A 55723-nucleotide genomic window follows, 5' to 3' on the forward strand; every position below is an offset into this window, starting at 1 on the left:
GCGCATGTGACATGCCCCCGTGGGTGGCGCAACTGCAGACGCCCCGACACCCCCTAACCCCCTTCGGGCGGCGGTCAGCAACCACGGCGGCGTTGGCTGTGCCACGCTGGCTGGCATGGATCTGCCCCGCGCCGAGATCGACCCCGATGGCCTGCTCGAGTTCTCCGTGGTCTTCACGGACCGCTCCCTCAACCACATGTCGGCCCGCTTCACCAGGGCCATGCAGTCGCTCCTGTCGACCCTGCGGGAGACGTATGCCGCGCAGGCCGTCGCGCTCATCCCCGGCGGTGGCAGTTGTGCCATGGAGGCGGTCGCGCGACAGCTCGCCGGCGGCAAGGACGTCGTCGTCGTCCGCAACGGCCTCTTCTCGTTCCGCTGGTCGGCCATCCTCGAGGCGGGCCGAATCGCGGCCGAGGTCACCCTGTGCCAGGCGCAGCCCGTCGATGACTCACCACACAGCGCATGGGTGCCGGCCCCGATCGACGAGGTCGAGAAGACCATCGCGCAGGTGAGGCCGGGCGTCGTCTTCGCCCCGCACGTCGCGACAGCCGCCGGGATGTTGCTCCCGGACGACTACGTGCGCCGGCTCGCGGCGGCAGTTCACGCCGTGGGTGGCGTGCTCGTCCTCGACTGCGTCGCCTCCGGTGCCCTGTGGGTCGACATGCAGCAGCTCGACATCGACGTGCTCATCTCGGCACCTCAGAAGGGCTGGAGCGGCACGCCGGCGACGGGCTATGTGCTGCTCAGTGAGCACGGACGGGCGGCCGTCGAGGCCTCGACCTCGAGCAGCTTTGCCCTCGATCTCAAAGCCTGGCTCGGGATCGCTGACGCCTATGTCGAGGGCCGCACCCCGTATCACGCCACCCTGCCGACCGACTCGATCCTGGCCAACGCGGCCGTCGCCGAGGAGACCGTGGCACGCGGGCTGGACAAGCTCGAGGCGGCGCAGCTCGAGTTGGGCGAGGCGGTGCGGGCGAGGCTGGCCGATCGCGGCTTCGCTTCGGTCGCGGCCCCGGAGTATGCCGCGGCCTCCGTCGTCGTCGTCCACACCGACGACCCAGCCCTCCAGTCCGGCGCTGCCTTCAGGCAGGTCGGCGTCCAAGTGGCCGCCGGCGTGCCACTCCAATGCGGCGAACCCGACTCGTGGTCCACCTTCCGACTCGGACTCTTCGGGCTCGACAAACTCGATGACGTCTCCGGCACCATCGAACGCCTCGAGCACGCTCTCGACCGGGCCACGACGGGCGGCTGACCTCCCGGGTGGCCTCGAGCACCCGGCCGACCGGACGTCAGTCCACCGCAGACCAAAGGTTGTCAGGTCAACAAACGGGCTACACTCAGGCGATGAGCACCCGCTGGCTGGACGCCGAGGAACTGGCGACCTGGGTGCGCCTCGTGGCCGTCACCGAGTTGCTTCCCAGCACCCTGGACCAGCAATTGCGCCGGGACGCCAGCCTCACCCATTTCGAGTATTTGGTCCTCGCCATGCTCTCCGAGGACCCCGGTCACACCCTCCAGATGTCCGCTCTGGCCCAGCGCACGAACGCCACGCTGCCGCGCCTGTCTCATGTCGTGCGGCGCCTCGAGGACCGCGGCTTCGTCGACCGCACGCGCAACAGCACCGATGCCCGCGCCACGAACGCCCATCTCACCGAGGCCGGGCTCGCCCACCTGGTCGACTCGGCTCCCGGTCACGTCGAGATCGTCCGCGAGAAGATCTTCGACGTCCTCACCCCGGAGCAGGTCACCCAACTCGGCGCCATCACCACCGCCCTACTCGACGCGCTGGACCCCGAGGGCCGCATGACCGGCCACACCATCGGTAGTCACCGCCCATCATCCAAGGAGTGAGTCCCATGGAGCCGGAGGGCCCAGCCGAGCACCGAGTCGCCGTCGTTGGCGCCCTCATGCCCTTCTTCCGGGACTGGCTCGCCGATCGGTATGCCGCGGCGTCGGTCGCAGACATCCCTGACCCTGCCGCGGTGGCCGTGGCGGTCGTCGGCCCCGGCCCCACCATCGGCGCCACTGAGATGGACGCCCTCCCGGGGCTCGAAGCGATCACCGTCTATGGGGTCGGCTACGACAACGTCGACGTCGCCGAGGCAGCTCGGCGCGGGATCGTGGTCTCGCACACCCCGGACGTCCTCGACGACGCTGTCGCCGACCTCACCGTCGCCCTCGTCCTCGATGTCCTTCGCGGAGTCACGGCGGCCGACCGGTTCGTCCGATCCGGGAAATGGGCTGCCGGAGAACGGTTCCCGTTGACTCGCGAGGTCGGCCGCACCCGGGTCGGAATCCTGGGTCTGGGTCGGATCGGCAGCGCCACGGCCGAACGCCTCAGCGCCCTGGGCGCCGTCATCACCTATCACTCCCGCTCCCCGAAGGACGTCCCCTGGGCGTATGCCGCGACACCAGTCGATCTCGCCCGCCTCAGTGATGTCGTGGTCGTCCTCACACCAGGCGGAGACGGCACCCGACACCTCGTCAACCGCGACGTCCTCGACGCGCTCGGCCCGGACGGCTTCCTCGTCAACGTCGCTCGCGGCTCGGTCGTCGACGAGGACGCGCTCGTGGAGGCCCTCGCCGAGCACCGGATCGCCGGCGCCGGACTCGACGTCTTCGCCGACGAACCCCACGTTCCGGAGCGGCTCCTGACCCTCGACAACGTCGTGCTGACCCCCCACATCGCCAGCGCCACGGTGGCGACACGGGAGGCGATGGCCCGGCTCGTCATGGACAACATCGACGCTCATCTGGCTGGCCGACCGCTGGTCACCCCGGTCCCCGAAATGGGGCGAGCATGACCGAGATCCCGTTCCCCCGCACCAGTCGACCCTCGCGTCGGAGCCGTGGCCGGTGGACGGGTCTCGCTGGCGATGCTCGACCTCTTCGGGGAGGTCACCGGCGTTGACCCGGTCCTGTGGGGTCCCTCTATCGCCGGCTACGGCGAACTGACCCTCTACGGCCTGGCCGAGAGCCCCGACGCGCTTCTCCTCCTCGACCGGCTCGGCCGGCACACGCTCAGCGTCGCGTGCGTCTACATCCCTCGGCTCGAGGACGTCGATGACGCCGTCTTGCGCGACCTCGTAACCCTGGCGCGGGCCACCAACGGCCCCGACGGAGCCAGCGACGCGACCTGCTGAGCGGCCTCCCGGCGGTCACCGGCCACCACCGGGCGGTCGCTGACCGGCTTACGCTGGCGAGATGAGCGCGACACGCACCGAGACCGACAGCATGGGATCGATCGAGGTTCCGGCGGAGCACTACTGGGGCGCGCAGACGCAGCGCAGCATCGAGCATTTCCCGATCGGCAGGGACACCTTCGTGTGGGGTCGCACGATGATCCGCGCCCTCGGCCTGCTCAAGTTGGCGGCGGTGGAGGCCAACGCGGAGCTGGGCACGCTCTCCCTCGACGCGGACCAGGTGGAAGCGGTGCGGCGCGCCGCCCGCGAGGTCGTCGACGGGGAGCGTGACGGCGACTTCCCCCTCGTCGTCTTCCAGACCGGCAGTGGCACCCAGTCGAACATGAACGCCAACGAGGTCATCGCCAATCGGGCGATCGAGGTCCTCGGCGGCACCATGGGGAGCAAGACCCCGATCCACCCAAACGACCACGTCAACCGGGGCCAGTCGAGCAATGACACCTTCCCGACGGCCATGCACGTCGCCATCCGGCTCGAACTGCACGAGAGGCTCTATGGCCCTGTCGAGGCCCTGCGCGACACCCTCGATGCCAAGGCCAAGGAGTATGCCGGGCTGGTCAAGGTGGGGCGCACCCACCTCCAGGACGCGACGCCGATCACGCTCGGCCAGGAGATCTCCGCTTGGGTGGCGCAGTTGGATGCCGCCTTGGCGGGGGTCCGGCACGCCGAGGAGAGTCTGGCCGAATTGGCGATCGGGGGCACGGCCGTAGGGACTGGCCTCAACACGCATCGGGACTTCGGCTCGCTTGTGGCACAGCATCTTTCGAAGCTGACGCACCTGGAGTTCCGGCAGGCCACGAACCTTTTCGCAGCCCTGTCGGCTCATGACGCCCTCGTCGCCGTCAGCGCCGCCCTGCGCGGATTGGCGGTGGCAGCGATGAAGATCGCCAACGACGTGCGTTGGCTGGCCAGCGGTCCCCGCAACGGAATCGGCGAGATCACCATCCCCGAGAATGAACCCGGCTCCTCGATCATGCCCGGCAAGGTCAACCCCACCCAGAGCGAAGCCCTCACCATGGTCTGCACGCGGGTCTTCGGCAACGACGCGACCGTGGCCTTCGCGGGCAGCCAGGGCAACTTCGAACTCAACGTCTTCAAGCCGGTCATGGCACACGCGGTGCTCGAGTCCGCCCGCCTGCTCGGCGACGCGTGTGGCGCCTTCGACGAGCACTGTGCCCGCGGCATACGAGCCAATGCGGAGCGGATCGACCACAACCTGGCCACCAACCTCATGCTCGTGACCGCGCTCAACCCGCACATCGGTTACGACGCGGCGGCCGCGATCGCCAAGAAGGCCCACCGCGACGGAACCACCCTGCGCGAGGCCGCGATGGCGTCCGGGGTTGCCGGAGACGACTTCGACGCCTGGGTCGTGCCCGCCGACATGACCCACCCGGCCTGAGTGAGGATGACTGCATGACAGCGCATGACGATCACCGCCGGTTCGACGACCTCGCGGCGGAGTGGGACAGCCGGCCTCATGCGCGGGAGCGCGCCGACATGATCGCGGCGGCGATCCGGGACACTGTGCCGTTGTCGCCCGCGATGCGTGTGCTCGAGGTCGGCGGCGGCACGGGATTGCTCAGCCGCGCCTTGGTCGACGACATCGGCACGGCCGTCGTCACGGACGTCTCGGGCGCAATGGTGGACGTCGCCGGCGAGATGCTCGCGGATCCCGCGTATGCCGGGTGGTCCGCCCGCCGGCTCGACATCGAGCACGATGACCTGCCGGACGAGACCTTCGACCTCGTCCTGAGCCAACTCGCGCTGCACCACATGGGCGACGTGCCGGGCGTCATCGGGCGACTGGCCGCGTTGCTGACACCCGGTGGTTGGGCCGCGCTCGCCGACTTGGAGCACGACGCCGACGGTGGCTTCCATCGGCACGTCCACGGCTTCAGCGGTCACCATGGCTTCAGCCGCGAGGACCTGGGTCGGTGGCTGACGGCGGCGGGCCTCGTCGAGGTCACCGTGGGCGACGCCGGGTTCGACGTCAAAGAGGTCGAGGGTGAGGAGCGGCGGTTCCCGTTGCTCCTGGCGGCCGGCCGTCGACCCTCCCCCTGATCCGCGCTGGGAGCGCCGGGCGGGGAGTCATCTCGGCGACCGCACTCGCTCATCGGGACGGTCTCGATCCATCTGGGCGAGCGATGCGGCTGCCCTGCGTGCGGAGGGAGATGACGGCACCGGCCAGTGACCGTTGAGGTGACGCCGCACGGCTCCGATGCGGGCGCGAGTGATCTGGCGCCGCACCCCCCAGAGGGCCAACCCGAAGGTGAGACCGGCGGCCGCCCGACCCCATGCGCTGTCTCCCAGCTCGGACCACGGCGTCACCGCCGATGATTCCAGGAACGCGAAGACCTCGAAGTGTGTGATGTAGATGTAGAGGCTTGCGCCCGCCAGCGCACTGGCGGGCGCCACGAGCCGCCGGGGCAGTGCGAGCGCAGGCAGGGACACCAGGACCAGGACGCCGGCAATGATGACCAGCTCGCGGTGCCGGTCCGCGAAGTACCCCACCATGCCGGCCAGGAAGAGTCCCGCGACGAGAAGTCGTTCCCAGCGGCGGCGGACCAGCGCAGCGGCCCAGCCAATGGCGAAGAGCCAGAGCACTGCCGGTGCCGATTCGTGCACCGTGGGGTCGGTCAGGTCCAGGGGCCCCCACCGCAGGGCCAGGGCGACGATGACCACGGCGAGGCTGATGCGCATGGGTGACCTGGTGCAGAGCCGATGGACGGCCGGGATGGACAGCAGGCCCAGGACCGCAAGGGTGATCCAGAAGAGCGCCTCGATGAACCACAGGGAGGAGCGGATGCCCCACACATCGGGACCGAACACCCAGTTGAGCAAGACGAAATTGGGCCACGCGTAACGATCCATGACAACGGTCGCCAGGGTCACCCAGGCGACAGTGGGAATCACCAGGCGAGCCAGACTGTGGAACACCGCCGTCGCGCGTTCCCTCCGGGACGGTTGGGCTGCGAGGAATCGACCGAAGTTGAACCCGGCGACCGCCAGGAGGATGTGGGCACCCCCCAGGATCTTGATGACGTCGGCGTGTTCGAGCACGATCAGCACAATGGCCACCGCGCGCAGGACGATGGTCGTGTCCACCTGCGCGAACCGGCCCGAGGCCCGACGCGTCCGCCGACCGGAGGCAAGTTCGGACACGCTCAGGCGCTGCCAGTCCTTCGGCACCTGACCGAGCACCTGCTCGAGTCGCACGGAGACTTCGACATAGGACAGCGAGTCTCCGTGCAGAGCCACGAAGCTGGCGTCTGGTCTGACGTCGGCCACACCCAGGCACGAGGCATAGATCTCGGTGACCGCTTTGAGCCGACGAGAAGCGGACGCGTCCGCGCGCGACCGAGGGCTGTGGCGATCCGCGCGACCCGAACCCTCCGATGCCACGTCGGCGTGGTGCACCGGAGGCGACGGGGATCCATCGAAGAGGGCGCGCGCGGTGACACGATCCGGCTTGCCGCTGTCGGTTCGAGGGAGCGCCGGCGCGAGGAGGACGCGGATCCGATGCGGCGGGAGGCCGGCCACTTCGGCGATGGCGCGACGGGTCTCCCCCACGTCGATGGTCGGTCGATCTTCGACCAAGGCATGCAGATCGTGGGTGCCTGCGGTGACGAGGGCCGTGACCCCTCGTCGGGCCAAACTGCTCTCGAGCCAGGCCAGGTCGATGCGGAGCCCGGCGATCTTCACGAAGTCCGATCCTCGACCCAGGATCTCCAGGGTGCCATCGGGGTGGCGTCGCGCCAGATCACCAGTGGCGAGATCGGAGACGGCGGCCCCGAGTGCCAGGTCGGCCTTGGAGAGAGCATGGCCGAGCATGACTCCTCGGCCCGAAACATGGATCTCCCCCACCTCGCCCGGAAGCGCCACGCGACCCTCGGTGCGCAGTTCCACCTGGGTGTGGGCAATGGGGCGACCAACCCGATCGGGGTGCCGCACTGCTTCGTGCGGGGCGGAGACCGAGATGCGGGCCGTCGCCTCGGTCTGGCCATACATGAGCCGAAGGTCCCACCCTTCCTCGTGGCCACGCGTGCCCCACTCTCGGGCGACGGCGGGGTCGAGGCGGCCACCTGCTTGGGTGACCTGGCGCATGGCCAGGAGTTGTCCTGGAGACCGTCCGGCGGCCGTCAACAGGTCGAAGGTGTGCGGCACGGCGCTCAGGGTGGTCACGCCAGCCCTCGACATCTGCTGCCAGAGAACGGAATCCGTGACCGAACGCGCCGTCAGGACGACACTGGCACCCACCGCCAGATGCGTGTGGAGGACCGACAGTCCATAGCAGTAGCTGAGGGGCAGAGTCGTCACGGCGACGTCCTCGGCACGAATACCGAGCGCATCGACGATTCCCTCCGTGTTGGCCATCAGGTTGTCGAAGGAGAGGCGGACCAGACGCGGACTGCTGGTCGATCCGGAGGTCGTCATGAGCAGTCCGAGATCAGGGTGCAGCTCATGACGGGAACGCCGCCGCAGGTGCTCCACCTGCCATCCGCTTCGGGTGCGACCGGCGATCGAGTCCGGGTCGTAGCGCTGCCGGAACCCCGCCCCACGGCCGGGCGGAATGAGGGCGACAACATGGCCGGCTCGGGCTGCCCCGAGCCAGGAGGCCACCGCATCGATCGTCGCGACCGGCTCGAAGTGCACCAGCCGACGACTCGGACCCATCGCGGTCCACTGCTCGGTGGCCCGGTCGACCAACTGGGTCATCGCGTCGTAGGTGATGGTTCGGTTTCCCTCACGAAGGGCAGGCCGGTGGCCGTGGCGGGTCAGGCCGGAGACGAACCGCTCGGCCGGTGCCCCGGTGGAGGCGTCCTCGATCATCCCCGCACTCATCGTGGGGAATGACCCTAGTGGCGTCCCTCCTCCGCTGTGAGGCAATTGGTCGATACCACGCCGTCTAGGCTGACCGCGTGCACCGGATCTTCAACACCGCCGTCGCGGACGTCTACCCGCACTACGTCACCAAGGTGACCAAGAAGGGGCGCACCGAGGCCGAGCTCACCGAGGCCGTCGAATGGCTGACCGGCTTCGACGAGCCCACCTTGCGGCGACACCTGTCGGACCGCACGAGCTTTGCCGACTTCTTCGCTGCCGCTGACCTCAATCCGAAGTCCGCCCTCCTCACCGGATCGGTCTGTGGCGTGCGGATCCAGGAGGTCGAGGACCCGCTCATGCGCCAGATCCGCTACCTCGACAAGCTCGTCGACGACCTGGCCAAGGGCAAGCCGATGGCCAAGGTTCTCCCGGCCTGACCCGGCAGCTCAAGGGCAGATCACGGCTTGACCGCGTAGTTCCCCACGCTGCATGGCGGTCAGGGCACGACTCGCCTCGGCCAGTCCGACGATGCGATCAATGGACGGCACGATGGTGCGCGTCGAAATCTCCTCGGCGAGTTGGGCGCACCCCTGCGAAGTGGTGCGGGAGAAGAACCAGCCCAGCTCACGTCGGGTGAAGCGGTTGGCGATGGAGGCCCAGAAGTTGCGTTGGATGCCGCCGAGCATCGGCCCTCCCCCTTCACCGCCGACGATGACGAGCCGACCCTCGGGCCTCAGGGCAGAGCGCAAGCGACCCACCGAGCGATTGCCGCCGATGTCGATGATGAGGTCGAAAGGGTCACCCATCTGAGCCAATGAGGTCGTCCGGTAGTCGACCGTCCGATGGGCCCCGAGGCCGGCGACGAACTCCGTCTTGGCCCCACTGCAGGCCGCCGTCACCTCGGCCCCGTGGCGAGCAGCCAGCTGGACCGCGAAACTGCCCACGGCCCCTGACCCGCCGAGGACGAGCACGCGCTCGCCCTTCTGAACGCGCCCCTGCGTCACCACAGCGCCCAGTGCGGTCAGACCCGACACCCCGATCGTCGACGCCTCGACATCACTGACCGACTCCGGGGTGGTGGCCACGGTGGCCACGTCGGCGACCGCGAACTCCGCCAAGGACCCCGCCGCGGTGCCGAACACCCGGTCGCCCGCGGCATACCCACTCACGCCCTCACCGACGGCGACGACCTGCCCGGCGACCTGCTGACCGAGAACCGGCTGGCGAGGGCGCCGCAGGCCGAAGGCGGCCCGCGCGGCATACGGAAGGCCGGTCAGCAGGTGCAGGGTCGCCCGGTCGAGTCCGGCTGCGGCCACCTTGACGAGGACTTCACCCGGGCCGGGGTCAGGGCGCGGCACCTGCTCGATGTCCACCACCTCCGGTCCGCCGTAGACGCGTCGAGTAACCGCCCGCATGGTCGTCGGCAGGTCCGGCTCGACGGTCACCGAGGACTCCTGGGATGAGGGGGGCATGAACGGCCTCCTGAAGCCATACAAAGTAAGGTTTGGTACCGTAGCATTACGCCGTAAGAAATGGCAATCGCGAGAGGAATCCCTGTGCCAGCGCGCAAGCTCACCCCGCAGGCCGTCGTCACGACAGCACTCGCCCTCGCCGACCGGCACGGCCTCGAGGCTCTGACCATGCGCGGGCTGGCCAGGGAGCTCGGCGTCGAGGCGATGTCGCTCTACCACCACTTCGCGAGCAAGGACGCCCTCCTCGACGCCATGGTCGACCGGGTGTATGCCGCGATCCTCCTTCCCGAGGCCAGCGGCCAATGGCGCGCGGAGTTGCGCCGTCGATCGGTCTCGGTCCGACAGGTCCTCCACGCCCACCCCTGGGCGCTTCCGCTGATGGAGTCCCGGCGTGCCCCGGGGCCGGCGAACCTGGCCTATCACGAGGCGAACATCGCCTGTCTGCGCGCGGCGGGTTTCACTCCGGAGCAGGTGGCACGTGCCTATGCCATCGTCGACGCGTTCGTCTACGGCTTCGTCCTCCAGGAGGCGACGCTGCCCTTCGAGAGCGGCGACGAGGCGGCCGCCATGATCGAGCAGGACGCCTTCGGTGAGGCCCTCGCGTCCTACCCCAACATGGTGTGGTTCACGCAGGAGGTGATCCTCGTGCCGGGGTACTCGTTCACCCGCGAGTTCGAGCCGGGGCTCGACCTCGTCCTCGACGGGATTCAGTCGCGGCTCTCCAGCGCGGACTGACGTCGCTGGAACAGATCCCGCACGCAACCACAAGCACTCCTGTAGCCGGGTGCGAGTTGAGTTCCCTCGGCCCGCGCTGTCGGCGTGAACCCGGCGTGCGGAGCGTCAGGTCGGGAGACCGAGCGAGGTGAGGAAGTCGTCGACGGCGCTCGTCAAGGGTCCAGCGACGCCGACCTGGCTGTCGATGTCACCATGCGACATATCGATCGGCAGGACCGTCGCGGTGGAGCCGTGAGCGCGGACAGCCGCACCGAAGGCGTCCGCCTGAGGACACGCCTCTGCTCGATTCGAGCCGCAGACGAGCAGCACTGGCTCCGGCGTTCCCGAGAGGACCAGGGTCGGCGAAGCCTCGCGCTGCAGCACCTCGTCCTGGCCGAAGGCGTCGTCGTAGAGGGCCGGATGGGGACCGTTCATGATCTGCGGCACGTCGTAGGCAGCGCTGTCCAGGGCGATCGTGCCGAGCCAGGGCGCCGCCCCGGCCCCCTCGCGATAGCCCGGATCGGCGGTCACCAAGGACACCAGATGGGCACCGGCCGAATGGCCCATCAACACGATCCGACTCGGATCCCCACCCCAAGCGCTCGCCTCGGACTGCACGAACGACAGCGCAGCCGCGACATCGTGGGCCTGGGCCAGCGGGTCCACCTCGGGTGAGAGACGGTAGTTGATGGAGACGACGAGGTAGCCGGCTGGCACATAGTGCGCCACCTTGTTCTTCACAACACCCGGGTTGGCCTTGTCACCGCGGCGCCAACCTCCGCCATGGACCATGACGAGGATCGGGGCGTGCTGGGCATCAGCCGGCCGGTGGACATCGAGCCGCTGGGCGGGGTCGGAGCCGTAGGCGAGGTCACGGAGCACCTCGACTCCCGGCGGGCCGGCCACCTCGCCACGTGGATGGTTGCCACCACAGGCCGAGAGCAGGACGCCGACGACCGCCGCGAGGAGGAGGGCGCGAATCCGCCCGCCCGCTCGACCCCCGGTCTGCACGGTGCCCTGCACCCGGCCCATCCTGGCTGCGCCGCGTTCGGACAACCTGCGAGGCAGATCAAGGATTCCTGAAAGCCATCAAGGGATGTCGAGGCGGCGAAGCGCCGGGATCGTCGCCGCCCGAGGGCGCCGCCGGGATGATCGCTCGAGGCGGGCGGACGGCCTGACCTGAGCCCCTGCGGAGCATGGGTCCCCGAACGGCCACGGCTTCGCGGCATACCCCCTCACCTCGGCCGTCCCGACCGCAGGGGCAGGCGGGCGACGATCTCGCCCTCCTCGATCTCGCCCGTCGGCACGAACCCGACGGACCGGTAAAGGGGTTCGGGCGAGCCCTTCCCCGGCACCCAACTCGTCTCGACCCACTCGTGCCCGTCCGCGCGCATCTGCTCGATCCACTCGGTGAGCACACGTCGGCCGATGCCTCGCTGCTGGTGGCGCCGGTCGACGAGGAAGCGCCAGAGGTAGGGGCCGTTCTCGGAGTACATGAGGAAGCCGACCGGCTCACCGTCGGCCTCGATGCCGCGCAGGATCGGGATGAGCGGCTTGCCGTGACGATCGCCGTGGAAGAGGGCGTCGACATAGGAGTTGTGGACGCTCGCGACGAACCGGTTCTGCGACGTGTGCACCGCGACCCGTGCGTAGGTCAGGTGGTTGTCATCGGTGATCTCGACGAGTCGGATCTGCGTTGGCGGGGTTCGTGGCCGGCTGCGCCAATCGCGCCACTCCTGGGCGGTCATCGAGTAGTTGAGGTTGTCGTCCCACGCGCCGCGCCACCAGTAGGAATCCCGGGTGAGCGACTCGAAGGTCATGCCCAGCCGCTCGATCAGGCGCTGACTGGCGAGATTGTCCTTGGAGAGTTCGGCTTGGATCCGGTGGATGCCGTGATGGCCGACGAGGTGCGCGAGGAGCGCGTCGACCGCCTCGTGGGCGATCCCGCGGCCCTGCGCGGCCGGGATCAGGGTGAAGCCGATCTCGGCGATGCCACCCTGCTCGTGGATCCCGACGTAGACATCGCCGACGAGTTCGCCGTCCAGCTCGATCGCGACCTGGTGATGGCCGCCGGCCGCGACGTCGGTGAGGCCCTCGTGGGCCGCGACCAGAGCCCGCGCCCGGGACTCCGGATAGGGCAGGTCCCAGTCTTGCAGCGCGTTGACGTCGGGATCATTTCGGTATGCCGTGAGCGTCTCGACGTCCTCCTCCCGGACGAAGCGCAGCACCAGTCGATCGGTCCGCATCGGGAAGGGACCGCCGGGCTGGACATCGCTCATCGCCTCAGAGTCCTCCCGAAGTGCAGTGCCGGGCAACCGAATTTCGTCACACCCGCTCGGCGACCGTGGCAGGCAGTCGGCCTCTACGATGCCCGCCATGACGAGCAGCGCTGCGGAGGAGCACGCCGAAGCGACGGCCGAGGAGCCAGCAACGGAGGGTGAGCGCAACGACTGGCTCGAGTTGTTCTGCGACCTCGTCGTCGTCGCGGCCGTCGCCGTTCTCACCGAGGGCCCTGGCCGAGTTGCCGACGGCCGGCTGAGATGTGCATGAAGTGCTACATTTGCGCACGTGCCGACCATTGCTTCGCGGGACCTGCGCAACCACACCTCCACCGTCCTTGACGGTGTGGCTCGGGGCGAGGTCTACACCGTGACGGTCCACGGGCGCCCCGTGGCAGAGTTGCACCGCGTCAGCAGTCAGCGCCGACCCGCTGTGCCCAAGGACGAGGTGCTCGCCCTGCTCGATAGACAACGCCCCGATGCCGCGCTGGCGGCGGACATGGCGTGGATCTCCGAGGGCACGACGGACGATCTCGGCGACCTGGGGTGACGACGACTCCGACACGAGGGCTCCTCGACACGAGCGTCTGGATCTCCGCCGAGCTGGGCCGCACCATTTCTCGTGAACTCCTCCCGGACGAAGCCGTGGTCAGTGTCATCACCATTGCCGAGTTGCAGGCCGGCGTCCTCGCAGCCGGCGACAGCATCTCGCGCTCGCGGCGGCTCGACACCTTGCAGGTGGCACTCGACACCGAGGTGCTCCCCGTTGACGTCCGCGCCGCCCAAGTGTGGGCCGAACTGCGGGTCCGGTTGCGCGACGCCGGGCGGCGAGCGAACGTCAATGACCTGTGGATCGCGGCCATCGCCATTGCCAATGACCTTCCCGTCATCAGCCAGGACGACGACTTCGACGCGCTGAGCGAGTTGGGCGCACTCGACGTCATCAAGGTGTGAACCTCGGGGTGTCGAGGCTCCGGGCGGATAGCGATTCGTTGCGGGTTTCGTGGTCCACACCGCGTTACTTGGTATGCCGTGAGCGAGCGAATCTCGGCCCTCCCCCTTGGCCTGCTGGCCGGGTGATCGAGCCCGGGTCGCCGGTCGCCGGTCGTCGGCCGAGCATGCCTGCCCAGGAGCCCGGCCGCATCGGCGGGCAGTGACCGAAAGCTCACTATTGGTGAGTTTGTGTGGGCGCGACGGCGACACCCGGATCGTGGCTGACGCTTGCCGCCCGCGTCACGGGCGTTCAACTCATCCGCCGTGCCATGGATACCGGGCGGCCGCATCCGGGCGTTCCCTGACGCACGTTCAGGTGCGTTTGGTGTCGTAGGCCCACATCGCGATCTCGACCCGGTTCCGGGCGCCGAGCTTGGCCATCAATGAGGCGACATGGGACTTGACCGTGCTCAGGCTCACGTAGAGCTCGCGGGCGATCTCCGCATTCGTCCAGCCTCGCGCGACGAGCACGAGCACCTCTTCCTCACGCTCGGTGAGCGGGTCGATGGGTTGAACCGGCGCCGCGGGGGCCCGGTCAGCAAAGGTGGCGAGGAGCCGGCGAGTGACGTTGGGGGCGATCAGCGCATCCCCGGCGGCCGCCGCGTGGATGGCCTGCACGAGGAGTTCGGGCCCGGCGTCCTTGAGCAGGAAGCCGCGCGCGCCCGCCCGCAGGGCCCCGAGGACGTACTCGTCGAGGTCGAACGTCGTGATGACGACGACGGCGATGGGGTCCGTGACGTCCGGTCCGGCCACCCGCCGGGTCACCTCGACGCCGTCGAGCCCGGGCATCCGGATGTCGACGAGCAGGACGTCGGGACGCAGTCGGCGGGTGAGGTCGAGGGCTTGTATGCCGTCGGCCGCCTCTCCGACCACCTCCAGCGCCGGGTACGCGCCGAGGATCATGACGAGCCCGGCGCGGACGAGGTCCTGGTCGTCGGCAACGACAACGCGAATGGTCATGGCAGCGCGTCCACGGGCAGCACGGCCTCGACGACCCAGCCGCCCTCGGGTGCAGGCCGGGCTGTGAGGGACCCGCCGAGGAGTTGGGCGCGTTCGGCCATGCCGAGCAGCCCGAAACCGGCTTGGGGCGTCGCGCCGGACTGGGTGAGGCCGTCGTCGGTGACGCGCAACCGGATGGTTGCTCCCTCCCGTCGCACGTCGATCGCGACGCGTGTCGGGCTCGACGCGTGCCGCAGGGCATTGGTCAAGGATTCCTGCGCGAGCCGGTAGAGAGCGGTGTCGACCGGGCGGGAGAGTGGGTTCAAGGAGCCCACGAGGGTGACCTCGACAGTGGGGGTCGCATCGGCACGGGCGAGGGCCGGGAGGTCCGCGATCCCCGGCGCGGGGGCATAGTCGACGACCTCGTCGTCTCGCAGGACCCGGACCACGGTCCGCATCTCGGCAAGGGTTCGCGAGGCCTCCGCCTCGATGGCCGCGAGGACCTCGACGGCCCGATCGGGCTGCATCCGCGCGACGACACCGCCAGCCTGTGCCTGCACCGCGATGGCGGACACATGGTGGGCGATGGTGTCGTGGAGGTCGCGCGCCAGGGCAACGCGCTCTTCGTTGCGGATCTCGAGTCGCTCGCGATCGCGCGCGTCTGCGCGATACCGGAAGGCCGCCGCGAGAGCGACGACGCAGAGCAGGAGGGCGCTCCCGCCAACGACGTCCGCCCGTCCCGCGGACGTCGCATACATGCCGAGTGCCGTGATGATCGCGACGTATGCCGTCCCGACGGCGATCTCCCCGCCGGAGCCCCAGCGCGCCAAGGAGTAGAGCAGGGCCAGGACGGCCATCAGGGCCCAGAGGTCGAGCGCACCGGGGTCCATCGTCAGTTCGAGGACAGAGAGCAGACCGGCCAGGCCCCAGCCGACGAGTGTCGCCAGGAGGGGGTGCTGTCGCCGCCAGAGCAAGGCAGGCGCGAGGGCCAGGCCGATCACGGCGAGCAGCGGTCGCCAGGCCAGCCCCGGACGGAAGGCAACCTCGACGAGGACAGCCACGGCATACACACCCACAAGGAGGCGGTCGAGCGCACCGGCCGGTGGCACCACGGCCGGCCGCGGCTCGCGCCAGAGGGGTCGCCGGTTGGTGGGCACGGGCTGAGCCTAGGGCTCGGCGAACGGCCGCGGATCGGCCCAAAGAACGAGATCGACGTCGTGCTATCGGCCAGGCGGATCCGGGCCACGCGACCGAGGCGTGCGGCGCCGATGTCGGCGAGCGTTGCGGCACATATCCACCTCACCCAAGGAGACCACGATGACCGTCAGTCACCCACCCATAGCGTTGGACGACCAGCCGATGTCGGTGCGGGCCAAACTCGCTGCCGCGTGGGCTGCCTTCATGTGCCTCTACATCTACGTCGACGTCCTGGGTTTCTACGCGCCCGGTGCCGTGTCCGGCATCCTCAAGGGCCAAGTGCACACCTTCGACATCACTGAAGGGTTCTTCATGGCCGCTCTGACGGCAGCAGCGGTGCCGATCATGATGCTCGTGCTGTCGGCCGCCCTACCGGCCCGAGCGGCCCGCCGGACGAACCTCGGCGTGGCCACCCTGCTCATGCCGTGGATGGCGTTCAACGTGACCGGTGGCCAGTGGCCCTTCTACTACGGACTTGGCTTCGCCCTCGAACTCATCGTGCTGGCCTTCATCCTTCGCTCGGCCTGGACCTGGCCCCTCACGGTCTCGCCGGCGGTCTCCCGTCGTCAGCCCGCGTCGCCCCCGATCGGTATGCCGTGAGGGCCGAGCGAGCCGTCGGCGCGACGGCGATCGCCCTGGTGGTGTCCGTGATCATCCAGAACGTGGTCCTCGCGTCCGGTGCGCCGACCTACAGCGATCCGATGACGCAGGTCCTCACCTTCCACTCGGAGCATCGGGGTCTCGTCACGCTGGCCGTCGGGTTGGAGGCGCTCAACGTGCCCCTGCTCCTGGGGTTCGTGACCGGCTTGCACGGGCTGGTCACGCGCCGCGGGCGGTCGGGCTTGGGTGGGTCGCGGCTGGCCGTGGCTGCGGCCGCGACGGCGTCTTCGGGGTTCGTCCTCTACGCCGTCCTGTGGATGGGAGTCGTGCTCTCCGCGCGCGATCTCACCTCGCCGACGGACACTCTCGAGGTCATCTGGCGCATGCATGCCGCCGCCTTCGGATTCGCGCTTGCCGCCCTGGGGGCCACCTTCGCTGGGGCCGCGTGGGCAGCGAGTGCGAGCGGGTTGACGTGGGGGTGGCAGCGAGTCCTGGGTCTCTTCGGGGGTGGACTGATGCTCGTGGCGGGCGTGGCGAGCGGGGCTGTCGCAGAGGGCTCCCCGGTCGTCTTCGTGGGGGTGGCAGGCTTCGGCATCTGGGTCGTGTGGCTCGTGGCGATTGGCCTTCGGCTCTTGCGGACTCGGCCGGCGCACCGGTCCGGTCAGGCGACCGTCCTCTCGGGCGTGGCCTGACGACCGGCGGCCCCGGGACCCAGCAGGGCACTCACTGAGTGCCGATGAACCGGCCGACGAGGTCGCGGCGGCTCGCGACCCCGAACTTGCGGAAGATGGACTTCAGGTGATCCTGAACCGTGTGCGGCGACAGGACGAGGGCCTTGGCGATCGCCGCGGTCGATGTTCCCTGGAGCACGAGGTCAGCGACCTCCTGCTCGCGTCGGGTGAGTCCGAAGGCGCCGGTGGCCAGAGGGAACAGTTCGACGGCGCTCGTCGCAGTGACGCTGAGCACGACGCTGGCCCCGTCCGACAACGGAGCCGCCCGAATCGTCACCCAGCGGCCCGTGGTGTCCCTGGTCCGAACCATCGCCGCCGGAGCGCCACTGCGCACGGAACCGACGACGCTCAACATGCTGGTCGGGAGATCCCCGTGGTCGAGGCCGCCGAGGTCATCGATGGCGGCCAGCCCGGCGCTCGAGGCCTGGAAACCTGAGGCGGTCACCATGATGACGGCCGGCGCCTGGATCCAGCGGTCGTTGCCCTCGACAGGAGCCCCGTGGAAAAGGCTGTGCCGCAACCCATCCACGACGGTGGGAATCATTCGGCGTAGGACATCCCGGTCACTGTGACTGAACGGCGCCTCACCGCGATCCCGGTGCATGGCCAGACCGGCCCACAGCAGACCGTCGCCGGTGAAGGCGATGCGGAGTTCGTCGATGGCGCCGAGTCGAGGCTCCAGAAAGTCGGCGAATCGATGGCACGTCTCAGGTCGACCGTCGGTGTCGAGCCACAAGGAGCCCACCGGATCAGCGCCGATGGCGAAGTAGTCGAACCCGGCGGCGGCGCGGGCCCCGGTCGGGGTCCAGGCGCAGTCCCAGCTGGGGCCCGCCAGCGGGGCGGTCCAGGACCACCCCCGCAAGGTGACCGTCCTCGTGGAACTCGACGGCGACGGCATACCCGAGTCGGGAGGCGTACCAGGCGATCGACCGCGTGAGGTCGGTGACGGGCAGCTTGAGATGGTGGACGCCGTCCAGGGTGGGGATCATCGAGTGCCTCCAGAGGGTCGTGGGATGGAGCGAAGGCGAGCAGTGCCTTCGCCGTCGAGCCGGTCGAGCGCGGGATCGGCGCGTCCGGTGATGAGCAGCAGCAGGTCGCCCAACCGGCCCTGGACGCGCGCCCCGTCGGGGTCGCCGACATCGACCGGGGCGTCGGTGGCGATCAGGTGCATGCCGCGCATCCGCCGGCGGGCGTGGAAGGGCCACCCCATCGACCAGACCCGGCGGAAGCCGGCCACCGCGGCGTCGGTCGGCATGGGTCGCTCGATGCCCAGCGGGATGGTGATGTCCTGCCCGTGCACGAGCAGGTCCATGAGCAGGTTGTCGGGGTTCGTGACTCGGGGCACGGCCCGGGAGGCAGCGACGCGACGCAATCCTGCGGCGATCTCCTCGGTGGGTCGTTGGGCGTAGTCGACGGCGATCGCAGCCGCGGCCTCCCACAGGTGGCCGTGCGCCCGGACGAGGGCGGCGACGAGGGTGGACATGCTCGGCTCCGGGACCGGGCTCATCGCCACGTGCGCGGCGACGTCTCTGACCCGCCAACGCTCACACAGCGACTGCGTCTCCCACTGGGCCGAGGTGAGGGAGTCGAGCAGATCAGCCAGGCTCAGCCGCTCGCGTTCCACGTCCTGCCAGCGTGTCTCATCCATCTCGCCCTCCACATGTAGTAAGAATATCTGACTAGTGTGTGGTGCGATTCGACGACGTGCAAGGGGTTTTCGTGGACAGTCCGGGCCTGGGTGTGCTGCTGTTCCTTCCCTACCGTCACCTGGAGGACCGGGTGCTCGCCGCCGTACGCGCCGCAGGGCATCCCATCACCCTGGCCCAGGCCCGGGTCTTCCAACGTGTCGACCCTGGCGGATCGAGGCTGACCACCCTGGCCCGGTCAGCCCAGGTGACCAAACAGACCGCCGGACACCTGGTCGACGAGCTCGAAGCGGCCGGCTACCTCGCCCGGACCCCCGATCCTCACGACGCCCGGGCGCGACTCATCCGCATCACCAGCAGGGGCCGCGAGGTCATCGCCGTCGCCGCGCCCGTCCAAGCGGCGATCGAGGCCGAGTGGGCCGCGCACCTCGGCGCCCGCAGGATGCAGCAACTCACCGCTGCGTTGCTCGCGTTGCGCGCGATCACCGACCCGTACGCCGATGACGTCTCGCAGGGTGGCGTCAGTCGCCGGACGCGGGACTGATGCCCCTACTCCGTGTCAAGGGGGCGGAGCGTTCCACTCGGAGGCTGGCATGGGCGTTCATCCAGCACGCTCAGCACTGCTCGATCACCTCGAACGGCACCGCAGCCCGTCCATCCGCAGCGCGGCCATCGCCGACATCGTCGGCCGGAATATCGTCCAGCGCAGGCAAGGCGGCAGCCCGGCGGGCTGCTCGAACACCGCCGATCCGGCTGCGGGCCGGCTCCCACCATCGATCTCGGACCGGCGCACCCACTTGCGCACCGTTTCGGGTGACCCACCCCGAGCTCGGCCCCGACCGACCGGATCGCTTCGAACTCGGAGGGGTACTCATCCCGCTGCTCCAGCACCAACCGGACAGCACACTCCCGAAACTCCAAGGAGTACTTCGACGGACGTCCATGACCTGCATCCTTCCAACGGATCAGGTCTCCGGACTCGCCGGGAGGTGTCACACCGAAGCCATCGACTGGGCCGCCGTAGGACACGTCACCGACGACGACATGGCCCCCTACAGCGGATGGTGACGATGGCCCCTCGCCATGAAGCGGGTGGCTTCCAAACCCAAGGCGTCGGGCACTCTCGGCGGAAAGGGGCGCCTGCATGTGCGCGGTTCGCTCTTGGATGCTGGAACATCTGGGCCTGGGCGGTGGTTGACGAGTCAGTCCGACTGATTCACCAGTAGAGGAGCATGCTCGTGGCCACCATCGTTGTCTTCGGCGGGACCGGGTACACCGGCGGCAGTGTTGTTCGGGAGGCGGCCGCGCGAGATCACCACGTTATCTCCGTCAGCCGGTCAGAGCCCCAGGAACCCGTGGATGGCGTGCGCTACGAGGTCGGCAGCGTCTCCGAGGTCGCGGCCCGCGTCGTGCCGGGCGCCGATGTCGTCGTCGCGGCGCTCTCCCCGCGCGGTGACATGGCCGGCCGTCTCGTCGAGGTGTACGGCGAGCTGGCCCGACTATCGGCCCAATCCGGTGCGCGCTACCTGCAGATCGGCGGCTTCAGCTCGCTGCGACCCGGGCCGGGCCTGCCGCGGGTCGTCGAGGGTGAGATCCCGGAGCAGTACCGGGCCGAGGCCCTGGAGGGTGAGGCCACCCGGGTGATGCTCGCGGAGCAGGCGCCCGAGGAACTCGACTGGCTCTTCATCAGCCCCGCTGGTGGCTACGGTTCGTTTGCCCCGGGCGAGCGCACCGGTACCTACCGGGTCGGCGACGAGATCGCCTTGTTCGACGCCGACGGGAACTCGAACATCTCCGGTGCCGACTTCGCTCTCGCCATCGTCGACGAGATCGAGAACCCGCGTCATCACCGAGAGCACATCGGCATCGCTTACTGACCACTCGCCCAGGTGCCCGCTACCCGCGGCGTGCACGACCTCCTACTCCGCAGCACCGCGCCGCGGGCGAAGCTACGACCCCGGCGAAGGCCGCGGGATTCGCCGCCTGCGCCCAGGCGGCCAGCACCCGGCGGAAAGCCGCGGGTCCGCACGCACGGCCGTCCATCTCAGCGTGAGTCCCTAGCGCTCAGCGGCGGCGGGCAGGCATCCAGGATCATGACCTTCACACGCGGGTACGCCCTCACGTCCAGTGACTCGCTACACGAGTCCGAGGACGAAGTGGTCATCGTGATCGAAGGCGAACTCGACGACCAGGTAGGCCACGACCGGGAGCCTTGACCTGGGGCGGGATGCTGTGGTTTCCCCGGCGAGTGCCCCATGCCGTGGCGAACCTGAGCCAGGAACCGTGCCGTTGCATCACCGTCGTGACCCCCAGCGGTATCGAGTACTTCTTCCGCGGTCAGCGTGACTACCTCACCTCAGTTCCGGCTGGCCATCTTCCCGACCCACAACGTCTCGCGGCCGTCCCCGGCGCCGACCTGCGTCGCGTCGTCGGCCCGCCGCTCACCGCACGTAACTAACGCCCAGATCGCGTCAACATCGGCAGCACTCCGCCCTTGTCCCACCGGCCGCGATCCAACAGGTGGTCGGAACACCACCCTGGTTGACGGCATTGGCGCACACGCTCCCCAACGACCTCGCCCTCCACGGACCCGACTGGACGCCGCCCCGACCCGGCACCGCACCCCCGGACAAGCGCGTCGTCATCCTCGTCGGAAGCAACAGCCCTCAGTGGTTCCACGCCACCGCCCACGCTGCCGCCGACGCCTATGCCGCCACCACCACGATGCTGCCCGGCCAGGACCACAACATCCTCTGGCAGCCCCAAGACCTCGTCCCCCACCTCACCTGACCGGGCGCATCCGCTCATGCCTCTGTGAGCGCGTTCATAGTCTGAGACGACCTGCTTTGCACACCTCGCCGTATGTGCCCCCGTCGTGCAAACTAGCCCGCCCGGCGGTGTGCAAACTGCGGCCGAGGTGATGGTCGCCCTCGAGGCGGCCCGCGTCCTGGGGCTGCGCTCCTCCTGAGTCGGTATGCCGTGGGGTCGCCTCCCGGCGTCCGTCACCCGATGACCCCTGCGCTCAACTCCGACTGCCCACGAAGGCCTCATGCAGCAGCAGCGCCAGCGCCGTCCGATTCGGCTGGTCGAGCTTGCGGAGCAGCGAGGTCAGGTGATTCTTCACCGTGCCTTCGGCGACGACGAGGTCCGCGGCGATCTCCGGATTGGTCATCCCGCGGGCGACCCGCTCGGCGACCGCCCGCTCGGTCCGGGTCAGCAGCGCGAGGGGATCCTCGGCCCCCGCTGACGGCGCCGCACCACCGAGAGCGACGCGAGCCACTCGTGGGTCGATGACCAGCTCACCGCGCTCGGCCGCCCAGATGCCCTCGGCCAAGCGCTCGGGAGAGACGTCCTTGAGCAGGAAGCCGGCCGCCCCGGCACCCAACGAGCCCCGCACCACGTCCGGCTCGTCGAAGGTCGTCAGCACCAACACCGGCAGCAACGGATGCCGGTCTCGGCAGGCGGCGACCAACGACGGACCGTCCATGCGCGGCATACGGGCATCGGTGACGACCACGTCGGGGAGGAGACGCGGGATGACGGCCAAGGCCTCCTCACCATCGCCGGCCTCGCCCACGACCTCGATGCCGTCCACGGTGCTGAGCAGCATCCGCAGGCCGCGGCGCAGCAGTTGCTGATCGTCGACGACGAGGACCTTCGTCATGCCGACTCCTTGGGCAGATGCGCGCGCAACCGGAATCCGTCCGGGCTCCACCCGGCGTCGATGTCACCGCCGAGTCGCGTGGCCCGCTGGGTGAGGGAGCGCAGGCCATAACCCGTGGCCACCTCGGCGTCGCCTGTCTCGGGGGCGCTGCCGTCGTCGGTGAGAGTCAGAGTCAGCCCATCGGCGTGGACCACGACAAGGTCGACTCGGCGAGCTCCCCCGTGCCGCAACGCATTGGTAAGTCCCTCCTGCACGACCCGCAGGCAGAAGAGGGCGCGCTCGCGATCGAGCGGTTGCTCCGCGCCGAGGGTGGTGACGCTGACCTCGAGCCCGGTGCCGCGAAAGGCATCAGCGACGGCCTCGAGGGCGGCAGTGCCGGTGAGGGACCCGACCGGGACCGGGTCCAGCGCTCGCACCCAGACCCGCATCCGGTCCAGGGCCACGGCGGACAGGTCGCGAGCACGGCCGACCTCCTCCCACGCGGCGTGCGGATCACGGGTGCGCATGCGGTCGGCGAAGTCGAGACCCATTTGGATCGCGGTCAGCTGGTGCCCGAGTCCGTCGTGCAGGTCGCCGGCCGAGCGGGCCCGCTCCTGGGCGAGGACGAGGTCCTTCTCGCTGTCGAGGGAGGCGCGCAACTCCGCGAGCAGGCGGGCGTTCTCGCGCCGAGACTGGTCGGTCTCGCGCACGAGTTGGGCGATGAGCAGGCCCAGTGCGAGCAGGACCAGCACGCCGATGCTCTGGGGCACGATGTCCTCGAGGGGGCGGCGATAGGCCACGGCCATGACGAGGACCAGCCCGATGACCAGGGCAGCCACGGCAGCCAGACCGGCCAGGGACCCGTGTTCGACGATGAGCACGATGAGGGCGACGAAGAAGAGCGGCAGCCCGCTCGGGCCGTCGCCGACGAGTGCCACCACGAAGGCGCAACTGACGAGGACGAGCACGGCTCGGTCGGCCGCACCGTCGTGCCGTCGCCAGGTCACCCAAGCACCGACGGCCGCCAGCACCGCCAGCGCGACGGCGACCCCTCGTCCCCACGACATCTCGAGGCCGACGTCGAGCGCCATGAGGAGCGCCAGGGCAGCGCTCACGCCGAAGAGCAGGTCCAGCATGAGCCGGGCGCGCTTCGAGATGTTGAGCATGTCTGTGAGCCTAGGTGCGCGGGACCCGGTCGGACCCGTGACCAGGGTCATGGGTCACGGTCGTGGAGTCGTGACCCGGGGGTCTGGGGCGCGCGCAGCGACCCGACGACGCTGGAGGCATGACCAACAACGACACCCGGACCCAGCCCGACGCTCCCGCCACGACCCGCTTCCCGCGCTGGCCTCTCTGGGCCCGCGTCCTGCTGGCACCGCTCATCATGCTCATCGCGGCGTTGTCTCCGCTCCTGCCGCAGTCGCCGCTCTACTTCTTCCCCGACGCCGCCAAATGGCTCAACGACCCGGCCAATGCGGTGGGCTCGGCCCCGCTCCTCCTCACGCTCGCCTTCCCCACCGTCGCGGCCCTCTTTCTCGTCTGGCTGGCCATGACCCGGCTCCAGGGGCGGCCGCTTCGCGACGCCGGCGCACTGTGGACGCGCGCCTCGTTCGGCCTCCTCGGGGTCGGCCTGGCGCTCTCCTTCGCCGTCACCTTTGCAACAGCACTGCCCTTCCAGAGCAGTGCGCGCGGTGTGGAGGACATCGGGTCGCCGCTCTGGGTGGGCGTTCTGGCGGCCGTCGTGCGCGGCGTCTTCATGCAGGGCTTCCCTGAGGAACTCGTCATGCGCGGTTGGCTGATGCAGGTCCTGCGTGATCGCCCGCTCGTCGCCGTCGCCGTCTCCACGGTCATTTTCGGTGTCCTGCACTACTTCTCGTCCGGCGGCCAGGAGTCCGCGGGCGAGCGCGTGGTCTACCTGCTCAACCCGACGGCCTTCGGCTTCTGCGCTGCCGCGTTCGTCCTGCTGACCCGGTCCATCTGGCCGGCCGTCGGCATCCACGCCGGGATGCACTTGGCCCACCTGGCCGGGGCGCTGATGGGGGTGGCCTTCGAGTCGCCGACGATCTGGATCACCAGTGCGATCGGGTATGCCGTGGCCGGAGTCGTCGTGCTGGTGCTGTGGCACCGCCGAGGCCGGTCCACGGAGGTCGTCATCGACCGCTGACCCGGCCCAACGATCAAGGCGAGGTATGCCGTGGAGCTGAGTCCGCGGCATACCTCGCCTTGTGTCTTGATTTGGGAAGGGGTCCTTACTTACCGCAGTCGTTCTGGACGACGGAGAACGGCACGGAGTCGGCCTTGCCGGTGGAGAACTCCATGTTCTTCTTCCACATGTCCTCGTCGATCGAGGTGAGGAAGGAGTCGTGGCCCTCCTCCCAGATCTGGGTGGCGACCTTGGCGTCGATGGACAGGTTCTTCTGGAGCAGGGCGATGGCCTTGTCCTTGTTGGCCTTGTCGTTGATCCAGGTGACGGCTTCCTTCATCGCTCAACACCTGGTACGACGACGTCGACGACGCCCTGGCGCGTCTCGGCTTCCCGCCCAACCGCAAGCCGGGGCAGCTCGGTTTCCTGATGCACGCCTGATCCAGGGATCAGACTGAGGAGACGAGTGATGACGTCGGTCACCGAGGCAGCCCCCGTGGCTGCCGATGACACGGTGCCGAACCAGGCGCCGGGGAAGAAGTCCCGATTCTTCCCCGGTCTGGTGTTCGGCCTGACCTTCGCGCTGCTCCTGTCGGACTACATGTCCCGTCAGGTGCTCGCGGCAGTCTTCCCCCTCCTCAAGGCGGAGTGGGGTCTCACCGACACCGAGCTCGGCACGCTCAACAGCGTCGTCGCCCTCGCGGTCGGACTGCTCGCTGTGCCCTTGTCCGTCCTGGGTGACCGCTTCGGCCGGGCCCGGGCGATCGTCGGCATGGCAACCCTGTGGAGCTTGGCGACGCTGGCGTCGGCCTGGGCGTCGAACTATGGCGAGCTGCTCGTGGCTCGCATCATTGTCGGTGTCGGTGAGGCCGCCTACGGCAGCATCGGTCTGGCCGTCGTCTTCCTCGTGTTCAAGCCTCACCTGCGCTCGACCCTCTCCGGGGCCTTCCTCGGTGGTGGCGCCTTCGGCTCCGTCATCGGTGTCGCCCTCGGTGGCGTCATCGCGATGCGCTTCGGCTGGCGCCACGCCTTCATCGTCATGGGTGTCATCGGCCTGGTGCTCGCGGTCATCTACGCCTTCACCATCACCGAGAAGAAGCTCCGGGACCACGCCATCCCGGACGCCGCCGCCAAATTGGAGCCGACGACCAAGAAGCTCATGACCAAGGCGCGCTTCAAGACCCTCTTCTCCACACCTGCCGTCGTCATGGCCTACCTGGGCAGTGGCCTGCAGTTGTTCATGACCGGCACCCTGCTCGCCTGGCTGCCGAGCTTCTTCAACCGCACCTACGGCATGACCCCGGACCGTGCGGGCAAGGTCGCTGCGCTCTTCCTGCTCCTCCTCGGCGTGGGCATGATCGGCACCGGCATCATCAGCGACCGGGTCAGCAAGGTGGTCACGGTGCGCAAGTGGACCACGTCTATCGTGTACTCCATTGTGAGCCTGATCTTCCTCGTCGCCGCCTTCTCGTTTGGCCCGTGTGCCCTCCAGCTCACGCTGCTCGCCGTCGGCGCCTTCTTCGTCTCCGGTCCCGCGGGGCCGGCCGGGGCGATGGTCGCGGCCCTGACCACCCCCTCCATCCGGGCGACTGCCTTTGCCACGTTGGCCCTGGCCAACAATGTCCTCGGCCTGGCCCTGGGTCCGATCGTGACCGGTCGCATCGCCGACTCCATCGGCCTGGCCGACGCCCTGCGTCTCGTGCCGTGGGTGGGACTGCTCGCGATCACCGCGCTGGTCATCGGCTGGCGCACCCACCACTCGAGCCTGGCCAAGCTCGGCCTGGCCCCCGACGTCCGTCGAGTCAAGGGAGAGATCCGATGACCCTCGTCCTCGTGCCCGGTCTGCGCGGATCCGCACCGGATCACTGGCAGGAGCACCTCGCCCAGCGCGCCGATGCCGTCCACCTGCGCACCGACCGCGGCCCCCTCGACCTCGATGCCCGCGTCGCGGACCTGGACGAGGCGGTGACGTCGGTCGACCGGCCGATCATCATCGCTCACAGCGCGGGAGTGCTGACGCTCCTGCACTGGGCGGCGCGAGCCCCTCGGTCCGTCACGTCCAAGGTCCTCGAGGCCCTCCTCGTGACACCGCCGACGCTCAATGCCGAACTGCCGCCGGTCTATCCGCGGCTGACCGAGCTGGCCGACCACGGCTGGCTCCCGGTGCCCACGCAGGCCCTGCCGTTCCCGGCCACTGTCGGGCTGAGCGATGACGACCCGCTCGGCCCGGCCGGCGAGGTCCGCGACCTCGCCGCTGACTGGGGAGCCGTCGTCGTCGAGCTCGGCGCTGTCGGCCACGCGAACCCGGCGTCGGGCCACGGACCCTGGCCGGCGATGGACACCCTCGTCGAGGCCACGCTGCGCGAGTACTTCACCGAGGTGGACGCGTGAGCAAGGCGGGACGGGCGCGGCCACCGTGCCGGCTCCCGCTCCCACGACCGACGCCTCGGGCGGTGCGACTGCTCCGATCAGCCCGACTGCTCCGGACGCGGTGACCCCCGCCGGTCGCGGTCCGAAGCTGCCGACCCGTCTGGCTTGGGTGCCCGGTGTCGCGCTCTCCTTCGCCGTGGCGCTCGCCGCCCTCGCGCTGCACCGCGCGGTCCCCATGGTCAATGCGGTGCTCGTGTGCATCATCCTCGGCGCCCTCGCGGGCAACCTGATCCGCATCCCCGCGACCTTCGCCCCCGGCTTGGCCATGTCCGCCCGGCGAGTCCTGCGGATCGGCATCGTCATCCTGGGTCTGCAGCTGTCCCTGACCCAGATCGCCGCCCTCGGCCCGGGCATGTTGATCGTCGTCGTGGCCGTCGTCGGCGGCGGGATCCTCGGCACGCTGGCCATTGGGCGACTCCTGCGGGTGCCCATGGCTCAGCGGCTGCTCATCGCCACCGGCTTCTCGATCTGTGGCGCGGCGGCCGTCGCCGCGGTCGAGGGGACCATCGACCGCGAGGACGAGGACGTCGCGGCCTCCATCGCCCTCGTCGTCCTCTTCGGGACGCTGATGATCCCGCTGATCCCCCTGCTCGTCGGGCTCCTGTCGATGGACATCCACAGCGGTGGCCTGCTCGCCGGTGCCGCCACCCACGAGGTGGCCCAGGTCGTCGCCATCGGATCGCTGCTCGGGCCGGATGCCGTCGGAGCCGCTGTCGTCGTCAAGCTCGCTCGTGTCGCGCTCCTCGCGCCGGTCGTCGTCACCGTCGGCTGGGCCGTCGCTCGCGGCCGTGCCCGGGTCGCCGACCAGGGCGGCAGTGCAACGCGTGCGACCAAGAAGCCGCCGATCATCCCCCTCTTCCTCGTCGGCTTCCTCGCGGCGTCCGTCATCGCGACGGTCTTCAGCCCGAGCGCGGGGGTGCTGCACCTGGCCTCCAGCGTGCAGAGCCTGTGCCTGGGCGCGGCGATGTTCGCCCTTGGCATCTCGGTGCGTGTCTCCATCCTGCGCAACCTCGGCCCACGCCCGCTCGTCCTGGGCTTCCTGTCCACCCTGCTGGTGCTCGTGATCGCGCTGACCGGCATCGCTCTGGTCGCCTGACCCACTCGCACCACCTGCTCGTCTGCTTCCTCCCCTCCTCTCTCGCAACGGATGCATCGAAAGGCTCCACCCACCATGAGCAATCTCGCTGCCAACCTCACCTCCACCGCGGCGGCCTCACCGCAGGCGCCCGCCCTTCGCCTGGGCGACGTCATCGTCACCTTCGCCGAGTTGCAGGAGCAGGCCGCGCGCGTCGCTGCCGTTCTGGACTCCCGTGGCGTCGGCGTCGGTGACCGGGTCGCCATGATGCTGCCCAACGTGCTCGCCTTCCCGGCGATCTTCTACGGCATCCTGCGTGCCGGCGCGATCGCCGTGCCCCTCAACCCGCTGCTGAAGTCCGGCGAGGTCGAGTACATGCTGCGCGACTCCGGCGCCGGCCTGCTCTTCGGCTGGGAGGCCATGGGTCAGGACGCCAGCGCAGGGGCTGCGGCCGCCGCCGCGGACGTCATTCTCATCGGTGACGCGGGCCTGGCCCCGGTCATCGAGGGCGTGACCCCGGCCGGTGCGCCCGTGGACCGCGCCGACGACGACACGGCCGTCATCCTCTTCACCTCCGGCACGACCGGCCACCCCAAGGGCGCCGAGCTCACGCACCACGGCCTCGACAGCAACCAGTCGCTCACCGTCCGCACCCTCATCAACCTCACCGCGGACGACGTCGTCATGGGCTGCCTGCCGCTCTTCCACATCTTCGGACTCACGACCGGGCTCAACGCGGCCATCGGTGCGGGCGCCTGCCTGACGATGCTCCCGCGCTTCGACCCGCGCGCCGCCCTCGACATCCTCGCCGGGCACAACGTCACCGTCTTCGAAGGCGTGCCGACCATGTACTCGGCCATGCTCGCCGCCGCCGGCGACGACGAGATCTCCATCCCCGACCTGCGCATCTGCGTCAGCGGTGGATCGGCCCTGCCCGTGCGCGTGCTCGAGGAGTTCGAGGAGCGTTTCGGCTGCATCATCCTCGAGGGCTACGGCCTGTCCGAGACCTCTCCGGTCGCCTCCTTCAACCACCCCGACCGCGACCGCAAGCCCGGCTCGATCGGCACCCCGGTCGAGGGCGTCGAGATGCGCCTCGTCGACGACGAGCGTCGCCCGGTCGCGGAGGGTGAGCCCGGCGAGATCCAGATCCGGGGCGCCAACGTCATGAAGGGCTACTGGGGTCGCCCGGATGCCACGGCCTTGGCCATCGACGCGGACGGTTGGTTCTCCACCGGTGACATCGCCACCCGCGACGAGGAGGGCTACTACCGGATCGTCGACCGCAAGAAGGACCTCATCCTCCGCGGCGGTTACAACGTCTACCCGCGTGAGGTCGAGGAGGTGCTGCACCAGCACCCGTCGGTCGCCGAGGCCGCCGTCGTCGGTGTCCCGCACGACAGCCTCGGCGAGGAGGTCGCTGCGGCGGTCGCGCTCAAGCCGGGCAAGGAGGCCACGCCCGAGGAGCTCACCGAGTTCGTCCGTGACCGGATCGCGGCCTACAAGTACCCCCGCCACGTCTGGATCGTCGACGCGCTCCCCAAGAGCGCGACCGGCAAGATCCTGCGCCGCGAGGTGCGCGCCACGACTCACGCCGAGTCCTGATCGGTCGGGCCCTTCGGCCCGACCCACCGTCAAGGGCGAGGTATGCCGTGTGTCCGCACACGGCATACCTCGCCTTTGGTCTCGGCTCAGTCCCGGCCGAGGCCGTGGCGGCGCGCGTACTCCAGGATCCCCTGTGCCGCAGCGGAATCGGTGGCCAGATGGGTGATGAAGCCGGCGGCCAGGGCGACGGCAAGGGCCTTGGACTTCACCCGCCCCCCGGCGATGCAGACGCGCCGCTCAATGGCGCTCAGGTCGGCCAGGGGCAGGGCGACGGTGCGGTCATCGAGGTCGGGAAGGCAGATCCGACCGGAGTCGTCGTAGAACCGGGAGAAGATGTCGCCGGCCGCGTGGCGGGACAGGTGTTCCCGTTCGGCGGGGGTGAAGTAGTCGAGGGCGAAGAGGGTCGAGTCCGGGGCGATGTGACCCACCGTGAAGGCCGCCGTCGAGACCTGCCTGCCCATCTCGAGGACGAGTTGGATTTGACGCTCCTGCTCGAGGGCGCGCACCGTCTCGACATGCTCGAGGTAGACCGGGATGTGCAGGGTGCGCGGATAGGCGTTGAAGGCGGCGCAGAAGAGGGACATCGTTTCGTACTCACGGGTGCGCTTGGGTTGCAGCGGCACGCCGCCCTTGAGCTCGACGATCTCGACGCCGTCGCGGGCCGTCGTTGCGAGGTGTTGCGCCACCGCATACATGCTCTCGCCCCACGAGAGTCCCAGGTGCTCGCCATCGCGCACGAGACCCTCGATCAGAGTGGCCCCGACGCGGCCCAGGGCATCCAGGGGCGCGAGCGGGTCGACCGGCCCCGCCGCGACACGCACCTCGGCCAGGCCGAAGCGCCGGGCGATCTGGTCACCGAGGTCGGAGGCGATCTCGCGCGGATCGTGGACGTCGATCGTGACGAAGCGAAGGTCCTTGGCGGTCTGGATCAGCTTGGAGACGGTGGGGCGTGAGACCCCGAGTTGCTGGGCCACCTCGTCCTGGGACAGGCCACGGACGTAGTAGAGCTTGGCCGCGTCGAGCGCCTGTTGCTCGCGTGCATCCATCGCTGATCCTCCCGGTCTGGAACATTCGTCACCCTAGCATTTGACGTTTGTTCTATGGCGCTCCTATGCTGATTGAACATTCGTGCAGCCCTTCATGGACATTCGTTCCGCTGAAGTCCGTCGTTGCACGAAGGCCAGGAAAGGAAGCGCCATGACCGCTCACGCCAACGTCGCCCAGCTCATCGACCACACCCTCCTCAAGCCCGACGCCACGACCGCCGACATCGAGCGCCTCGTCGCCGAGGCCGCCGACCTGGGCACCTACTCGGTGTGCGTCTCCCCGAACCTCCTCCCTTTGGCCGATGCGCGCGGTCTCAAGGTCGCGACCGTGTGTGGCTTCCCCTCGGGCGCCCACCGCGCCGACGTCAAGGCTTTCGAGGCTGCAGCGTCGGTGCGCGATGGCGCGGACGAGATCGACATGGTCATCGACCTGGCCAAGCTCAAGTCCGGAGACATCGCCGGCACCGAGGCCGAGATCCGCGCCGTCCGCGAGGCCTGCCCGGCCCCGGTCGTGCTCAAGGTCATCATCGAGTCCGCGACCCTGACCGACGACGAGATCGTCGCCGCGTGCCGCGCCAGCGAGGCTGCCGGTGCCGACTTCGTCAAGACCTCGACCGGCTTCCACCCCGCCGGTGGTGCCACGGTCCACGCTGTCGAGTTGATGGCGAAGACCGTCGGTGGTCTACTGGGCGTCAAGGCCTCCGGGGGAGTGCGCACCGGTGCGGACGCGCTCGCCATGATCGAGGCCGGGGCCACGCGTCTCGGGGTCTCGGGGTCGCGCGAGGTCCTGGCCGGGCTGGCCTGAGCAGCGCCCGCGGACCTTCGACCACGTCACCCAGAACGGACAACCGACATGACCTCCTATGACAGCAGTTCATCCGGTGCCGCTGATGCGCCCGCATCGCCGGCCTCCAGTGCGCCCGCCCAGGACAACCCGAAGCGCGCCGTGCCGGTGCTGCTCGGCCTCTTCGTCTTCTCCCTGATCGTCGACTCGGCCTTCCGCTTCACGTCCAAGCCGATCGCCGACGACCTCGGCCTCTCGGTCACGACCGTCAGTCTGCAGACGACGCTGGCGGGCATCATCATTGGCGTCGGTGCGGTGGTCTACGCGACCCTCGCCGACTCGATCAGCATGCGCAAGATCCTCCTCGCGGCGATCGCCATGATCTGTGCCGGCTCGCTCATCGGCTTCGCCTTCCGCGAGAACTGGTCGATGATCCTCACTGGTCGGATCATCCAGACGTCCGGTCTGGCCGCCGCCGAAACGCTCTACGTCATCTACGTGACGAAGTATCTCTCCAAGGAGGATCGCCGCACCTACCTCGGGTTCTCCACCAGCGCCTTCCAGCTCGCCATGCTCGTCGGCATCCTGACCACGGGCTACATCTCCACCTACATCAGCTGGAGCGTGCTCTTCCTCGTCCCGCTGCTCTCGGTGCTCGCCGTGCCCAGCGTCCTGAAGACCGTGCCGGACCACCAGCTCAGCGGGTCCCGCCTGGACGTCTTCGGCATCGTGCTCATCGCGGCGCTCGCGACCAACGTGATGCTCTTCCTGCAGAACTTCAACTGGTGGTTCATGGTGCCGGTCGTCATCTCGATCGCGCTGCTGTGGTGGCACATCTCCTCGCACACCAACGTCCTGGTCGACCGGGCCTTCTTCGCCGACCGGCGGTATGTGTCGATGTTGCTCGTCGTCTTCATCCTCTATTCGGTGCAGCTCGCCTACATCTTCATGTTCCCGTTCATGGTGTCCGAGCTCTACGGGATCTCCTTCGACAACATCTCCCTGCTGACCGTGCCGGGTTATGCGTGCGCCGTCGTCGTGGGTGCCTTGAGCGGCAAGATCGGTGAGCGCCTCTCGGTGCGGTCCACGATCACGCTGGCGATGGTGCTCATCGTGGCCTCGCTGCTGATCCCGGCGGTGTTCGTCACGACGTCCGTGGTGCCCTTCGTCCTCTCGATGGTCGTCTTCGGGTCCGGGTTCGCCCTGATGTACGCGCCGTTGGTGGCGACGGCCATCCGCGAGATCACGCCGGAGCGCTCCGGCGTGGCCATCGGGTTCTACAACCTCACGATCAACGTCGCCGTCTCGGTCGGGATCGCCTACACCGCCAAGTTGCTCGACCTCAAGCCGTCCCTGTTCGACGGCATCGTCAGCACGCCCGACGGCTTCGACCCGAGCTTCTCGAACGTCCTGGTCATCGTCGCCGTCGTCGCGCTTTTGGGTCTGGTGGTCTATCGGGTCGCCTCGTCGCTGCTGGCTCGCGCCGACCGTGCGGCCGGCCGCCCGGTCGAGACCGCTGCGCTCGACGGCTGACGCCCTCGATCGCCGCACCCGCCCGACGTCGGGGCCCTCGCCAGGGGGTGAGGGCCCCTATGTCTGGAGCGCACGCCCTGACGTGAATACGTGATGACGTAATCATCGACACATGACCAAGGACGTCCTGGCCGACCTCGAACGCAGACTCGCCCGCCTCGAGGCTCGCGTGGAGGGGTCCGTGGGGCCACCGGCATCTCACCGGACCGGCCCCCTGGCGCCCGACGCCGAGACATTCTGGGCGCGCAACGGATTGATCGAGCGCCATGCCACGGCCGAGCACTCCGCGACACCAGCCGGGGCCGTCATGATCCTCGGGGCGATCGATCTGCCGGCCGGCCAGCAGGCCCAGTGGCAGGAGGGCGCAGCCGCCGAGGACCTCCTCGACGACCCGTGGGAGCTGGCTGCGGACGCACTCCAGGCGCTCGGCCACCCGGTGCGACTGCGCCTGCTCCAGGAGGTGCTGCGTGGGCGCGCCACCGCACGCGACCTGGCCGACCTCGAGGGCCTCGGCACGACCGGGCAGGTCTATCACCACCTGCGCCAACTCGTGGCTGCCGGGTGGCTGCGCGCCCGGGCCGGCGGACAGCACGAGGTGCCCGCCGAGCGACTCGTCCCGCTGCTGACGACGATCGTGGGAGCCCGACGATGTCCTCGCTCAAGCGCACCGTCGCGTCCCTGCAGGGGTGGTGTACCCGCCTCTTCCTTCTTGGCATCGTCCTCGCCCCTGGTCCTGGACGTGCCCTTCTGGATCGACCTCCCGGCGCTGGCCGTCCTGCTCACCCTGTCTCTCGTCCGGGCCCCGCGGCGCGACGACCACCCGCCGGTGGCCGTGGCTTGCCCCTCACCGGGCGCTGGGCCGCACTCAACTCTCCCGCCGACACGGTGCCGAGTCACGGCATACGGGCTTATGGCCAAGCGTTCGCGATCGACATCGCCCACCCGCGCCCCGCGGACTTCTCCACGCGGATCAGCTGGGGCCTGCGGCAACGTAGGGACTCGACGTCGTCCACGCGCCACGAGGTGAGGACGAGGCGCGAGGTGGTCAGGACGACGGCACGCTGCAGTCGGTCCGGCTCAGGCTCCACGTCCAGAAGTCTCGCAGGCCCTGGTCGCGCCGCGGCGCCACGCATGGGGGCCAACCGACGCTCGTCCGTGAACCGCACGCTCAGCATCGTGGCGCGCCAGCGGATCGCAACCACTCGGACGTCGGCAAAGTCAGTTTGCGCCGCCGCCGCAGGTGACGATCATGGGCTGGCGAACGTCACCTCGACCGAGTCGACCACTGGTGCGCCGGGCCCTGATGTCGTGACGAAGTTGCTTGCCGATCAGGCTCCGCACCTGGCCGACCTGCCCGTCCGAGCGAGCAGTGCATCAGGCAGCAGCAACTGGGTCTTTCGCCTGGGGGACGAGATGGCCGTGCGGTTGCCCCGAGCGGACCGGTACGTCCCTGACCTCCTCAAGGAGATCCGCTGGCTGCCCCACCTCGCCCCCCACCTGGCCGCGCCCGTTCCTGAAGTCATCGCCTCCGGTGACGCGACCCGGGCGTTCCCTCGCCCCTGGGCGGTCCTGTCCTGGATTCCCGGCAAATCGCCGGGAACGCTGGACCAGGTGCAGCAGGCAAGACTTGCCCAGAGCCTCGGCGTCTTCCTGCAGAGCCTCCACGCAGTCGAGACGACCAGCGCCCCGCACGGCGCCGACGCGTGGGGATACCGGTGTGGCGAGCCGGTCACGGACGTGATCGACGGCTGGGCCGAGCAGGCGGCAACGGACCTGGCGGACCTCTTCGACCCGGATCGCGTCCGCGAAGCCTGGCGTCGGCTTCGCCGAGTCCCGCCCGCCACCCAACCCGCGTGTTGGGTGCACACCGACCTGTCCGCCGAGAACCTCCTCACCCACCGCGACGGACGCCTAGCAGGAGTGATCGACTTCGGCGGCATCGGCATCGGCGACCGGTCCGTGGACCTGCTGTACGCGTGGAGCCTGCTCGATGCACCAGCTCGTGACCGCCTGCGCGTCGCGTCCGGGTCGGACGAGGCCACCTGGGTCAGAGCCCGAGCCTGGGCCTTCGTCGGGCCTGGACTCGCGACCATCGCCCAATATCGCCACACCATGCCTGCCAGAACGAGCCGCCTGATCGCCATGGTCGAGGCCGTTGCGGGCGAGGTTGATGTCGACCTGCGTTGACCTGAGATGCCCGGATGTCGGCCACGGGCATACGTCGATGCCGTTGGCGTCGGCTGCGCGGAGCGATACCCGTACTGAATCGCCCCGGGTCTGGTGGAGGCTCTCAATCCATGGAGGATGAGAGTCATGGCAGCACCCAAGAAGTACAGCGATGAGTTGCGTGAGCGCGCGACGCGGATGGCTGTGGAGTTGAGGCAGGACCCGGCGACCAGGCCAGGTGCGATTTCTCGAGTAGCCGGCCAGCTCGGTATGCACCCCGAGACGTTGCGCAACTGGGTCCGGCAAGCCGAGGTCGACGGCGGCACCCGGGCGGGCACCACGACCAGTGACGCGCAGCGGTTGGTGGAGTTGGAGCGGGAGAACCGTGAACTGCGTCGGGCCAACCACATGGCGGATTCAAGCGGTGGGCGCAAAGAACTCTGCGAGTTCTCTGATGGTGTCAGATAGCCCAGCGTCTTGCGGGGGCGTCCGTTGAGGCTGTCCTGGATCGCGTCCAACTCCTCGCGGCTGACCGTGCTCAGGTCGGTGCCTTTGGGCAGGTACTGGCGCAGCAGGCCGTTGGTGTTCTCGTTGCTCCCCCGCTGCCAGGGCGAGTGGGGATCGCAGAAGTAGATCGGGATTCCTGTGGCGATGGTGAACGCGGCGTGCTTGGACATCTCCGCGCCTTGGTCCCAGGTGATCGTTCGGATCAACGAGGACGGCAGCTTGCTGATTGCGGCGCACATCGCGGCCTACGGATGGTCGAGGTCATCCCGCCGGACCGGGAGGCGGTCGGCGACCGGCCCTCGTGGAGTGGACCGAGCTGTCGGGGCACCTGCCGCGCGTGCAGGCGGCACTGCGTGCCCACGCGACCCAGGTGACGGTCGACGGGGCGGATGTCGTGCACGTCGGCGGTCAGCGCGAGCCGATCGTCACGCGCGTGGGCCTGCGGCCGGTCGCGACCTGAAGACGGCGCCTGTCCAACACTCAGGGTCACCCTGAGCGGTCCCTGATCCGACCCGGATCTCGGTGCTGATCGCCGACCTCGCGTGGCGTGGCGCCCATAGCGTTCCCTTCCCATACCTGGAAAGGAACGCTTCATGTCCCCATCCGCCGCCCCTGGCCTCGGCGAGAACAGTTCGGGCGCAGACCGTCGCCCGGAGACAATCCCTCAATACTCGGCGGGCCGCATCCTCGGCCTGTGGGCGGCCGTCACCGCACCGATGGGGCTGTTGGCCTTCGTCGTGGCCCCCTTGATGGCTCCGCATGTCGGGCTGCACCGCGGCCTCCTGCACTGGATCCTCATGGTCGTGGGCATGGCGTGGCAGTGCGTCCTCTCGATCATGCTCCTTCGACGGGAAGGACCCATGGACTGGGTGGCGGTGCGACAGCGCATCTGGCTCAACGGTCCCCGGGATCCCGGCACCGGTCAGGCACGCGCACGCCTGTGGTGGTGGGTCGTTCCCGCCATCGCAGCCAACGTTCTTCTCGGCTTCGCCGCCGATCCACTCGTCTCCCTGTGGTCACGACTGACCGGGCTGGAGGAGCCCGCGTGGGCCAGCATCACTGCACTGGCGCAACCGGAGTTCGTCGGTCAGTGGTGGATCGTGGGTCTCGCCCTCGTCAGTTCCGCCTTCAACTACGTGCTCGGTGAGGAGCTCTTCTTCCGCGGGATCCTCCTGCCCCGGATGGAGAAGGCCTTCGGACGGTGGGACTGGGTCGTCAACACGCTGCTCTTCGGGCTCTACCACGTGCACAAGATCTGGTTCTGGCCGGCGATGGTGATGAGTTCATTCGGCATCGTCTGGGCGGCCCGGCGCTACCGGAGCCTGTGGATGTCGATCGCCGTCCACGGTGTGGAGAGCCTCTTCGTCATCGTGGTCCTCGCAGTCGTCGCCGGCTGGTGGATGCCCTGAGCTGCGCAGGACGCAAGGGTTCACGTCTCATGGGGCTGGAGGGACTACGCGAGCATGACAAGGATGCCGCGCCCCCCTCGGTCGCTACCCCTCGCAACGGGGCAGCCATGGCCCTGGCCGGCCGCGCGGCATACGGATCAGGTCGCGGCGGATGGGATGGCGAGGGGAGCGCGGGACGAGAGAAGAGCGGGTTGTGTGTGCGCACGAGGAATTCACGGATCGTGCGCGGGAAGGGGTTTGAGCACGATCCGTGAATCCGCCCCGGCACGCACCCGTCCGGTGGCCGGCATGGCGACGTTAGGCCTCACTCAGGTTTCGGAGCCGATGCTCGTCGTCGCTGGTAAGTCCGGTGTGGCGTGGCTCGCTTCGTTCCTGCTCGTAGTTAAGCGCGGCTGTCAGGGTCTGCTCCAGCGGGCGCGTGTCCAGCCCTCGGGCTCGTGCTCGCGTGGTGTCAAGGGTCGCGAAGTAGCGCCAGGACGGGTCGTCGATCCACAGGGGAAGTGAAGAAGGCCCCATCCACGAGGAGATCCCGGCCTCCTTCAGAGCGTCGTCAGGAACAGCCATGGCTGGGACCGAGCTCCCGGCCACGGATTGCGCAAGAGCCAGAACAGCGCTCAGCGTTGTCGTGACACCGGTGGCGTTGAAGGTGCCAACCGTTCGCTGCTCCGCACAGGTGAGCAGCCAAGCAGCGAGATCCTCGACATCGATGAGAGCGACGGGGAAGCTGAGGTCGGGCGGGACGAAGACTTCGGGACCAGAAGGATTGGCGAATCGCCAGGGGTAGTAGCCGCTGCGACCGGACCAGTCGCCGGCCCCGCCGATGAGCCCCGATCGGATGATCGTGTGGCTGGGATAGCGAGCACGCACGGCGTCTTCGCAGGCCACCTTGGCCGACCCGTACTCCGTCATGTCTGCCATGACGTCGCCCCCCAAGGGCTCCACGGTGGGACTGTCCTCGTCTTGCTCGAGACGGTCGAAAGCCCTGTAGACGTTCAGCGAAGAAACGAAGACCCAGTGAGTCGCATCCAGCTCCCGAACTGCTCTGCGGGCCTGGCCCGGTTGCCGCGTCAGATCAATCACGGAGTCCCAACGATGCCGTGACACCACCGACAGCGCATCGTCGCGCTCACGATCCCGCGAGATGAAGGCGGCCCCGTCAGGCACCTCCGCGCTACCCCGCGCCAAGCAGGTCAGGTCATGGCCTCGAGCAATCGCCTGACTCGCAATGGCACTCCCCAAGAACACCGTTCCACCGAGCAAGAGGATCTTCACGTCCTCCACCTTCCGGCCTCCCTGCCCGGGTCGCAAGCATGATCGCTGTGGGCGGACGCCTGCACCCCGGCACTGAACGGACTTGTGACCCCGACCCTGGGCAGGAGGCCCGAGCCCAGCCGAGTCGAGCCGGGAGCTACTCGATCGCCTCGTCCGCGCTCCGCGCTCTCTCGACCCAGATGATTCACAAGTCAGCGAACTCAACGCCTTCATCGCCCACCTCACTCACCTGAGCTAGACCATGGCGGCGGGGGCCAGACTCGCAGTCGAATCGCTACTGCTGGGCGACGAACGCGCGTAGCGAGACCGTGGGAGACCACGCCGACGAACGACCAGCCTGCTTGGATCCGAGGCGGCCAACGAGTGGACAAGACCTGGTGAACAGAGACACATAACGTGATGTGCAGTCCGACGGCCCTGTCACAACCTCTGGACATACCTGTCGAGATGCAGCTAAGACTGCACGATGTCGTGCTGGGTACTCTGCACAACTCGGCCCGTCGGCTGGGGCCTTGCAAGATCGCCTTCGAGCAACCGGGGAGCGTCTACGTACTCTATGCGCTCTATGCGCGGCAGAAGAGTGCGTTCCTCGCAGCCAACTCGCCGTCGTGAACGACCTGCGAATAGTCGCCGGGGTGACAGTCCGCCAACGGTTCTTCTGGCCTGACGCGCCAGTCCTCAAGGTTGCTGAGCGTCAGTCGATGGATTGTGCGCGAAGGCGTAGGGCGTTGGTGATGACGCTGACGCTGGATAGGGCCATGGCGGCCGCGGCGATGATGGGTGAGAGCAGGAGCCCGAAGACGGGGTAGAGGACGCCGGCGGCGATGGGGATGCCGAGTGCGTTGTAGACGAAGGCGAAGAAGAGGTTCTGTCGGATGTTGGCCATCGTTTTCGCTGAGAGGTTTCGGGCTCGCACGATGCCGGTGAGGTCGCCTTGGAGGAGGGTGACGCCGGCGCTTTCGATGGCGACGTCGGTGCCGGTGCCCATGGCGATGCCGACGTCGGCGGCGGCGAGGGCGGGGGCGTCGTTGACGCCGTCGCCGGCCATGGCAACGACGTGGCCCAGGCTGCGGAGCCTGATCACGATGTCGCTCTTGTGGTCGGGCAGGACTTCGGCCTCGACCTGCTCGATCCCCAGGGTCGCGGCGACGGCTTGGCCGGTCACCCGGTTGTCGCCGGTGAGCATGACGACGTGGATGCCGTCCGCACGCAGTGTTTTGAGGGCGTCGGGGGTGGTGGCCTTGATGGGGTCGGCGATGGCGAAGAGTCCGGCGAGCTGGTCGTCGATACCGATGTAGATGACGGTGGCGCCGTCGCCGCGCAGGTGGTCGGCCCTCTCCCGGACGTCGGTGCTGTCGATGCCGTGTGAGTCCAGGAAGGTGGCGCTGCCCAGGGCAACCCGGTGCCCGTCGACGACACCTTGGGCGCCGCGACCGACGGGTGAGTCGAAGTCGGTGACGTCGGGAACATCGAGGCTTCGGGTCGTGGCGGCCTCGACGATCGCCAGGGCCAGTGGGTGTTCGGAGGCGCGTTCAACCCCGGCGGCAAAGCGGAGCAGGTCGTCCTGGGAGTGACTACCGGTGGCGACGATGTCGGTCACGGTGGGTCGGCCTTCAGTGAGGGTGCCGGTCTTGTCGACGACGAGGGTGTCGACCTTCTCCATCCGCTCGAGCGCCTCGGCGTTCTTGATCAGCACGCCTAGTCCCGCGCCGCGTCCGACTCCGACCATGATCGACATGGGTGTGGCCAGTCCGAGTGCGCAGGGGCACGCGATGATCAGCACGGCGACGGCAACGACGAGGGCGTGTGCCAGTTTGGGGTCGGGTCCGACCAGGCCCCACACGATGAACGCGATGACGGCGATGACGATGACGACGGGCACGAAGATGCCGGCGACCTTGTCGGCCATCCTCTGGATGGGTGCGCGGGAGCGTTGCGCTTCTGAGACCATGGCCACGATCCGGGCCAGCATGGTGTCGATGCCGACCTTTTCGGCTTCCATCATCAGCGCGCCGCTGCCGTTGATGGTGCCGCCGATGACGGGGTCGCCGGTGGTCTTGGTGACCGGCATCGACTCGCCGGTGACCAAGGACTCATCGACGGCGGAACGGCCATCGATGACGGTCCCGTCGACGGGGACGGCTTCGCCCGGGCGGACGCGGAGCCGGTCGCCGCGCTGGACGGCGTCCAGGGGGATCTCTTCGTCGTCGCCGCTGTCGGTGATGCGGCGGGCCGTCTTGGGGCTGAGGTCGAGCAGTGCCTTGATCGCCCCGGAGGTTTGCTCGCGGGCCCGCAGCTCGAGCACTTGGCCGAGGAGGACCAAAGTGGTGATGACGGCGGCGGCCTCGAAGTAGACGTCGACGGTGCCGTCGTCGCTGCGGAAAGAGGTGGGGAAGATCCCCGGCGCGAGTGTCGCGACGAGGCTGAACAGCCAGGCGATGCCGGTGCCCATCGCGATCAGGGTGAACATGTTGAGGTTACGGGTCCGGACCGAGGCCCAGCCGCGCACGAAGAAGGGCCAACCCGCCCAGAGCACGACCGGCGTGGCCAGGAGCATTTGCGCCCACACCGACGCGGTGGCCGGGATCAGGTCGTGCAGCCACGGGACGAAGTGGCGGCCCATCTCGAGAATGACGATAGGGATGGTCAACGAAGTGGCGACCCAGAAGCGGCGGGTCATGTCGGCCAGTTCCGGACTTGGCCCGGTGTCGGCGGTCACGGTGACCGGTTCCAGGGCCATCCCACAGATCGGGCACGACCCGGGGCCGAGTCGGCGGATCTCGGGATGCATCGGGCAGGTCCACTCCGCGACCTCACCCTGCACTGGCGAGGTCGCGGGGGGGATGCCGCTTGGGGCGCCGACGGCTTGGACATACGCGGACGGGTCCTGCTGGAACCGGTCGCGGCACCTCTGGGAGCAGAAGTGGTATGCCGTGCCGTCGTGCTCGAGGGTCAGCACGCTCTCGCGGTCGACGTCCATCCCACAGACGGGGTCGGTCGCGCCCGGTCGGGTGGGCACGTTGTCGTGTGGGGCGAGGTGGTGTTCGTGCTGCATGTCCGCTGCTCCTGACGTGGCGCTCGGGATGCCCCTGAAATGCAGGGCCGGGATCGTGTGGGTCAGCGTCGGCTGGCGGAGTAGCTGGCCTCGGTGACCGCGCGGATGACGTCTGCGTCGTCGACCGGGAGATCGCTGATGATCGTGAGTTCGCCGTTGGCGCGGTGGTCTCAGTGTTTGGGTTGGTTGTTGCCGTGGTTCATCCAAGCCATCATCAGGCCCATCATGAGCAGGCAGCCGGCGGCGTAGATGAGCCCGCCGAGGCCGAGGCGGCCGGTGGCGATCAGGGCACCGACGAGCAGCACCATGGGCAGGCACATCAGCCACATGAGCCAGTGCTGGCGGGCGCCGTGGTGCGCGTGTGGGGCCTGGGTGTCTTCGGCGGCGGGCGTGTTGGTCGGTGTGGTGAAGGCGGCGTACTCGTCGGGGTGTCGGGTCGAGTGGTTCATCGTTCCGCTCCTTGGGTGTCTTCCCGGGCGGGTGCCTGGGTGTTCTCAGCCTGCGCAGCTGTTGCCGAGGTGGGGCCGTGGTGGCGTGAAGGTCTGGTCAAGATCGCGTCGCCGGATCATGGCAAGAGGTTCTCGGTGGTGGTGCCGCCATCGAGGGTGCGCAAGACCTTGCTGTCGGCGACGACGACGATCTCGAGGCCCCCGTCGCTGCCGCGCCGCGCGTGCAGCGCCTCGGCAGGGCCGATGCGTGTGGGGTTGAGACTCCAGGTGGCTCCGGCGTCGCTGCTGACGCCCAACTGGCCGGTTGTGGTGGCGATGACGATGGTCTTCTCGTCGGCCCAGGTGACGAGCAGGGCGGTCCCGGGCGGGGACAGTGGTCGCCAGGTGCTGCCGGTGTCGCTGCTGGCCAGGAGCCCGGCTTCGGTGGTGGCGAGCAGGGCCCCCGAGGTGGGGGCCGCAGCCAGCGTGCGCGGCGGAGCCGGGATCGAGCGGGTGGTCCACGTCGTGCCGTCGGTGCTCGACCGAAGGACACCGTCGAAGCCGACCACCGCGGCAGGGCCCGCGGTCAGGGCGTGGAAGTCGGACTGGCCGCCGCGGGAGGCCACTCGCCAGGTTCGGCCGGTATCGGTGGAGGTGATGAGTCCGACCGGCTGTGGAAGATCGACCCCGGCGCCGGGGTGTCCGGAGGCGTAGTAGGTGCCGTCGGGGGCGACGGCAAACCCCATCAGGTCGATGACCTGGCCGTTCTGAACCAACTCGCCGTTGACGTGGCGGAAGAGTCCTTCGTGGGTGGCCAGGAGGAGTTCCCCGGAGTTGGGGTCGCGGGCCACGGCGTGGATGTGGGTGATCGCCACGGGAGGCCGGCTCGACGAAGTCTCCGCCGGGGACGTGGCCGCGGCCGTGGCGGCGGGCGCTATGGCAGGGGACCCGCCGCGTGCCGAGGGGGTGGCGGTGCCCGGGGAACCACAAGCGGTCAGCACGGCCATTGTCGCGAGGGCGCTACCGGCGAGGAGGAGCCGACGGCGGGCGCGGGTGCTCACGTCGCGTACTCCAGCGCGATCATCATGCCGGCCTCGGCGTGGTAGATGTTGTGGCAGTGGATCATCCAGTCGCCGGCGTTGTCGGCGTCCAGGTCGATCGCGAAGGACTGCATCGGCGCCATGAGGACGGTGTCCTTGCGCAGCCCGGAGGGCAGGGCGAAGGTGTGCCCGTGTAGGTGCAGCGGGTGGGTCATCATCGTCTGGTTCGTGGCGTTGATCCGCAGCCGCTGGCCAGCCTTGACGGTCAGTGGTTCGTTCTCCCCGAACTTGGCACCGTTCATGCCCCATTGGTAGGGCTTCATCGAGCCTTGCAGCGCCAGGTCCACGGTGGCATCCGGGGCCCTGTCCGGTAGTTTCGCGGACTCCGCCGGCCGCAGCTGGGAGCCGATGAGGACCTGCCCGGACAGCTCCGCCGGAGCGGCGTCGACGGCGGGCGCGCTGCCGCTGCCGGTGCGGACCACCGCGATCGCCTGGCCGCCGCTGGTTTTGCCGAACGGGCGGGCCACGAGCGGGAACACGCCGTCGCCGAGGGTGACGATCGCGTCATAGCGTTCACCCATCCCGATGTAGAACGCGCCGACCTCGGTCGGTTCGACGGCGTGGCCGTCACTGTGGGTGATCGTCAGCCGGTGTCCGCCAAGCGTGACGGTGAAGATGGTGTCAGAGGCGGCATTGATGACGCGCAACCGGATCCGCTGACCCGGCTTGGCGGTCAGGACATCGGGGTCGGTGGGTGGTTTGCCGTTGATCAGGAAGAACGGGTAGGTCACGTCCCCGGCATCTCCCCACGGGGGCGTCCCCATCGACATTCCGCCCATCGACCCATGGTCCATGCCGCCCATCGACCCGTGGTCCATCCCGCCCATGCCGCCGGAGGAGGCGGGGCCGCCGTCGGCGATGAGTTTCTTGAGGACGTCATCGGGTGTGGTGCCGGTGCCGTCGATCCAGTCATCGAGGACGACGATCCACTCGGCGTCATAGTCGCCGGCTTCGTTCGGGTCGTCGATGATCATCGGTGCGTACAGGCCTCGGTCGAGCTGGACCCCGACGTGGGGGTGGAAGAAGTAGGTGCCCGGGTCAGGTGCGGTGAACTCGTACACGTATTTGGTTCCGGAGCTGATCGGGTCCTGGGTCAGGCCGGGCACGCCGTCGGCGGCGTTGCGCAGCCGGATCCCGTGCCAGTGGATCGTGGTGTCGGCCGGGAGCTGGTTGTCCAGGGACACCCGCAGGAAGTCCCCGGCAGTGGCCCGGACCAGCGGCCCGGGGAGGGTCCCGTCGTACGCCCAGGTCGACACGGTTCGACCGCCGAGGTCGAGACTGACCGGCTTGGCCACCAAAGTCTTCTCGACGAGACGTTGGCTCGGGGAGGGGGAGAGCGGGGCCGGGGCGCCGAAGGTGCGCGACGGCATACCTGCCTTCCCCGGCGCCGGTGTGGTGCATGCCGCCACGGTGGCGGTGGCGGCGATGCCGAATCCGCCGAGGAGGATGTTGCGTCGCGAGAGCAGGGGGGAGGTCATGGTGCCTTTCACGGTGGGGTCAGTGGCCATCAACGATCAGGCGGCGTCGTTGCTCGTACTCCTCGACGCTCACCTCGCCGCGCGCCAGGGATTCCTTGAGCAGCGTCAACGGATCGGGGCGATCCATGCCGCCCCCCTGCCGATTCCGGGCCGGGAGCAGGGCGCGGACCACCAGGACCACGGCGATCCAGAACGTCAGGGTTCCGGCGGCCATCAGCAGCCACATCCACCAGCCCATGCCGTACCCGTTGCCCCACATCATCGGTGCTCTCCTGACCCTGTCCTGCCCGCCTCATGAGGAGAGGCGGACAGGACCACTGTCCGTGGGTGACCTCAAGGCCCGGCCGTGGTCACGTTGAGATTTGACGAAGATCGTCCCCTGAGAAGGCCGGGAGTGGACGAGGTTCGCTCTTGAGCCGGGAGACTGAGGCGGTGAGCACGAACCCCACACCACCACCGGCAAGGGTGCTGGTCATCGAGGACGAGACCACGCTGGCCGGGCTGATCGCCGCCTACCTGTCCCGGGCCGGGTACGCCACGACGACCGTCCACACCGGGCCCGACGGGGTGCAGGCCGTGCGCGAACACGCCCCCGACGTCGTCATCCTCGACCTGGGGTTGCCCGGGCTGGATGGCATCGAGGTATGCCGCCAGATCCGAACCTTCTCCGACTGCTACGTCATTGTCGTCACCGCCCGCAAGGACGAGGTCGACACCCTCATCGGCCTGTCCGTGGGCGCGGACGACTACGTCACCAAACCGTTCAGCGTCCGCGAACTCCTCGCCCGCGTCCAGACCGTGCTGCGCCGCCCCCGGACCGGGTCCACGAGCGCATCAGAGACCCCGAGCAGCGAACCGATCCGAGTGGTCGGGGCACTCCGTGTTGACCCCAACGGTCATCGCGTCCACCTGGCCGACACCGAGGTGGCCCTCACTCCGACGGAACGGGACCTCCTCATCACGCTGGCTCGACGACCCACGATGGCCTTCACCCGTCGCCAGCTCATTGACGTCATCTGGGGAACCGACTGGGTCGGGGACGAGCACCTCGTCGATGTCCACGTTGCCCACCTGCGCCGCAAACTCGGCGACGACCCCGACACCGGCCGCTACGTCACGACCGTGCGAGGCATCGGCTACCGGATGGGACAAGGATGACCACCACCCACAGTCCCTCGTCGACCGGCCTCGCGACCAGGCTGCTGGCCGGGCAGGCCATCGTCCTGGTGGCCGGCGCGCTGACCGTGGGACTGGTCGCAGCCGTCATCGGACCCCCGATCTTCCACCAGCACCTTCTCGAAGCCGGACACCAGCAGAACTCCCCCGAGCTCGTGCACATCGAGATGGCCTACCGCGACTCATCCCTCATCTCCGTTGGGATCGGTCTGCTCATCTCGCTGCTCGCCGCAGGCGCCGTCACCTGGTTCCTCACCCGCCGACTGCGCCGCCCCCTCGAGCAAGTCACCCACGCGGCCCGCGAACTGACCATGGGGCACTACGCCATCCGCGTCCCTGCGATCGCTGCCGGCACCGAACTCGAAACCCTCGCCGCAGCCTTCAACACCATGGCGGCCCGACTCGACAGCGTCGAAGACACCCGTCGCAGAATGCTCTCGGACCTGGCCCACGAACTCCGCACCCCCATCGCCACCATCAGCGCGTACCACGAAGGCCTCCACGACGGCGTAACCAGCCTCGGTCCCGAGTCCAGGGCCGCACTGGAGGAACAGACCCAACGGCTGGCCCGTCTCGCCGACGACATCGACGAAGTCTCCACCGCAGAGGAAGGCCGACTTGCGCTCGACCTCCGCAGCCACCATGTCACCGACCTGCTCTGGGCAGCCCACGACGGCATGCGCGACGCCTATGCCGCCAAAGGCATCAACCTCATCGTCGAGACCTCGACTACCGCCGGCCTCGACATCCACGTCGATCGCCACCGGATCGGCCAGGTTCTCGCCAACCTGCTGAGCAACGCCCTACGACACACCCCGCCCGGTGGGACCGTCACGCTGACCGGTCACAGCAGCCCTCACCACACGACTCTCACCGTCACCGACGACGGAGACGGAATGACCCCCGAACAACTCCAGCACGCCTTCGAACGCTTCTACCGAGCGGACTCCGCCCGCACGCACGACCGCACCGGCTCAGGCATCGGCCTGACGATCAGCCGGGCCATCATCAACGCCCACGGCGGCAGCCTCACCGCAGCCAGCAAAGGCACGGACCAAGGCAGCACGCTCACCATCAACCTGCCTACCCCGTAGCGGCACCAGGTCGCTGTCCGCCCGGCGCGAGGCGGTTGGGAAGGTTCGACGGCGCGGCTCCGACGCGGGCGTGCAGCCGGCCTTTGATGCGGCCCTCCGGGACGCCGCATCTCCACCCGGCTGCCTCCGCCCGGGCGGCGTACCAGACACGCACGTCGGGGTCGTCGAGGCGGTAGAGCAGAACCATGACGTGGCCCCACGGCAATTGCGCAGCAGCTGCTGCGCAATTGGGGTCCGTAGGCAACCGCGGAGAGTCAGTCACGGCTTGCCCACGCAAAGGCCATCGATCCATAATGTCGGGGTAGAAAATGCGGCGGAGGCATAACACGACGTTAATGTTTCATGGAAACCGCGTTTGTGAAATCTTCGCTGCATCTCGACAACATCTGTCGAGATGCAGTCAAGATTGCACGACCGTATGCGGCGTACTCTGCACCATCGGTCGAACTTGAAGACGTCGTGCAAGAGCCGCTGGGCTCACCAAAGGTGACGAGAACTCTCTCTCCGGCTTCACCTTGGAACAGTCACTCGCGTTGGAGGCGGACCATCGGCAGCACGTCCGGCGCAGTGCCCGTGGCCTCCTTGATAGCTCCGCGCAGCCTGTCCCATGCCCTCGGATGCTCGGCTTGGTAGCGCGATAGAACGGCCTGCGAGTCCGCTTGGCTCAATGGTGTGGCTCGTGCTGCACGTCGACCGTCTCGCCCCAAAGTCACGAAGCAGTCTGGGTGGGCAACCAAGTTCCTATACCACTGCGCACGTTCGCCAAAGCCGCTGACCAGGACGAAGGTGTCGACCCCCTCGCGCTGAACGACTTCCAGACAGACGTACCGAGGCTCACCGGTCTTCCGACCGACATGTTCGAGCATCAGAACTCGAGGTCCGAGCAGCCACCCCAGCCCATGGCGGTACAGCCAGATGGGCGAGCGGACCAGCCTTCGGTTGCGGAGCGCTCGGGCAACCCAGCGGTCAACCATCTGAGCCATCGTTCGAGAGTACGCGCCCGACTCGTGCACGGTGCGCCCTCTCTGGGCCGTTATCCCGCGTGGAGTCACCGGCGCGGCCACGGCCCGCTGCCCTCACCGCTCGCGGCCGACCGCACGAGGTGCCGCGGTCTAGGGAACCGCGGGGGAGCGCCGGGTGAGCATCCGGGCGACCATGCCGAAGGTGACGACGGCAGAGGCCAGTCCCACGATGCCGGCGGGGAGGCCACCCACGGTGCCGGTGACGGCGAAGACGACGGCTGCCACCGGGACCCAGATGGGGAGCAGCCGGGCGCGCCTCAATCCCCAGGTGAGGAGGATCGGACCCAACGTCATGCCGGCGATGAAGGCGATGATGACGAGGACGAACAAGGGGTAGCTGTTGGACGCGTCCTCCATGGCGGTCACGGCGCTCATGGGTGCCCCGGACGTGCCGTCGATGGCCGCCATCCCATAGAAGGCCAGGGCATGGGCCACCGACGCCACGAGCCCGAGGGCGACGAGGAAGGCACCCACTCGGATCGTGCGTTGGCCGCGGGTGGCCGGGTCGCCGGTCGAGGCCGTGACCTGGGGGTGATAGAGGATCCTCAGGATGCCCGGCAGCATCGCGAGCGACCCTAGGGTGACCGCAAGACCGAGGGCCAGCCACAGGCCGGAGTGGGCCTGGACGCGACGGACCATGTCGGGGATGCCGGTCACCTCGTCGTCGGGGAGGACGAGTCGACGACCGAGGTCACCGGCAGCGAAGGCGATCGCCCCGACGAGGAGTGCGAGAGCCGTGGTGCCAGCCGAGCCGGGGTAGTCGACGCGCCGTGCCGCCGATGCCGTGGTGGAGGAGGTTTCGGTGTCCATGACACGCCTTTCGTTGGTGATGTGGTGGTGCTGCCTCCACGGTGCGGCGACGACGTGGCAGTACACATCGCCCAGTGGGGCCCCTGCGAGCAACCCTTTGGGCCAGGGCCGGGAGGCCGTCATCCGCACGATGGCGCACACCTCTCATCACATCGGCCGAGCCGCTCCGCCGACCGTGAGGCGTACGCTCGATGGGTGCACGGGTCATCGAACTCGTGGCGCTCACGCCGCATCCGTGGCGTCCCCGTCATCGATCTGACCCTCGCATCGGCCCTCGGTGCGGTGGCGATCATCGGTGCCCTACGCCATGAACCGCCCGAGGGGCCGGACCTGCTCACCCTCCCCGTGGCCGTGGTCATGTGCGGCGCCCTCAGCCTGCGCCGCATCCACCCGTTCGCCATGGCCGTGCTCGTCTCCGTGCCGGCCCTTGTGCAAGCCCTGGTGTCGGTGTCCCCGGGGGCGTTGTGGGCGCTGGCGGTGTACCTCGTGGCCACCGTGTCGGTCGCGACCCACGACACCGAGGCTCGCGCGGCCGCCGGGGGCGGCCTGCTCCTGGTTTCGCTCTTCCTCCAGGAGTGGCTTGACCACGGCACGGACTACGTCTTCATCGTCCTCGTCTTCGGCGGTGCCTGGCTGATCGGTCGTGGCCTCAACGCCTGGACCACGCGCGCGCTCAGCGCGGAGACCACGAGCAGCGAGACGGCCCGACTGGCCGTCGCCGAGGAACGCCTGCGGGTCGCCCGAGAACTGCACGACGTCGTCGCCCACTCGCTCGGGGTGATCGCCGTCCAGTCCGAGGCCGCCGACGCCCTCCTGGAGCGCGACCCGACCCTGGCCCGGGCATCGGTCCAAGCCGTCCGATCGAGCGCGCGGGGTGCCCTCGACGAGATGCGCCAACTGCTCGGGGTCCTCCGAGCGGAGCCCGACGGCCTCCCACTCGAACCACAACCGCGACTGGCCGGACTGGCCCAGCTGGTCGACTCGTTCACGGCCGCAGGTCTTCGGGTTGCCCTGACCCAGTCGACACGACCCGCGCACCTGCGGCCCGGACTGGACCTCACGGCATTCCGGATCGTCCAGGAGTCCCTCTCGAACGTCCTTCGCCATGCCGGGCCGGTCCCCGTGAGCGTATCCGTGACCGTGGCCGGGGACGCTCTCGTCGTCGAGGTCCGCAACGCGTCCAGTGCCCCGGGCCCTCGACGTCTGCCGGGGACAGGCCTCGGCCTGATCGGGCTCCGGGAGCGGGTCCAGGCCCTCGACGGGACGCTCGTCCACGGACCTGACGGCAGCGGATTCCGTGTCACCGCAACGCTTCCACTGAGCGGGAGCACAGCGTGATCCGGGTGGTGATCGCCGATGACCAGGCCTTGGTGCGGGACGGGTTCTCGCTCATCCTCAACCTCGAGGAAGACATCGACGTCGTCGCGGTGGCCGGTGACGGCCGCCAATGCCTGCGGGAGGTCGCGCGGACCCGCCCGGACGTGGTCCTCATGGACATCCGGATGCCGGTCCTCGATGGGATCGCCGCGACCGAGGAGATCATGCGATCGGGGGCGAGCGCGCGGGTGCTCATCCTCACGACATTCGACCTCGACGTCTACGTCTATCGCGCGCTGCGCGCCGGTGCCTCGGGGTTCCTTCTCAAGGACGTGCCGCGACAGCAGTTGGCCGCGGCGGTTCGGATCGTCGCTGACGGAGGATCCGTCGTCGGACCGGCCATCACGCAACGCCTCATCGAGCACTTCGTCGGCCGACCGCCCGTGGGCAACCCGCTGCCACCGACCCTGAGGCGACTGACCGTCCGCGAGAGCGAGATCCTGCGAGCGCTCGCGCAGGGCCGGTCCAACCGGGAACTCGCGCGAGCGCTCGCCCTATCCGACGCCACGGTCAAGACCCACGTCGCGACGATCCTCGCCAAACTCGGAGTGCGGGACCGGCTCCAGGCGGTGGTCCTCGCCTACGAGTCGGGTTTCGTCCAGCCGGGACGGGTGGACGACGCCAACAGCCCGGGTGGTCCCGACGCGCGATGAGTCACGACGCCGCGACCTCGCCGCATCTGGACAGCTGAACCAGCCTCATAACTGAAGGCGCTCAACGCGCCCGAGATGCATATCCTCGGGCAATTCTTAGAATCAACTGCCGTTCTTACAAGATTGAGCGCATCTCGACACTGCCGCCGCCTCCTAGAAAGAGGAGGGGGCAATCATGTCGAGATGCAGCGAAGACTCCACGAACTCAGGCGGCGTACTTTGCAGAAATCGTCCCGATCAGTGGGGTCGTGCAAGTTCGCCCCGAGCAGCCGGGAGAGCCCAAATCCTCCATGCGGCAGAGTCGGGCATGTGTGTGACCTCGTACCCTTACAGGCTCATCACAGGGCGTGTTCCTCAAGGACTGACCATCTTCCGCATCACCCAGCGCCACTTCGCGATCTTGCGTTCCCGGCTGAACCCAAACGCGGCATAGAGCGATTCCGGCCCGGTGTGAAAGTAGGAGCCTCTCTGCGGAGCGCGGTCCTCGACTTGTTCTGGGTATGACTCCACGAGTCCCCCGCCGGCGGCCCTGATCTCCTCGAGTGCACGTGCCACAGCGGCATGAGCAACACCTTGGTTGCGGTGGCCCCTGCCGGTGAAGATGCACCCGATTCTCCAATCTGGTAGGGACTGGGCATCCTTGGCGTACGCCTTGGCGTTCTGGATCGTAGGCAGTTCGGCTGGACTTCCGAATTGGCACCAGCCGACGCAGTCGTCCCCCTCATAGACCAGGACCTGATGGACGGTGCCCTTGCGGACATGTTCGTGCTTGGCCTCCTCGTTCGCGCCACGGCTCGTTCGGGAGAGACCTTCGGGATGAAAGCCCATGCACCAGCATCCGCCCCAGACGCCGTTGTTGTCTTCCACCAGACGAGCGAAGTCATCCCAGGTCTCAACGGTGAGCAGGCGAGTCGTGTACTCGGGAATCTCGCGTTCGGTGCCCATGACGACCATCGTGCCGGGCCCTTCATTTTGTAGGCAAGCACACGGTCGCTTCTCTCCGCACTCTGCCCGATTGTTGGGGTTGCCGAATGCACTCAACTCGGCAGTACAGCGAGATGCCGCACGAGAAGCGGACCGGCGGAAGACGGGCTCCGGCCTACTGCAACGGTGTAGCGGCAGCACGCCCGAGCATCGCATCGCGGCAATACAGCATTAAAACGCCACTACTCCAGTCTTCGCTGCATCTCGACACGACAACAACAACTGTCGAGATGCAGCGAAGACTGCAGGGGCACGTGCGTTCTACTTGGTACAGATCGGCCTATCCGGTGAGGTCGTGCATGATCGAACCCGACCGCTGGACCGCCCCGCACTCTCTTTGGCAAATCGGGCCTCCCGGGCTGTTGCGGACGGACATCGCGTGGATGACCATTTCGTGGCCCTCGCCTCGAGTCCGGCACGGACTCACGGGTCGAGCCGATAGCCCAGACCGGGTTCGGTGATCAGGTGTCGAGGTCGCCCGGGGGCGGGCTCGAGTTTGCGGCGGATTTGGTTGGCGAAGACGCGAAGGTAGTTGGATTCGCGACCGTAGCCAGGCCCCCAGACCGCTTTGAGGAGCGCCTCGTGCGGAACCAGCCGGCCCGGCTGCCGTGCCAGCGTCGTGAGGATCCGCCATTCGGTCGGGGTGAGATGCACATGCTTGTCACCGTCGGTCAGACGGGCGCTCATGGTCGTGAAGTCCAACCTGAAGGCGTCGCACGTGAACGCCGGCGCAGGGCCGACCGCATCCCCGGTGCCACGGCGCAGGGCAACTCGCACACGGGCCATGAGCTCGTCGGCGCCAAAAGGTTTGGTGACGTAGTCGTCCGCCCCCTCGTCGAGCGCCTCGACCTTGTCGTCGGACTGCTGACGAGCGGACAGGACGATGACCGGAACTTTGCTCCTTCGACGCAGTCGGCGAAGGACCTCCACCCCGTCGATGTCGGGCAACCCCAGGTCCAGAATGACCAGATCGGGGGTCTCCTCGTCGGCCGCCGCCAGAGCGTCCCGTCCTGACCCCACCGTCTCCACCTCGTAGCCGCGCGCCCGAAGGTTGATTCGCAGGGTGCGCTGGATGGCCGGGTCGTCCTCGACGACGAGGATCCGATCGGTCATGGTCGCTCCCCCGAACCGGATGGCGCCTCGGCAGGGGACCGACTCGGCAGGGTGACGACCATGGTCAGCCCACCTCCAGGCGTGTCCTCCGCATCGACCGTGCCGCCCATCGCGTCGGTCAACCCGCGAGCGACGGCCAGACCCAACCCGACACCGTCGCCTGCGGGTGAGTCGCCGAGCCGTTGGAAGGGCTGGAACATCTGCTCCCGCTTGCCTTCGTCCAGCCCCGGTCCTGAGTCGACGACCCGGATCTCGACGGTGTCGCCGAGCCCACTGGTCGTGATCCGGACCGGCGCGCCCGGGGGTGAGTGACGCAGGGCATTCTCAAGGAGGTTTCCCAGAACTCGCTCGAGGAGCCCTGCGTCGGCGTGGAGCCAGCGCGCGGTGGGCGAGATCTCCCAGAGCACCAGCCTCGGGTCGGTCAGGGTGGCTGCCGTGTGGGGGATGGCGTCGGCGAGGTCGATGGTTCGGGGCCGCGCGACGAGTGCACCGACCTGCAGGCGGGACATGTCGAGCAGGTTGCCGACGAGGGCGTCGAGGCGGTCGGCGGACTCCTCGATGATGCTCTCCAACTCGGCCTCGTCGTCAGCCGAGAAGTCCACTTCATCGCTGCGCAAGCTGCCGATGGCCGCCTTGATCGAGGCCAAGGGCGTGCGCAGATCATGAGAGACGGCCGAAAGCAGGGCGGTCCGGGCGCGGTTGTCGCGGGCCAGCGATTCGGCGTCCCCGGCCGAGCGTTGCAGGGCTCGGCGATGCAGGATGGCGGCGGCATGGGCGGCGTACGCGGCAAGCAGCCTCTGGCGGTCGGCCGCAGGTGGCGGCCCGAGGAGGACCAGATCGTGGTCGTCGTTGACCTTCTCGATTGTGGGTGCTGCAGAGGCCGTGTCCGAGGCGTACGACTCGGTCGCGTCGACGACCTCAGGCTCGCGATGCTCCTTGGTCGACCGGCGGATGATGGCCGCCGAGGACGCACCGAACATGTCGACCGCCCGACGGAGGAGCACCGCCATCTGATCCGTGGACCCAAGCAGGGTGTGGGTGAGCTCGGCCAGGGCTGCGGACTCTTGTTGCGCCTCGATCGCCGCGTCGGCCCGACGTGCGCTGCGATGCACCACGGTGGAAACAATGGCCGCGATCGCGACGAAGACGAAGAGCGCCACGACGTGTTCGGGGTCGCCGATGGTGAGGGTCTGTAGGGGCGGGGTGAAGAACCAGTTGATCAGCAAGGAGGCCACCACGGCCGAGGCGATGGCTGGCCACATTCCGCCGACCACGGCCACACCCACGACCGCCAACAGGTAGACGAGCACGATGAGGGGGAGGCCCACGTCGTACGGGCTGAAACTCAGCACAGCGCTCAGCAGGGCTGGCAGCACCAGGGCGAGCACTGCTCCCAGCCGGACGCGGTCAGCCGAGAGAGCACCGACAGGCCGGGGGGCGGTACCTCGGCCGGTGCGAGGTTGCGTCACGACGAGGACATCGATGCTGCCGCTTTCGGCAATGACCGATTCGCCGATGCTTGCTCTGATGGCACGGCGCCATGGGGGCCGGCGGCTGGCACCGATGACGATCTGGGTGGCATTCAGACCGCGCGCAAAGTCCAGAATGGCCGGTGCAGCAGCCTCGCCGGTCACGGTGTGGAACGTACCCCCGAGTTCCTCTGTGAGCGTCCGCAGCTCGGCGACCTCGGGCAGCGAGGGACCGGCGAGCCCGTCCTGTCGAGCGACATAGACCGCGTGCAACTCGCCTCCGGCGCCGCGGGTGGCGATCCGCGCGCCGCGCCGCAGCAGGCCGGCGCTCTCTGGCCCTCCCGAGATCCCGACGACCACGCGTTCACGCGTCGGCCACGTGCCAGTGATGCCGTGGCCCTCCCGGTATTCCTCGACCGCTTCTTCGACTCGATCGGCCAACCACAGGAGAGCGAGTTCGCGGAGCGCGCCGAGGTTGCCGACGCGGAAGTAGTTGGACAGCGCCGCATCGATCTTCTCGGCCTTGTAGATGTTGCCGTGGGCCATCCGTCGACGCAGTGACTCCGGTGACATGTCGACGAGCTCGATCTGGTCGGCCGAGCGCACCACCTGATCGGGCACGGTCTCCTGCTGGACGATGCCTGTGATCGCGGTGACCGCGTCGTTGAGCGACTCCAGATGCTGGATGTTGACCGTCGAGATGACGTCGATACCTGTATCGAGGAGCTCCTCGATGTCCTGCCATCGCTTCTCGTGGCGTGAGCCCGGTGCGTTGGTGTGGGCGAGTTCGTCGACGAGCGCGACCTTTGGCGCTCGGGCGAGGACGGCGTCGAGGTCCATCTCCTCGAAGGTGGCCCCCCGGTAGACCACGGTCCGACGGGGGATGACCTCAAGCCCTTCGAGCATGCTCATGGTGTGAGGCCGGCCATGGGTCTCGCACAGCGCGACGACGACGTCGGTGCCGCGCTTGGCGCGGCGCACTCCCTCGGAGAGCATGGCGACGGTCTTGCCGACACCGGGTGCAGCGCCCAGGTAGATCCTCAGCCGACCGCGACCCATGACGCCATTCTCACCGATCGAGGCGCGCGGCCAGGGCGGCGTTGAGTTCGGTCACGTTGACCGTGGCGTTCCCGATGAAACCGAGAGCGGGGTATGCCGTGTGCTCACCCACCATCGTCTCCAGGTCGGCCATGGGCAGGGCGGTCGCCGCCGCTATCCGTGGAAGCTGCCACGCGGCATACGCCGGACTGATGTGCGGGTCGAGTCCGGAGGAGGAGGCGGTGAGTGCGTCGGCTGGGATCGGCCCGGTCGCGTTCGGGTTGGCAGCGCGAAGGGTTGCCTCGCGTTCGGACACGGCTGCCGCCAGCCGGACGTCGCCCGGGCCCAGGTTGCTGCCGCCGCTCGTGGCGCCGGAGGCATCGGAGGCCGAGGGACGGCCTTGGAACAGGCGCGGATCGGTGACCGCCTGCCCGAGCAGTGCCGAGCCGACGACCTTTCCCTGCACGGAGATCAGGGATCCGTCGGCACGGCCCGGCGCGAGTCTCCCGATGGCGAGCACGACGGCCGGGTAGCCGATGCCAAGGATCACGGTGAGGACAAGGAGCAGCTTCGCGGCGGCGATGGTGGGGCGCAGGAGGGACATGTCAGGCCATTCCGGGGAGCAGGGAGACGAGGAGGTCGATGACCTTGATCCCGACGAAGGGAGCGATCAGGCCGCCAAGCCCGTAGACGAGCAGGTTGCGACGCAACATCG

The 55723-nt window shown here is 68.6% G+C and carries 59 protein-coding genes and 2 pseudogenes (1 of these 61 cut by a window edge); 34 read left to right on the plus strand and 27 right to left on the minus strand.

Annotated elements, in window-relative coordinates; genetic code table 11:
• Positions 1 to 115: 115 nt before the first annotated feature.
• From BN10_RS01370 to BN10_RS01395, 6 genes are all read left to right on the plus strand, one after another.
• Positions 116 to 1252 carry an aminotransferase class V-fold PLP-dependent enzyme gene (locus BN10_RS01370; protein WP_010849347.1) on the plus strand — a complete coding sequence of 379 codons (1137 nt, stop codon included), beginning with the start codon at positions 116 to 118 and terminating at the stop codon, positions 1250 to 1252.
• Positions 1253 to 1344: 92 nt separating this feature from the next.
• On the plus strand, positions 1345 to 1851 hold the full coding sequence (locus BN10_RS01375) for a MarR family winged helix-turn-helix transcriptional regulator (protein ID WP_010849348.1): 507 nt from the start codon (positions 1345 to 1347) through the stop codon (positions 1849 to 1851).
• Between the two features lie 5 nt (positions 1852 to 1856).
• Positions 1857 to 2804 carry a 2-hydroxyacid dehydrogenase gene (locus tag BN10_RS01380; RefSeq protein WP_010849349.1) on the plus strand — a complete coding sequence of 316 codons (948 nt, stop codon included), beginning with the start codon at positions 1857 to 1859 and terminating at the stop codon, positions 2802 to 2804.
• A gap of 45 nt (positions 2805 to 2849) precedes the next feature.
• A complete protein-coding gene (locus BN10_RS01385) occupies positions 2850 to 3143 on the plus strand; it encodes a hypothetical protein (RefSeq protein ID WP_010849350.1) in 294 nt (97 codons plus the stop codon).
• 61 nt (positions 3144 to 3204) lie between these two features.
• Positions 3205 to 4605 carry a class II fumarate hydratase gene (gene fumC, locus BN10_RS01390; RefSeq protein ID WP_010849351.1) on the plus strand — a complete coding sequence of 467 codons (1401 nt, stop codon included), beginning with the start codon at positions 3205 to 3207 and terminating at the stop codon, positions 4603 to 4605.
• A 14-nt stretch (positions 4606 to 4619) separates the two neighbouring features.
• Positions 4620 to 5267: a class I SAM-dependent methyltransferase gene (locus tag BN10_RS01395; RefSeq protein ID WP_010849352.1), complete on the plus strand. Its 648-nt coding sequence runs from the start codon at positions 4620 to 4622 to the stop codon at positions 5265 to 5267.
• A 27-nt stretch (positions 5268 to 5294) separates the two neighbouring features.
• Here the strand turns inward: BN10_RS01395 and BN10_RS01400 are convergent, their stop codons facing one another.
• Entirely contained in the window at positions 5295 to 8048 is a 2754-nt protein-coding gene (locus BN10_RS01400) for an AMP-binding protein (RefSeq protein WP_010849353.1), read from the minus strand.
• 77 nt (positions 8049 to 8125) lie between these two features.
• Here BN10_RS01400 and BN10_RS01405 point away from each other — a divergent pair, with 77 nt between their 5' ends.
• On the plus strand, positions 8126 to 8467 hold the full coding sequence (locus BN10_RS01405; RefSeq protein ID WP_010849354.1) for a DUF2200 domain-containing protein: 342 nt from the start codon (positions 8126 to 8128) through the stop codon (positions 8465 to 8467).
• Positions 8468 to 8476: 9 nt separating this feature from the next.
• Here BN10_RS01405 and BN10_RS01410 read toward each other — a convergent pair whose 3' ends face one another.
• Positions 8477 to 9502 (minus strand): NAD(P)-dependent alcohol dehydrogenase, encoded by a 1026-nt coding sequence (locus tag BN10_RS01410; protein WP_010849355.1) that lies wholly within the window; start codon positions 9500 to 9502, stop codon positions 8477 to 8479.
• A gap of 84 nt (positions 9503 to 9586) precedes the next feature.
• Between BN10_RS01410 and BN10_RS01415 the strand changes: the two genes are divergently transcribed.
• Positions 9587 to 10237, plus strand: a complete 651-nt coding sequence (locus BN10_RS01415) for a TetR/AcrR family transcriptional regulator (protein ID WP_010849357.1) — start codon at positions 9587 to 9589, stop codon at positions 10235 to 10237.
• A gap of 105 nt (positions 10238 to 10342) precedes the next feature.
• Here the strand turns inward: BN10_RS01415 and BN10_RS01420 are convergent, their stop codons facing one another.
• Together BN10_RS01420 and BN10_RS15440 are read right to left on the minus strand one after the other, a co-directional pair.
• Positions 10343 to 11239: an alpha/beta hydrolase gene (locus BN10_RS01420; protein WP_010849358.1), complete on the minus strand. Its 897-nt coding sequence runs from the start codon at positions 11237 to 11239 to the stop codon at positions 10343 to 10345.
• A gap of 212 nt (positions 11240 to 11451) precedes the next feature.
• A complete protein-coding gene (locus BN10_RS15440) occupies positions 11452 to 12495 on the minus strand; it encodes a GNAT family N-acetyltransferase (protein WP_010849359.1) in 1044 nt (347 codons plus the stop codon).
• A gap of 97 nt (positions 12496 to 12592) precedes the next feature.
• Here BN10_RS15440 and BN10_RS17080 point away from each other — a divergent pair, with 97 nt between their 5' ends.
• The 3 genes from BN10_RS17080 to BN10_RS01440 are packed head-to-tail and all read left to right on the plus strand — an operon-like array spanning position 12593 to position 13449.
• The gene (locus tag BN10_RS17080) at positions 12593 to 12766 is read left to right on the plus strand and encodes a hypothetical protein (protein ID WP_198013980.1); all 174 of its coding nucleotides are present in this window, start codon (positions 12593 to 12595) and stop codon (positions 12764 to 12766) included.
• 18 nt (positions 12767 to 12784) lie between these two features.
• Positions 12785 to 13045, plus strand: coding sequence for a type II toxin-antitoxin system Phd/YefM family antitoxin (locus tag BN10_RS01435; RefSeq protein WP_010849361.1), 261 nt, complete (start codon positions 12785 to 12787; stop codon positions 13043 to 13045).
• Positions 13042 to 13449: a PIN domain-containing protein gene (locus tag BN10_RS01440; protein ID WP_010849362.1), complete on the plus strand. Its 408-nt coding sequence runs from the start codon at positions 13042 to 13044 to the stop codon at positions 13447 to 13449. The genes BN10_RS01435 and BN10_RS01440 overlap by 4 nt, the downstream gene beginning before the upstream one ends.
• Before the next feature lie 351 nt (positions 13450 to 13800).
• On the opposite strand, the gene BN10_RS01445 is transcribed toward BN10_RS01440, so the two are convergent.
• Positions 13801 to 14448, minus strand: a complete 648-nt coding sequence (locus BN10_RS01445; RefSeq protein WP_010849363.1) for a response regulator — start codon at positions 14446 to 14448, stop codon at positions 13801 to 13803.
• A complete protein-coding gene (locus tag BN10_RS01450) occupies positions 14445 to 15584 on the minus strand; it encodes a sensor histidine kinase (RefSeq protein ID WP_010849364.1) in 1140 nt (379 codons plus the stop codon). Before BN10_RS01450 ends, BN10_RS01445 begins: the two co-directional genes overlap by 4 nt.
• 160 nt (positions 15585 to 15744) lie before the next feature.
• Here BN10_RS01450 and BN10_RS01455 point away from each other — a divergent pair, with 160 nt between their 5' ends.
• Together BN10_RS01455 and BN10_RS01460 are read left to right on the plus strand one after the other, a co-directional pair.
• Complete coding sequence (locus BN10_RS01455; protein ID WP_010849365.1) at positions 15745 to 16224, plus strand: DUF6326 family protein; 480 nt, start codon at positions 15745 to 15747, stop codon at positions 16222 to 16224.
• Positions 16221 to 16916 carry a hypothetical protein gene (locus BN10_RS01460; protein ID WP_010849366.1) on the plus strand — a complete coding sequence of 232 codons (696 nt, stop codon included), beginning with the start codon at positions 16221 to 16223 and terminating at the stop codon, positions 16914 to 16916. The genes BN10_RS01455 and BN10_RS01460 overlap by 4 nt, the downstream gene beginning before the upstream one ends.
• 31 nt (positions 16917 to 16947) lie before the next feature.
• Here the strand turns inward: BN10_RS01460 and BN10_RS16065 are convergent, their stop codons facing one another.
• The 3 genes from BN10_RS16065 to BN10_RS01475 are packed head-to-tail and all read right to left on the minus strand — an operon-like array spanning position 16948 to position 18603.
• Positions 16948 to 17700 carry a helix-turn-helix transcriptional regulator gene (locus tag BN10_RS16065; protein WP_010849367.1) on the minus strand — a complete coding sequence of 251 codons (753 nt, stop codon included), beginning with the start codon at positions 17698 to 17700 and terminating at the stop codon, positions 16948 to 16950.
• A 4-nt stretch (positions 17701 to 17704) separates the two neighbouring features.
• A complete protein-coding gene (locus BN10_RS01470) occupies positions 17705 to 17944 on the minus strand; it encodes a VOC family protein (RefSeq protein ID WP_010849368.1) in 240 nt (79 codons plus the stop codon).
• Positions 17941 to 18603 carry a maleylpyruvate isomerase family mycothiol-dependent enzyme gene (locus BN10_RS01475; protein ID WP_040750591.1) on the minus strand — a complete coding sequence of 221 codons (663 nt, stop codon included), beginning with the start codon at positions 18601 to 18603 and terminating at the stop codon, positions 17941 to 17943. The genes BN10_RS01470 and BN10_RS01475 overlap by 4 nt, the downstream gene beginning before the upstream one ends.
• A gap of 38 nt (positions 18604 to 18641) precedes the next feature.
• On the opposite strand from BN10_RS01475, the gene BN10_RS01480 reads away from it, so the two are divergent.
• The 5 genes from BN10_RS01480 (at position 18642) to BN10_RS01495 (ending at position 21391) form a co-directional block, all read left to right on the plus strand.
• Positions 18642 to 19145, plus strand: coding sequence for a MarR family winged helix-turn-helix transcriptional regulator (locus BN10_RS01480; RefSeq protein WP_010849370.1), 504 nt, complete (start codon positions 18642 to 18644; stop codon positions 19143 to 19145).
• Positions 19146 to 19833: 688 nt separating this feature from the next.
• Positions 19834 to 20478, plus strand: a complete 645-nt coding sequence (locus BN10_RS01485; RefSeq protein ID WP_010849371.1) for an NAD(P)-dependent oxidoreductase — start codon at positions 19834 to 19836, stop codon at positions 20476 to 20478.
• Positions 20479 to 20694: 216 nt separating this feature from the next.
• Positions 20695 to 20817 carry a hypothetical protein gene (locus BN10_RS17925; RefSeq protein WP_010849372.1) on the plus strand — a complete coding sequence of 41 codons (123 nt, stop codon included), beginning with the start codon at positions 20695 to 20697 and terminating at the stop codon, positions 20815 to 20817.
• A gap of 86 nt (positions 20818 to 20903) precedes the next feature.
• The gene (locus tag BN10_RS01490; protein ID WP_156917087.1) at positions 20904 to 21059 is read left to right on the plus strand and encodes a hypothetical protein; all 156 of its coding nucleotides are present in this window, start codon (positions 20904 to 20906) and stop codon (positions 21057 to 21059) included.
• A 62-nt stretch (positions 21060 to 21121) separates the two neighbouring features.
• Positions 21122 to 21391 (plus strand): hypothetical protein, encoded by a 270-nt coding sequence (locus BN10_RS01495; protein WP_010849374.1) that lies wholly within the window; start codon positions 21122 to 21124, stop codon positions 21389 to 21391.
• Between the two features lie 232 nt (positions 21392 to 21623).
• Here the strand turns inward: BN10_RS01495 and BN10_RS01500 are convergent, their stop codons facing one another.
• Both BN10_RS01500 and BN10_RS15445 read right to left on the minus strand, forming a co-directional pair.
• Positions 21624 to 22265 (minus strand): response regulator, encoded by a 642-nt coding sequence (locus tag BN10_RS01500; protein ID WP_010849376.1) that lies wholly within the window; start codon positions 22263 to 22265, stop codon positions 21624 to 21626.
• Positions 22262 to 23410 carry a sensor histidine kinase gene (locus BN10_RS15445; protein ID WP_051369595.1) on the minus strand — a complete coding sequence of 383 codons (1149 nt, stop codon included), beginning with the start codon at positions 23408 to 23410 and terminating at the stop codon, positions 22262 to 22264. The genes BN10_RS01500 and BN10_RS15445 overlap by 4 nt, the downstream gene beginning before the upstream one ends.
• Before the next feature lie 119 nt (positions 23411 to 23529).
• Here BN10_RS15445 and BN10_RS15450 point away from each other — a divergent pair, with 119 nt between their 5' ends.
• The gene (locus BN10_RS15450) at positions 23530 to 24408 is read left to right on the plus strand and encodes a CPBP family intramembrane glutamic endopeptidase (RefSeq protein WP_010849378.1); all 879 of its coding nucleotides are present in this window, start codon (positions 23530 to 23532) and stop codon (positions 24406 to 24408) included.
• Between the two features lie 85 nt (positions 24409 to 24493).
• Here BN10_RS15450 and BN10_RS01515 read toward each other — a convergent pair whose 3' ends face one another.
• A complete protein-coding gene (locus BN10_RS01515; RefSeq protein ID WP_010849379.1) occupies positions 24494 to 24727 on the minus strand; it encodes a hypothetical protein in 234 nt (77 codons plus the stop codon).
• Between the two features lie 129 nt (positions 24728 to 24856).
• Between BN10_RS01515 and BN10_RS01520 the strand changes: the two genes are divergently transcribed.
• From BN10_RS01520 to BN10_RS01535, 4 genes are all read left to right on the plus strand, one after another.
• Entirely contained in the window at positions 24857 to 26209 is a 1353-nt protein-coding gene (locus BN10_RS01520) for an MFS transporter (protein ID WP_010849380.1), read from the plus strand.
• Positions 26206 to 26778, plus strand: coding sequence for an RBBP9/YdeN family alpha/beta hydrolase (locus tag BN10_RS01525; protein WP_010849381.1), 573 nt, complete (start codon positions 26206 to 26208; stop codon positions 26776 to 26778). The genes BN10_RS01520 and BN10_RS01525 overlap by 4 nt, the downstream gene beginning before the upstream one ends.
• Positions 26779 to 26878: 100 nt before the next feature.
• The gene (locus BN10_RS01530; protein WP_040752240.1) at positions 26879 to 27913 is read left to right on the plus strand and encodes a YeiH family protein; all 1035 of its coding nucleotides are present in this window, start codon (positions 26879 to 26881) and stop codon (positions 27911 to 27913) included.
• A gap of 75 nt (positions 27914 to 27988) precedes the next feature.
• Positions 27989 to 29494 (plus strand): long-chain-fatty-acid--CoA ligase, encoded by a 1506-nt coding sequence (locus tag BN10_RS01535; protein ID WP_010849383.1) that lies wholly within the window; start codon positions 27989 to 27991, stop codon positions 29492 to 29494.
• Positions 29495 to 29580: 86 nt separating this feature from the next.
• Here BN10_RS01535 and BN10_RS01540 read toward each other — a convergent pair whose 3' ends face one another.
• Positions 29581 to 30540 carry a sugar-binding transcriptional regulator gene (locus BN10_RS01540; protein WP_010849384.1) on the minus strand — a complete coding sequence of 320 codons (960 nt, stop codon included), beginning with the start codon at positions 30538 to 30540 and terminating at the stop codon, positions 29581 to 29583.
• A gap of 151 nt (positions 30541 to 30691) precedes the next feature.
• On the opposite strand from BN10_RS01540, the gene deoC reads away from it, so the two are divergent.
• From deoC to BN10_RS01565, 5 genes and pseudogenes are all read left to right on the plus strand, one after another.
• The gene (gene deoC, locus BN10_RS01545) at positions 30692 to 31345 is read left to right on the plus strand and encodes a deoxyribose-phosphate aldolase (RefSeq protein WP_010849385.1); all 654 of its coding nucleotides are present in this window, start codon (positions 30692 to 30694) and stop codon (positions 31343 to 31345) included.
• A gap of 48 nt (positions 31346 to 31393) precedes the next feature.
• Positions 31394 to 32857 (plus strand): MFS transporter, encoded by a 1464-nt coding sequence (locus tag BN10_RS01550; RefSeq protein ID WP_010849386.1) that lies wholly within the window; start codon positions 31394 to 31396, stop codon positions 32855 to 32857.
• Between the two features lie 112 nt (positions 32858 to 32969).
• Positions 32970 to 33884: an ArsR/SmtB family transcription factor gene (locus BN10_RS17635; RefSeq protein ID WP_010849387.1), complete on the plus strand. Its 915-nt coding sequence runs from the start codon at positions 32970 to 32972 to the stop codon at positions 33882 to 33884.
• A 281-nt stretch (positions 33885 to 34165) separates the two neighbouring features.
• Positions 34166 to 35044: an aminoglycoside phosphotransferase family protein gene (locus tag BN10_RS01560; RefSeq protein WP_040752244.1), complete on the plus strand. Its 879-nt coding sequence runs from the start codon at positions 34166 to 34168 to the stop codon at positions 35042 to 35044.
• Positions 35045 to 35170: 126 nt separating this feature from the next.
• Positions 35171 to 35416 (plus strand): annotated as a pseudogene (locus tag BN10_RS01565) (transposase); the annotation flags it as partial.
• A gap of 24 nt (positions 35417 to 35440) precedes the next feature.
• Here BN10_RS01565 and BN10_RS16075 read toward each other — a convergent pair.
• Positions 35441 to 35775 (minus strand): annotated as a pseudogene (locus BN10_RS16075) (IS30 family transposase); the annotation flags it as partial.
• Between the two features lie 56 nt (positions 35776 to 35831).
• On the opposite strand from BN10_RS16075, the gene BN10_RS16580 reads away from it, so the two are divergent.
• On the plus strand, positions 35832 to 35990 hold the full coding sequence (locus BN10_RS16580) for a hypothetical protein (RefSeq protein ID WP_010849390.1): 159 nt from the start codon (positions 35832 to 35834) through the stop codon (positions 35988 to 35990).
• 133 nt (positions 35991 to 36123) lie between these two features.
• Complete coding sequence (locus BN10_RS01570; RefSeq protein WP_010849391.1) at positions 36124 to 36939, plus strand: CPBP family intramembrane glutamic endopeptidase; 816 nt, start codon at positions 36124 to 36126, stop codon at positions 36937 to 36939.
• A gap of 297 nt (positions 36940 to 37236) precedes the next feature.
• Here BN10_RS01570 and BN10_RS18020 read toward each other — a convergent pair whose 3' ends face one another.
• From BN10_RS18020 to BN10_RS01600, 6 genes are all read right to left on the minus strand, one after another.
• Positions 37237 to 38424: an NAD-dependent epimerase/dehydratase family protein gene (locus tag BN10_RS18020; RefSeq protein WP_324603503.1), complete on the minus strand. Its 1188-nt coding sequence runs from the start codon at positions 38422 to 38424 to the stop codon at positions 37237 to 37239.
• Positions 38425 to 38905: 481 nt separating this feature from the next.
• A complete protein-coding gene (locus BN10_RS01580; protein ID WP_010849395.1) occupies positions 38906 to 41266 on the minus strand; it encodes a heavy metal translocating P-type ATPase in 2361 nt (786 codons plus the stop codon).
• A 170-nt stretch (positions 41267 to 41436) separates the two neighbouring features.
• Entirely contained in the window at positions 41437 to 41715 is a 279-nt protein-coding gene (locus tag BN10_RS01585) for a hypothetical protein (RefSeq protein WP_010849396.1), read from the minus strand.
• Positions 41716 to 41831: 116 nt separating this feature from the next.
• Positions 41832 to 42569: a F510_1955 family glycosylhydrolase gene (locus tag BN10_RS01590; protein ID WP_233354232.1), complete on the minus strand. Its 738-nt coding sequence runs from the start codon at positions 42567 to 42569 to the stop codon at positions 41832 to 41834.
• Between the two features lie 182 nt (positions 42570 to 42751).
• Positions 42752 to 44272, minus strand: a complete 1521-nt coding sequence (locus BN10_RS01595; RefSeq protein ID WP_040752253.1) for a multicopper oxidase family protein — start codon at positions 44270 to 44272, stop codon at positions 42752 to 42754.
• Positions 44273 to 44291: 19 nt separating this feature from the next.
• Positions 44292 to 44534, minus strand: a complete 243-nt coding sequence (locus BN10_RS01600) for an SHOCT domain-containing protein (protein WP_010849399.1) — start codon at positions 44532 to 44534, stop codon at positions 44292 to 44294.
• 170 nt (positions 44535 to 44704) lie between these two features.
• Here BN10_RS01600 and BN10_RS01605 point away from each other — a divergent pair, with 170 nt between their 5' ends.
• On the plus strand, positions 44705 to 45430 hold the full coding sequence (locus BN10_RS01605) for a response regulator transcription factor (RefSeq protein ID WP_010849400.1): 726 nt from the start codon (positions 44705 to 44707) through the stop codon (positions 45428 to 45430).
• On the plus strand, positions 45427 to 46542 hold the full coding sequence (locus BN10_RS01610; protein WP_010849401.1) for a sensor histidine kinase: 1116 nt from the start codon (positions 45427 to 45429) through the stop codon (positions 46540 to 46542). Before BN10_RS01605 ends, BN10_RS01610 begins: the two co-directional genes overlap by 4 nt.
• Before the next feature lie 524 nt (positions 46543 to 47066).
• Here the strand turns inward: BN10_RS01610 and BN10_RS18175 are convergent.
• Both BN10_RS18175 and BN10_RS01615 read right to left on the minus strand, forming a co-directional pair.
• Entirely contained in the window at positions 47067 to 47525 is a 459-nt protein-coding gene (locus BN10_RS18175; RefSeq protein ID WP_084310864.1) for a nitroreductase family deazaflavin-dependent oxidoreductase, read from the minus strand.
• Between the two features lie 129 nt (positions 47526 to 47654).
• Positions 47655 to 48374, minus strand: a complete 720-nt coding sequence (locus BN10_RS01615; protein ID WP_010849403.1) for a hypothetical protein — start codon at positions 48372 to 48374, stop codon at positions 47655 to 47657.
• Between the two features lie 195 nt (positions 48375 to 48569).
• Here BN10_RS01615 and BN10_RS01620 point away from each other — a divergent pair, with 195 nt between their 5' ends.
• Together BN10_RS01620 and BN10_RS01625 are read left to right on the plus strand one after the other, a co-directional pair.
• Positions 48570 to 49712, plus strand: a complete 1143-nt coding sequence (locus tag BN10_RS01620; protein WP_010849404.1) for a sensor histidine kinase — start codon at positions 48570 to 48572, stop codon at positions 49710 to 49712.
• Complete coding sequence (locus BN10_RS01625) at positions 49709 to 50404, plus strand: response regulator transcription factor (RefSeq protein WP_010849405.1); 696 nt, start codon at positions 49709 to 49711, stop codon at positions 50402 to 50404. The genes BN10_RS01620 and BN10_RS01625 overlap by 4 nt, the downstream gene beginning before the upstream one ends.
• Positions 50405 to 50758: 354 nt before the next feature.
• On the opposite strand, the gene BN10_RS01630 is transcribed toward BN10_RS01625, so the two are convergent.
• From BN10_RS01630 to kdpB, 5 genes are all read right to left on the minus strand, one after another.
• The gene (locus BN10_RS01630; RefSeq protein WP_233354233.1) at positions 50759 to 51349 is read right to left on the minus strand and encodes a GNAT family N-acetyltransferase; all 591 of its coding nucleotides are present in this window, start codon (positions 51347 to 51349) and stop codon (positions 50759 to 50761) included.
• A 462-nt stretch (positions 51350 to 51811) separates the two neighbouring features.
• Positions 51812 to 52501 carry a response regulator gene (locus BN10_RS01635; protein WP_010849407.1) on the minus strand — a complete coding sequence of 230 codons (690 nt, stop codon included), beginning with the start codon at positions 52499 to 52501 and terminating at the stop codon, positions 51812 to 51814.
• Complete coding sequence (locus BN10_RS01640) at positions 52498 to 55029, minus strand: sensor histidine kinase (protein ID WP_010849408.1); 2532 nt, start codon at positions 55027 to 55029, stop codon at positions 52498 to 52500. The genes BN10_RS01635 and BN10_RS01640 overlap by 4 nt, the downstream gene beginning before the upstream one ends.
• 10 nt (positions 55030 to 55039) lie before the next feature.
• The gene (gene kdpC, locus BN10_RS01645) at positions 55040 to 55612 is read right to left on the minus strand and encodes a potassium-transporting ATPase subunit KdpC (protein ID WP_010849409.1); all 573 of its coding nucleotides are present in this window, start codon (positions 55610 to 55612) and stop codon (positions 55040 to 55042) included.
• A 1-nt stretch (position 55613) separates the two neighbouring features.
• Positions 55614 to 55723, minus strand: the final stretch of a protein-coding gene (gene kdpB / locus BN10_RS01650; protein WP_010849410.1) for a potassium-transporting ATPase subunit KdpB. 1978 nt of this gene lie beyond the right edge of the window; only the last 110 of its 2088 coding nucleotides appear in the window; the start codon falls outside the window, past its right edge; it ends in the stop codon at positions 55614 to 55616.

This window comes from Phycicoccus elongatus Lp2 (assembly GCF_000367525.1).
Taxonomy (GTDB): domain Bacteria; phylum Actinomycetota; class Actinomycetes; order Actinomycetales; family Dermatophilaceae; genus Phycicoccus_A; species Phycicoccus_A elongatus.

Bases quoted from the DNA above. Each gene is read 5' to 3' on its own strand.
- BN10_RS01370 (WP_010849347.1), top strand. From the start codon at position 116: ATGGATCTGCCCCGCGCCGAGATCGACCCCGATGGCCTGCTCGAGTTC.
- BN10_RS01375 (WP_010849348.1), top strand. From the start codon at position 1,345: ATGAGCACCCGCTGGCTGGACGCCGAGGAACTGGCGACCTGGGTGCGC.
- BN10_RS01380 (WP_010849349.1), top strand. From the start codon at position 1,857: ATGGAGCCGGAGGGCCCAGCCGAGCACCGAGTCGCCGTCGTTGGCGCC.
- fumC (WP_010849351.1), top strand. From the start codon at position 3,205: ATGAGCGCGACACGCACCGAGACCGACAGCATGGGATCGATCGAGGTT.
- BN10_RS01395 (WP_010849352.1), top strand. From the start codon at position 4,620: ATGACAGCGCATGACGATCACCGCCGGTTCGACGACCTCGCGGCGGAG.
- BN10_RS01400 (WP_010849353.1), bottom strand. From the start codon at position 8,048: ATGAGTGCGGGGATGATCGAGGACGCCTCCACCGGGGCACCGGCCGAG.
- BN10_RS01410 (WP_010849355.1), bottom strand. From the start codon at position 9,502: ATGCCCCCCTCATCCCAGGAGTCCTCGGTGACCGTCGAGCCGGACCTG.
- BN10_RS15440 (WP_010849359.1), bottom strand. From the start codon at position 12,495: ATGAGCGATGTCCAGCCCGGCGGTCCCTTCCCGATGCGGACCGATCGA.
- BN10_RS17080 (WP_198013980.1), top strand. From the start codon at position 12,593: ATGACGAGCAGCGCTGCGGAGGAGCACGCCGAAGCGACGGCCGAGGAG.
- BN10_RS01445 (WP_010849363.1), bottom strand. From the start codon at position 14,448: ATGACCATTCGCGTTGTCGTTGCCGACGACCAGGACCTCGTCCGCGCC.
- BN10_RS01455 (WP_010849365.1), top strand. From the start codon at position 15,745: ATGACCGTCAGTCACCCACCCATAGCGTTGGACGACCAGCCGATGTCG.
- BN10_RS01470 (WP_010849368.1), bottom strand. From the start codon at position 17,944: ATGATCCCCACCCTGGACGGCGTCCACCATCTCAAGCTGCCCGTCACC.
- BN10_RS01475 (WP_040750591.1), bottom strand. From the start codon at position 18,603: ATGGATGAGACACGCTGGCAGGACGTGGAACGCGAGCGGCTGAGCCTG.
- BN10_RS01485 (WP_010849371.1), top strand. From the start codon at position 19,834: ATGCTCGTGGCCACCATCGTTGTCTTCGGCGGGACCGGGTACACCGGC.
- BN10_RS17925 (WP_010849372.1), top strand. From the start codon at position 20,695: ATGACCTTCACACGCGGGTACGCCCTCACGTCCAGTGACTCGCTACAC.
- BN10_RS01500 (WP_010849376.1), bottom strand. From the start codon at position 22,265: ATGACGAAGGTCCTCGTCGTCGACGATCAGCAACTGCTGCGCCGCGGC.
- BN10_RS15445 (WP_051369595.1), bottom strand. From the start codon at position 23,410: ATGCTCAACATCTCGAAGCGCGCCCGGCTCATGCTGGACCTGCTCTTC.
- BN10_RS15450 (WP_010849378.1), top strand. From the start codon at position 23,530: ATGACCAACAACGACACCCGGACCCAGCCCGACGCTCCCGCCACGACC.
- BN10_RS01515 (WP_010849379.1), bottom strand. From the start codon at position 24,727: ATGAAGGAAGCCGTCACCTGGATCAACGACAAGGCCAACAAGGACAAG.
- BN10_RS01520 (WP_010849380.1), top strand. From the start codon at position 24,857: ATGACGTCGGTCACCGAGGCAGCCCCCGTGGCTGCCGATGACACGGTG.
- BN10_RS01525 (WP_010849381.1), top strand. From the start codon at position 26,206: ATGACCCTCGTCCTCGTGCCCGGTCTGCGCGGATCCGCACCGGATCAC.
- BN10_RS01535 (WP_010849383.1), top strand. From the start codon at position 27,989: ATGAGCAATCTCGCTGCCAACCTCACCTCCACCGCGGCGGCCTCACCG.
- BN10_RS01540 (WP_010849384.1), bottom strand. From the start codon at position 30,540: ATGGATGCACGCGAGCAACAGGCGCTCGACGCGGCCAAGCTCTACTAC.
- deoC (WP_010849385.1), top strand. From the start codon at position 30,692: ATGACCGCTCACGCCAACGTCGCCCAGCTCATCGACCACACCCTCCTC.
- BN10_RS01550 (WP_010849386.1), top strand. From the start codon at position 31,394: ATGACCTCCTATGACAGCAGTTCATCCGGTGCCGCTGATGCGCCCGCA.
- BN10_RS17635 (WP_010849387.1), top strand. From the start codon at position 32,970: ATGACCAAGGACGTCCTGGCCGACCTCGAACGCAGACTCGCCCGCCTC.
- BN10_RS01570 (WP_010849391.1), top strand. From the start codon at position 36,124: ATGTCCCCATCCGCCGCCCCTGGCCTCGGCGAGAACAGTTCGGGCGCA.
- BN10_RS18020 (WP_324603503.1), bottom strand. From the start codon at position 38,424: ATGAAGGCGTTGAGTTCGCTGACTTGTGAATCATCTGGGTCGAGAGAG.
- BN10_RS01580 (WP_010849395.1), bottom strand. From the start codon at position 41,266: ATGCAGCACGAACACCACCTCGCCCCACACGACAACGTGCCCACCCGA.
- BN10_RS01585 (WP_010849396.1), bottom strand. From the start codon at position 41,715: ATGAACCACTCGACCCGACACCCCGACGAGTACGCCGCCTTCACCACA.
- BN10_RS01595 (WP_040752253.1), bottom strand. From the start codon at position 44,272: ATGACCTCCCCCCTGCTCTCGCGACGCAACATCCTCCTCGGCGGATTC.
- BN10_RS01600 (WP_010849399.1), bottom strand. From the start codon at position 44,534: ATGATGTGGGGCAACGGGTACGGCATGGGCTGGTGGATGTGGCTGCTG.
- BN10_RS01610 (WP_010849401.1), top strand. From the start codon at position 45,427: ATGACCACCACCCACAGTCCCTCGTCGACCGGCCTCGCGACCAGGCTG.
- BN10_RS18175 (WP_084310864.1), bottom strand. From the start codon at position 47,525: ATGGCTCAGATGGTTGACCGCTGGGTTGCCCGAGCGCTCCGCAACCGA.
- BN10_RS01615 (WP_010849403.1), bottom strand. From the start codon at position 48,374: ATGGACACCGAAACCTCCTCCACCACGGCATCGGCGGCACGGCGCGTC.
- BN10_RS01630 (WP_233354233.1), bottom strand. From the start codon at position 51,349: ATGGGCACCGAACGCGAGATTCCCGAGTACACGACTCGCCTGCTCACC.
- BN10_RS01635 (WP_010849407.1), bottom strand. From the start codon at position 52,501: ATGACCGATCGGATCCTCGTCGTCGAGGACGACCCGGCCATCCAGCGC.
- BN10_RS01640 (WP_010849408.1), bottom strand. From the start codon at position 55,029: ATGGGTCGCGGTCGGCTGAGGATCTACCTGGGCGCTGCACCCGGTGTC.
- kdpC (WP_010849409.1), bottom strand. From the start codon at position 55,612: ATGTCCCTCCTGCGCCCCACCATCGCCGCCGCGAAGCTGCTCCTTGTC.